This is a genomic window from Nonomuraea sp. NPDC003560, from assembly GCF_042878785.1.
In the GTDB taxonomy this organism is placed as follows: Bacteria; Actinomycetota; Actinomycetes; order Streptosporangiales; family Streptosporangiaceae; genus Nonomuraea.
In genome coordinates this window covers 171869-227565 of the sequence record NZ_JBIAOF010000015.1, presented here as the reverse complement: position 1 = coordinate 227565, position 55697 = coordinate 171869, and the positions used below count along the sequence as shown (strand labels likewise).

The following is a 55697-nucleotide window of genomic DNA, read 5'->3' as shown; positions in this document are numbered from 1 at the left end:
GATGACGGCCGCGCCGCGCGGCATCGCCAGCGTGTAGTCCTGGAGCAGGTGGCGGAAGGCGAGGTAGGCGGTGCCGCCGGAGGACCGCACGACGGAGCCTTCAGGCTGCCCGATCAGCTCGCTGTGCGGGATGGCGCCCTTGTGCGTGTGGAAGACGCCGTCCTGCTTGAGCGTGATCGTGTGGCGCTTGTTCTTGGGGTCGGTGAGCTGCACCTGATCCCCTGCCTGGAACGGCCCATGCCTGCGGAAACCCATGTCGGCAAGGTTATATGGGTTTCTCACGCCTCCGGACGCACGGTATCTATGGGGGATGCTCCCGCGCGACGTGATCTCCACCGGCCCCCTGATCCTGCGAATGCCCGCCGACCCCGACGCAGAGGCGATCGCGCGCATGATGGACGATCCCGTCACCGCCCGGCATCTGCCGCTGGTGCCGTCGCCGTACCGGATCGAGGACGCCCGCGCCTACCTGAAGTTCGCCGAGGACAAGTGGGCGTCGGGCGGCGCGGAGTGGGCCGTCACCGAGGACGGCCGCTACTGCGGCGCGATCGGGGTCCGCCCGCCCGACCGCTGGGGCACGGCCGAGATCGGCTACGTGGTGGCGCCGTGGGCGCGCGGCAGGGGCGTGGCCGCCCGGGCCGCCAGAGCGGTGTCCGACTGGCTCACCGACCAGGGTGTGCACCGGGTGGAGCTGCAGGCCGAGGTGGAGAACGTGGCCAGCCTCAGGGTCGCGCTCAGGGCCGGGTTCCGCGAGGAGGGCCGGCGGCGCAAGGCCAAGCGGCTGCGCGACGGGCGGTGGGCCGACCTGGTGTCCTTCGCCCGGATCGCCGGGGAGCCGGCGGCGGCCGAGGAGCCGTACCTGCCGTTCTTCGACGGCGGCGAGCTGACCGACGGCGTGGTGCGGCTCGTGCCGCTCTCGGTCGAGGACGCCCCGGAGTACCACCGGATGATGTGCGACCCGAGCGTGACCGCCTACTCCCTGACCCCGCCCGCCTCCCTGGAGGAGGACGAGCAGCGCTGCCGCTGCACCGGCTACTGGTGGGTCACCGGGCAGCGGATCGAACTGTCGGTCAGGGACGCCGCCACCGGCGCGTTCGCCGGGCACCTCCAGCTCATGCAGGTCCTCCCCGTGCTCGGGCAGGCCATGATCGGCTACTCGCTGGCGCCGGACTTCCGCGGCAGGGGGTTCATGACCCGCGCGGTGCGGCTGCTGGTCGACTGGGCGTTCGCGCGCACGGCCCTGCACCGGGTGGTGGCGGGCACCGACGTGGTGAACGCGGCCTCGCACGCGGTGCTGGAACGTGCCGGTTTCAGCAGGGAGAGCCTGCACCGGGAGCTGTTCCCGAAGCCGGACGGCACGCGGGCGGACGACGTGGAGTGGGTGCGGCTGCGCTCGTCGTGAACGGCTCGACCGGCTCTGCCTGCGAAATGCGGAAAAATCGCAATTTCCTGTTGAGGGGTAGTCAAGAGCCGCGTCGAGGGTGATACTCCGGGCACCGTTCGGAGTTTCGCGTGATCGGGCCGCGCGATCTCTTCCCCCCTCCACCCGAGGGAATCACCGCGATGCCAAACAACCGTGTCGATATCGCCATGCGTGAACTCATCACCGCGTTCTCCTGCCTGGAGGTCGCCGACGTGATCGATCGGCTCGCGCGCGCCGCGGCGGCCGTGGCGGGCACCGCGTACGCCGGGTTCGTGCACGTGGACGTGCTGCGGCGGGACGCCCGTCCGCTGCACGTCCACGCGCCGCCGGGAGACCCGCTGCGGGTGCGGCGCTGGTTGTCGGGGTCCGGGGTGCTGAAGGAGCTGGCCGCCGCGGAGGGGTCGCTCCGGCTGGCGCGGGACGAGACGATGGGCGAGCCGGGGTTCCTGGCCGTGCCGGTGCCGGCGCAGGTGCGCGACCACACGTTCGTGTGGGTGGCGGGACGGGGGTTCCAGGAGGGGGACGAACACCTGCTGAGCCGGTACGCGACGGCGGCGGGACGCGCGGTGGAGGGGGCCCGCGGCCTGGAGGCGGCCGTGCGCCTGCTGCGCGGCGTACGCACCTTCCGCCCCACCTGACCCCAGCCCCGGCTACCTTCCCGGACCGCCCGCCCCTTCGGGCATGGGCCGCCCCTTCCGAACCCCCACCCCCTCGAAACACCTGCGCCTTCGGGCCCGCATGCCCCTTCAGGGGGCTGCACCTTCGGGCCTGCTGCCCTTCGGGACGGGCTGCACGTTCGGGACACCCACCCTCTCGGAACGGCTGCGCCTTCGGCCCCGCCACCCCTTCAGGGCGACCTGCACCTTCGAAACGCCCGCCCCTCGAAAGGCTGCACCCTCCGAACTTCCGCCCCCTCGAAACTGCTGCACCTCCGAACTTCCGCCTCCTCGGAACGGCTGTCCCGTTGGCACGGCTGCCCCTTTGGGACGGCCCGGATACCTCTTTCGGAAAGGGCCGCGAGCCCGGTCCTGACTTTTCCCGAAATATCGCCCAGCGCCCACGAAATACCCTTACTCACCCCCTCCCCCGACCCTGGCAATTCCCATTCAGTCATTTGCCACCGAACATTCTTGACGTCTTTCCTCAAGGGTTTCCGGAAACACGAACGCCCGCACCCCAGGAAAGAGGTGCGGGCGGACAGGTGCCGGGATCAGCCCCGGTGGGCCTCGAAGCGGAGCGTGCGGGAGACGCCCACGCGGACCGTCGTGCCGGGCGCGATGGTGACCGGCTCGTTGGGCGGGATGTCGTAGAAGTTGGGGTCGCCGGGCGGCTGGATCTGGGTGCCGTTGACCGAGCCCAGGTCGACCAGGTTGACGTCCCAGCCGTCGAGGGCCACCCGCAGGTGGCGGCGCGAGACCGAGCCGTCGGGGCTGGTGACCTTGGCCGGCCGGGCCGAGCCGCCCGCCACCTCGGGCGCGCGCTCGGGGTCACGGCCCAGCAGGTAGTCGCTCTCCAGCGGCAGCGCCGTGCCGTCGTCGAGGATGAGCACCCCGAGCGAGGGCCGCGGCCCCTTGTACGGCACCAGGGTCCGCTGCACCAGGGCGATGCCGCAGACGGCGCAGTAGGGCACCCTCGGGTCGTTGAAGTGGTCGTTCTTGCAGTCGACCCCGTAGACCAGCGGGCGGTCGCCGTGGTCGCCCTGCTGCTGCTCCTGCGGCGGCGGCCCCGGGTGGTCGAAGTGCTCCGGCGGGCCGAGCACGGGCGGGGCCGGCTGGTCGAAGTGATCGGGCGGGCCCATGTGCTGCTGCGGCTGGTCGGCCATGCCGTTGCCGGACGGCGGCAGCTCGTCGTAGGACGGGAACTGCTGCTGGGGCTCGGGCTGGGGCTGCTCCTGCACGGGCAGGAAGGGAGGCTGGTCCTGGGGCGGGAGGTAGGGCGGCTGCTCGTGCCCGAACGGGGCCTGCTCCTGGCCGAAGGGCGGCTGCTCGTGCCCGAACGGCGGCTGGTCCAGCGACGGCGGACCGGAGTGAGGACCGGAGTGGGGACCGGGCTGGGGGCCCGGGTGCGGGACGCCGGCCTGCGCGCCCGAGGGCAGACCCTGGACGATCGGCGGCTGGTCGGCCAGCGGATAGGGAGGCCGCTCGACGGGCCGCTCCACTGGCCGCTCGGGCGGCGGCGCCAGGTCGGGCTCCATGTGCAGGGCCGTGTTGGGCATCTCGCTGGTGAGCGCCCTGGACCGGTCGGCCGCCTGCCCCTGGGAACGGACGTGCGACGGCTGGTCGGTGAGGTCGCCGATCAGGCCGCCGCCGTGGACGACCCCGCCCTCGAAGCCGACCGCGGGATGCGCACCGCCGGCGCCGGGCAGGGTGAGCTCGACGCGCTCGACCGGGCCGCTGATCAGCCGGTCGGCCCAGGTGAGGGAGTCGCTGCCGGCCAGGCGCGTCTCGCCGCCGGAGGTGCTGACCGAGGCCGAGGCCGAGCCGCTGACCAGCACGGCCACGCCGCCGTCGACGGGACCGGCGACCGCGCACGTGGCCGGGTCGCCCGCCATGTTGGCGGCCAGCACCTGCGCCGCGCGGCGGGCCAGCGCCCGGCCGTCGCCGCCGGAGGCCGCCGTCTCGCGCAGCGCCTCGATCAGGCCGTCGGCGGCCGCCTCGCCCGCGTCGCACACCAGCAGCAGGCCGCCGATGTAGGCGACCAGCCCGTCGCCGGGAAGGGGACGCACCACTCCGAAGCCCTGGCCGCTCATGCGCCCTCCCTCATGACGACCGTGCTGCGCTCATCGGTGCCCTCGCTGCGCTCGGTCACTCAACTCTCCTCCCGGAAGCCGGCGGTATTACGGCACCCGCACTGCCGTGCCGGCCACCAGCCATACGCATACCCAGACGACGACGCCGTGTCGCGGCCCAGGCGTCTCGATTCGGTGAACCGGTGGACCACGACCAACCCGTCAACTGTGCAAGTTCGGCCAAACAGAAGACTATCGGCCCGCCGTCCTGGCATCGAAATCGCCGGGCTAAGGGAAGTGGCCGGACAAGACCTTAGCCGCAAACGCGCCGGGCATGTCAGACCCCGGTGAAGACGCGGTTGACGTCGGCGGTGGCGAGCACGCCGTAGATGTCGCCGCCGTGCTCCACCAGCAGGTACTCACCCGCGGGGGCCGAGCGCATGGCGTCGATGAGCGGCTCGCCGGTCAGGTCGGCGGCCAGCACCATGGTCGGTTCGAGCGCCTTGGCCAGCGAGCCCACGTCGACCCAGGGGCGCCGGTGCTCGGGGGTGGCCTGGACGGCGGCCTCGTTGACAATGGCGACCGGCCGTCCGTCGTGATCGACCACCACCAGGGCGCCCGCCCGCTGCTCGGCGGCCTGCCGCAGCGCCTCGGCCAGCGGCGTCTCGGCCGCCACCGGGATCGCCCTGCGGGCCAGCGCGCGCGCGTTGACCTGCGGGATGCGGGCGCGGATGCGCGCCACGCGCAGCGACTGGGTGGCGCCCATCCAGATGAAGGAGGCCAGCACCACCGGCCACAGCAGCTCGACCGGGTCGAACTCCTGCCCGCTCGTCATCGACGTCGCGAACGGCAGCACGACCAGCAGCACGGCCAGCACGCGCCCGCCCCAGGCGGCCACGACCGTGCCGGAGCCGGGGTTCCTGGTCAGCTTCCACACGCCCGCGCGCAGCATCCGGCCGCCGTCGAGCGGCAGGCCGGGCAGCAGGTTGAACACGCCGACGATGAGGTTGGCCACCCACAGCTGCCAGATGAGCACCTCGGCGATGCCGCCGTCGTTGATCACGTAGGTGTCGGCGAGCAGGCCGAGCCCGGCCAGGCCCAGCGACAGGGCCGGCCCGGCGGCGGCGACCAGGAACTCCTTGCCCGGCGTCGGCGGCTCCTTCTCGATCTCCGACACGCCGCCGAGGAAGTAGAGGGTGATCCGGCGCACCGGCAGGCCGAACATCTTGGCCAGCACGCTGTGGGCCAGCTCGTGCAGCAGCACCGAGACGTAGAGCAGCACGGCGAAGACGAAGGCCACCGCGTAGGCGACGGTGCTGTCCAGCTCGGGCAGCATGTCGCGCATGCGGGGGCCGAACATGACGGTGATGAAGGCAGCGACGATGAACCACGTCCAGGAGACGTACACCGGGATGCCGAAGGGCCGCCCCATCCGAAGGCCGGGGAACTCCTGACGCGGGCTCTGCTCGCTCACCGCACTCCTCGTACGTCCATTACGTGCTGTTGCTGCCTCGATGCTACGCGCCGGATCACGTGATCCTCGTCCCGGCGAGGGTTATTCTGTCGGGCTCTTGACCTAGAGTGCGGTGCATGACGTTGACCGAACCGGTGATCATCGGAGCTCTCTCCCCGTCCCGGGCAGGCGATTTCATGACCTGTCCCCTGCTCTACCGGTTCCGGGTCATCGACCAGCTGCCCGAGAAACCCTCCCCCGCGGCCGTGCGCGGCACCGTGGTGCACGCCGTCCTGGAGCGGCTCTACGACCTGCCGGCGCCGCGCCGGTCGGTGCAGGCGGCGCTGGAGCTGCTGGAGCCCCAGTGGCAGCGGCTGCTGCAGGAGGACGAGCAGTACGCGCGGATGTTCGCCGACGACGCCGAGCAGGCCGAGTGGCTGGCGCAGGCGCGGGCCATGCTGGAGCGCTACTTCACGCTGGAGGACCCGACCCGGCTGGAGCCCGCCGAGCGCGAGCTCTACGTGCAGGCGGTGCTCGACGGCGGCCTGATGCTGCGGGGCTACGTCGACCGGCTCGACGTGGCGCCCACCGGCGAGGTCCGGGTGGTCGACTACAAGACGGGCAGCGCGCCCGGCCCCGACTTCGAGGCCAAGGCGCTGTTCCAGATGAAGTTCTACGCGCTGGTGCTGTGGCGGCTGCGTGGGCAGGTGCCCCGGCTGCTGCAACTGGTCTACCTGGGCGGGCGCGGCGAGGTGCTGCGTTACGCCCCCGACGAGGCCGACCTGCTGGCCACCGAGCGCAAGGTGATGGCGCTGTGGACGGCGATCGAGCGGGCGCTGGAGACCGGCGAGTGGCGCGCGCGCCGCAGCCGGCTGTGCGACTGGTGCGACCATCAGGCGCTGTGCCCGGAGTTCGGCGGCACCCCGCCGCCGGTGCCCGACCGCCAGCCCGGCGACACGGTGCGCAGCAACCGGCGCGCGGCCACCGACGAGCTGTAGCCCTGGGCCCGTAGCCCTCCCGCAGGCCGCACCTTATCCTCCGAAGGGAGGAGTTCAAGGCTCTCACCTGGGCCTACAGTGAAGCGGTGCGGATCGACCGACCCCTGTTCCACGACACGGTGCTGGCCGTGGTGGTGGCCGCGGCCTCGGTGACGCTCTTCCTCCTCTACGGGCCCGAGCGCCTGGAGCCGGCGGAGCTGACGACGGTGAGCATGCGCGCGCCCGACGGGCTCGGGGCGGCGCTGCTGGTGCTGGCCGCCGCGCCCATCGCGGTGCGCAGGCGCTGGCCGCTGGCGGCGCTGTGCGCCGGCCTGATCCCCGAGACGGCGCTGACCGCGCTGGGTTACGGCACCGGCGCGTCGGGGGTGTCCAGCCTGGTGCTGGTGTACTCGGTGGCCTCCAACCGGGGGCTGGCGGTGGCGCTGGGCGGGCTGCTGGTCTCGCTGCTGACGTACGCGGTGGGGGCTGTCGCCGGGCCGGTCACGCCGCCGGGCGCGAGCGGGCACGTGGTGGCGGTGCTGGTGCTGCTGGCGGTCTGGGGGGCCGGCAGGAGCCTGCGGCTGCGGCGGGCGTACCTGGAGGAGCTGCGCGACCGGGCGGCCCGGCTGGAGCGGGCCCACGCGGCCGACACGCGGGCCGCGCGCGCCGAGGAGCGCTCGCGCATCGCCCGTGAGCTGCACGACGTGGTGGCCCACCACGTGAGCGTGATGACAGTGCAGGCCGCCGCGGCGCGGCGGGTGCTGGCCGCCGATCCCGACCTGGCGCGGGAGGCGCTGTCGGCGATCGAGAACACCGGGCGGCTGGCCATGTCCGAGATGCGCAACATCGTGGGCGTGCTGCGTACCGACGCGCGGGCCGAGCTGGGGCCGCAGCCGGGCGTGGGCGACCTGCCGGGGCTGGTGGAGCAGATGCGCGAGGCGGGGCTGCCCACGCGGCTGCGCGTGGAGGGCGAGCCGCGGCCGCTGCCCGCGGGGGTCGACCTGGCCGCCTACCGGCTGGTCCAGGAGGGGCTGACGAACAGCCTGCGGCACGCCGGGGCCGGGGCCGAGGCGGTGGTCACCGTCTCGCACGCCCCCTCGGGCCTTGACGTACGCGTCGAGGACGACGGCAGGGGCACCGCGCCTGCGGCCGACCGGACGGGCCACGGCCTGGTCGGCATTCGCGAGCGGGTCGCACTCTATGGTGGAATTCTGAACATCGGTCCGCGACCGGGGGGCGGTTTCGAGGTGCGGGCGAGGTTCCCGTTGAAGGACGGCCAATGACGATCAGAGTGCTGCTGGTGGACGACCAGCCGCTGCTGCGCACGGGATTTCGCCTGATCTTGGAGGCCGAGTCCGACATCACGGTGGTCGGCCAGGCCGGCGACGGCAAGGACGCGATGGAGCAGACCAGGGCGTTGCTGCCCGACGTGGTGCTCATGGACATCCGCATGCCGGGCGTCGACGGCATCGAGGCGACCCGCCGGATCGTGCGGGAGGCCGCGCCCACGGCGCACGTGCCGAAGGTGCTGGTGCTGACCACGTTCGACCTCGACGAGTACATCGTGGAGGCGCTGCGGTCGGGGGCGTCGGGCTTCCTGCTGAAGGACGTGCCGCCCGACGAGCTGGTGCAGGCGATCCGGGTGGTGGCGGCGGGCGACGCGATCGTGGCGCCGAGCGTGACCAGGCGGCTGCTCGACCGGTTCTCCAAGCGGCTGCCCTCGGCCTACGAGCAGGCCACGCCGGCCCGCCTCGACCGGCTGACCGAGCGCGAGCTGGAGGTGCTGCGGCTGATCGCCAAGGGCATGTCCAACGCGGAGATCGCGGCCAAGCTCGTGGTGAGCGAGACGACGGTCAAGACGCACGTGGGCAACGTGCTGACCAAGCTGGGGCTGCGCGACCGGGTGCAGGCCGTGGTGCTGGCGTACGAGACCGGGCTGATCACGCCCGGCGCGACGTCCTGAGGCCGCCGCCCCGGCAGGAGGGCGGCGGCCGCAAGGTCAGGCCCCGATCGGGGCCGGTCGAAGCCGGTTCAGGCCCGGCTCAGGCCCGGTTCAGGCCTGAGTCGCCGCGGCGGTCGCGGCGGCGGGCGCGTTCTCCGGGAAGTGGCAGGCCACGCGGTGGCCGCCGGCCAGCTCCTCCAGGGGCGGCTCGACCGTCTTGCAGATCTCCTGCGCCTTCCAGCAGCGGGTGTGGAAGCGGCAGGCGGGCGGCGGGTTGAGCGGGCTCGGCACGTCGCCGGTGAGCCTGATGCGCTCGCGTTCCTTGCGCGCCTTGGGGTCGGGCACGGGCACGGCCGACAGCAGGGCGTTGGTGTAGGGGTGCATCGGCGAGCTGTAGAGGCTCTTGCGGTCGGCGATCTCGACGATCTTGCCCAGGTACATGACCGCGACCCGGTCGCTGATGTGGCGCACCACCGACAGGTCGTGGGCGATCACGACGTAGGTCAGGTCGAGCTCGTTCTGCAGGTCCTCCAGCAGGTTGACGACCTGGGCCTGGATGGACACGTCGAGCGCGGAGACCGGCTCGTCTGCGATGATGAGCTTGGGCTTGAGCGCGAGCGTGCGGGCGATGCCGATGCGCTGCCGCTGACCGCCGGAGAACTCGTGCGGGTAGCGGTTGTAGTGCTCGGGGTTGAGCCCGACCAGGGCGAGGATGTCCTGGACCGCCTTCTTGACGCCGTTCTCGGTCTGCACGCCCTGGATGCGGAAGGGCGCGCCGACGATGGTGCCGACGGTGTGGCGGGGGTTCAGCGACGAGAACGGGTCCTGGAAGATCATCTGCATGTCGCGGCGGAGCGGCCTGAGCCTGCCCTGCCCCATGTGCGTGATGTCCTGGCCCTCGAAGACGACCTTGCCGCCGGTCGGCTCAAGGAGCCTGGTGACCAGGCGGCCGGTGGTGGACTTGCCGCAGCCGGACTCCCCCACCAGGCCGAGCGTCTCGCCCTTGTAGACGTCGAAGCTGACCCCGTCGACCGCCTTGACGGCGCCGACCTGCCGCTTGAGCAGGCCCTTCGTCACCGGGAAGTGCTTCTCCAGCCCCTGGACGGAAAGAAGCGGCTCGTTCGCGGTCACCGTCTCGCTCACTGGCTCTCCAGCACTGGCTTGATCTCGTTCTCCCACAGCTCCCGCCGCTCCGTCCTGCTCATGTGGCAGCGCACCAGGTGGCCGCCCTCGGTCTCGATCAGGCCGGGCACCTCGCTGCTGGACTTGCCCCCGGTGCGCTCGGCGTAGGGGCAGCGGGGGTGGAAGGCGCAGCCCGAAGGCACGTTGATCAGGGACGGCGGGGAGCCCTTGATCGGCAGCAGCCGTTCGGTGGGCTCCCGGTCGAGGCGGGGCATCGATCCCAGTAGACCCCATGTGTAGGGGTGCTCGGGACGGTAGAAGATGTCGTCGGCGGTGCCGTACTCGATGCACTTGCCGCCGTACATGACCAGGATGTCGTCGGACAGCTCGGCCACCACGCCCAGGTCGTGGGTGATGATGATCAGCGCGGAGTTGAACTCGCGCTGCAGGTCGACCATGAGGTCGAGGATCTGGGCCTGCACGGTCACGTCGAGCGCGGTGGTCGGCTCGTCGGCGATGAGCAGTTCGGGGTCGCACGACAGCGCCATGGCGATCATCGCGCGCTGGCGCATGCCGCCGGAGAACTCGTGCGGGTAGGAGTCGACGCGGCGCTGCGGCTCGGGGATGCCCACGCGGCCCAGCATGTCCACGGCGTGCTTCTTGGCGACGGCCTTGGTGACCTTGTGGTGGATCCGGTACGCCTCGACGATCTGGTCGCCGACCGTGTAGAAGGGGTGCATCGCGGACAGCGGATCCTGGAAGATCATCGCCATCTTCTTGCCGCGCAGCCCGCGCACGTGCTCCTGCGAGGCGCCCACGAGCTCCTCGCCGTCGAGCCAGATCTCGCCCGAGACGTTGGCGCCCTTGCCCTTGTGCAGGCCGAGGATGCCGAGGCTGGTCACCGACTTGCCCGAGCCGGACTCGCCGACGATGCCGAGGGTCTTGCCGCGTTCGAGGCTGAAGGTCAGCCCGTCGACGGAGCGGACCAGGCCGTCGTCGGTCGGGAAGTGGATCTTCAGGTCCTTGACGTCGAGGAAGGGACTCACGCCAGCCTCACTCTCGGGTCAACGACCGCGTAGAGCAGGTCGACGATCAGGTTGGCCAGGATGATGAAGGCCGCCGCGACGATCGTGACGCCCATCACCTGGGGAAGGTCGTTGTTGCTGATGGCGTCGACGGCGTACTTGCCGATGCCGGGCAGCGAGAAGGTGCTCTCGGTCAGGACGGCGCCGCCGAGCAGCAGCCCCAGGTCGAGGCCGAACATGGTGACCACGGGGGTGAGCGTGGCCCGCAGCCCGTGTTTGAGCACCACCTTCCGCTCGGGCAGGCCCTTGGCCCTGGCCGTGCGGATGTAGTCCTCCGACATGGTCTCCAGCATGCCCGCGCGGGTGAGGCGGGCGTAGCCGGCGGCGTACAGGAAGGCGAGCGTCACCCAGGGCAGCATGAGGTTGTTGGCCCAGGTGAGCGGGTCTTCGCTGATCGGCACCCAGTCGGCCACGTCGCCGACCAGGCCGAGCTGGTCGCGGAAGATGGCCAGGGAGACGATGCCGGTGAAGAAGATCGGCAGCGAGACGCCGGCCAGGGCGATGCCCATGGACAGGCGGTCGAAGAAGCTGCCGCGGCGCAGCGCCGACAGCACGCCGGTGGCCACGCCGAAGATGACCCACACCACGGCCGCGCCGAGCGCCAGCGACAAGGTGATCGGCAGGCGGTTGAGCAGGTCGGGCAGGACCGGGTTCTGGCTGACGTAGCTGTAGCCGAAGCAGGGCGCCGGGCAGTGCTCGATGCCGGGGCCGTAGTTGCGGTCGACGCCGACGAAGATGCCCTGCACGAAACGCCCGTACTGGACCAGGATCGGGTCGTAGAAGCCGAGGCGCACAGCCGTGTCGTGGATCACCTCGGCGTTGGCCGCCTTGCCCACGTACCGGGAGGCCAGGTCGTCAGCGGACATCCCAGCGAGCCGAGGCACGAGGAAGAAGATGGCGAACGTCGCGATGCTCACCACGAAGAGCAGCATGACGGCCGCTATCAACCGTCTGAGAATGTATGTGAACACTGATCTCGGCCATGGCGGCCGGGCCTTGTGAGCCCGGCCGCCGAAGCCTTCACCTGCTTTCGGTACGGGACGTTCCGGCAGTTGGCGCCGTTGTTACTGGGTGCTCAGCGTGAGGAACTCGTACATGCCCCAGTTCTGGGAGACGAAGACGTTCTTCAGCTGCGGCGGACGGTAGAACAGGCCGTGCGCCCAGACGTAGGGAAGGATGTAGGCCGACTCCATGACCTGCTTGTCGACAGCGGCCCAGATGCTGTTGCGCTTGGTCGCGTCGGTCTCGCCCGCGGCCTGGTCGATCAGCTCGTCGATCTTGGGGTCCTTCACGCCGAGGTTGGTGTTACCGGCGGGACGGATGACCCGGCTGTCGACGATCTGCTGGAAGAAGCCGAAGCCCTCGGGGTAGTCGGCGCCCCAGCCGTAGACCATGAGGCCCAGGTTGTTCTTCTTGGCGAAGTCGGGCTTGCCGGCGTACAGCTTGAAGTAGTCACCCTGCGGGAAGCCCTTGAGCTCCAGCTTGATGCCCACGCGGCCGAGCGACTGCTGCAGCGACTCGGCGGTCTGCTTCTCGGCCGAGCGCTCGTTGCGGAAGGAGATGGTGGTGCTGAAGCCGTTGGGCTGGCCGCAGGCCGCCAGTTCTTCCTTGGCCTTGGCGATGTCACCGGTCGGGTTGGCCTCGACGCCGTAGGGGTCGATCTTCTCGTAACCGGTCATCTTGGCCGGCATGAGGCTGAGGGCCACGTCGCCACCGGCGTCCGGGCCGCCGTAGGCGCCCTGGATGGCCGAGCGGTCGGTCGCGTACAGCACGGCCTTGCGGCAGTGGATGTTGTCGAACGGCGGCACGTCACCGTTGATGTTGGTGAACCAGGTGCGGTCGATCGGGGCCGAGTCGGCGTACTGCTTGACCTTCTCGTCGGTCAGGACCGTCTTGCGGGCGTTGGCCGCCACGCCGGTGCTGTTGACCTTGACGTCGATCTTGCCGGAGAGCAGGCGCTGGTCGAGGTCGTCCTCGTTCTGGCCCAGCAGCACCTCGATCGAGTCGTTGAGCTGCTTGCGGTTGGGGTCGGTCGCCGCGTCCCAGTTCGGGTTCTTGACGAGCTCGATGCGCTTGGTGAGCTCGTGCGCCTTGAACATGTACGGGCCGGTCGCGACCGGGTGCTCCTTGTACTTCGAGCCGGTGTCCTTGGCCTCGGGCACGGGGGCCGTCTGCGGGAGCATGGCGAAGTAGTCGAAACCGCCGTACGCCTTCTTCAGGTGGAAGACGATGGTCTGGTCGTCGGGGGTCTCGATCGCCTTGAAGTCGTCGAGCTTGCCCTTCATCTTGTACGGGCCGGTGTAGCTGCCGACGTCGAGCCAGTCGTTGAAGTACGTCGGGCCGCTGGGCAGGATGTCCTTGTCCAGCGAGCGCGCCACGCCGTACTTGACGTCCTTCGAGGTGACCGGGGTGCCGTCCTCGAACTTGACGCCCTTGCGCAGCTTGTACGTCCACGTCTTGCCGCCGTCGCTCGGCGTGCCCAGGCCCTCGGCCAGGTCGCCGACGAGCTGCAGGCCCTCCTCACCGGGGACCGGCTTGAACATGGTGAGCGCGCGCGTGTAGAGGCGGGCGAAGTTCCAGGCGTAGCCGTAGTACATGTCGCCCGGGTCCACCGAGTCGAAGTCGCCGGGCATGCCCATGTGCAGGGTGCCGCCGACCTTGTCCGACGGGTTGATGACCGCCGTCACGCCCGCGTTGTACTTGCTGGACGGCTTGTCGTCGCTGCCCGAGCCGCTGGTGTTCTTGCTGCCACCGCCGCCGCCGCACGCGGAGACGACCACGGCGAGAGCGGCGGTCACCGCGATCGCCGACGCCTTAGATCTCATCTTCATCGACCTGACACACCCCTTGAATCTAGGAGTTGAGAGAACTTGCGGATAACTACTCACGAGGCCTTATCGGGCCTTGGGATCGAAGGCGTCCCTGAGGCCGTCACCGAGCAGGTTGAACGCCAGCACGGTGATGAAGATCGCGAGGCCGGGGAAGATCATGAAGTTGGGCGCCACGTCGTAGTTGTGGACCGCCTCAGCCAGCATGCCTCCCCACGTGGGGGTCGGCGGCCGCACGCCCACGCCGAGGAAGGAGAGTGCGGCCTCGAACAGGATGTTCGACGGGATCAGCAGCGTCGAGTACACGAGGATCGGCGCGAGCAGGTTGGGCAGGATCTCCTTGAACAGGATCGTGTGGCTGCGCGCGCCCAGGCTTCTGGAGGCGTCGACGAACTCCCGCTCGCGCAGGGAGAGCGTCTGGCCCCGGATGATGCGCCCGATGTAGGGCCAGTTGAAGAAGCCGATGATGAACACCAGCAGGCTGATCCTGAGGGTGTCGCCCGACATGCCGAACGCCTTGTCGGGGATGACGCCGGCCAGCGCCAGCGCGAACACCAGCAGCGGGAAGGCGAGGAAGATGTCCATGAGGCGGGAGATGATGGTGTCGATCCAGCCGCCGAAGAAGCCGGCGATCATCCCCAGCACGGTGCCGATCACCACGCACAGCAGCGTCGCGAAGAACGCGATCAGCAGCGAGATGCGGGCGCCGTACAGGATCCGGCTGAACAGGTCGCGGCCCGTGGTGGGCTCGACACCGAACAGGAAGTCCCAGCTCATGCCGCCGAAGGCGCCGATCGGAGCCTGGATCGCCGGGTCGATCTTCTCCCGGTGCCATTCGGCCGGGTCGTGACCGAACCACGACACCAGCAGCGGCGCGAAGATCGCCACGAGGATCAGCAGGACGATGACGATGCCGCCGATCATCGCGATGCGGTCGCGCTTGAGGCGCATCCAGGCGATCTGCCCGAGGGAACGCCCCCGGATGACTGAAGACTCCGCCCCCTCAAGAACGGTCTCCGGCCCGGCCTCGACGGCCGAGTCAGGAACATCGAGCGGTGCGGTCATGCCAGTGGCCCCCTGGATTCCAGACGACGTCGTCCGTGTCGGCGCGACCCGGTCAGGGTAGTGCGCCCGTGCAAGGCGAGTCCGCAGAGTCGCGGCCCCAGGAGGCAGAATCTATGGCCTGAGCTGGTATGACCAGTCCCTCAGCGCTCGATGTGGCTCAACTGTGATTGACGCGAAACTTATTCGTATCGATCTTGATGTGAATGTCTACGGCCCGTCCCGGTTGGGTCTCGGAACTGTGACAGTGCCGATCCACGACCGTTTCCGTCCGAAATCAGCTGATGCCGCGGCGCTTCAGAAGCGCTTCGATATCGGAGAAGTCATCGTCGTTCTTGGGGGTCTTCGGGGCCACCGACGGCTGTGCCTTGTTCGCTACGGGCTGAACCGGCGGCTTCCCTCCCGGCTCGGGAGCGGCCTTCTTCTTGCGTCCCACGGACAGCCTGCGGCCGCGCATCACCCCGGAGACCACGAACAGCACGGCGGCCAGGCCCGCCACGGCCACACCGGCCCACACCATCGGGTTCAGCACCAGCCCGGTGACGAACCCCACCGCGGTCGCCCCGATCGTCCACAGCGCGCTGAGCGCGCCGGTCAGGTAGGCCGCCACCGGCAGCAGGGACCAGGCCGCCAGCCTCATCCCCGCGGCCGCACCCCGGCGCCTGAAGGCCAGGAAGCTCAGCACCAGCCCTACCGCCGTCACCCCGGCGCACAGCGGCAACCAGGCGATCTGATTGAACATTAAGGCCGCCCCTCGTCTCGACTACGCCTTCCATCCTGGCACGCGAAACGCCGGGGGCCTCTCCTCCGCGAGGACCAGACGCCCCCTAGGGGATCAGCGCGCGCAGATCGGCGACGCCGACGCCGGCCAGCGAGGAGACCACCAGGCGGCCGGGGGCCGGCTCGACGGGCAGCAGGTTGGGGACGGCCACGACGGCGCAGCCGGCCGCCGTGGCGGCCGCCACGCCGTTGGGTGAGTCCTCCAGCACCACGCAGCGCACCGGCTCGACACCGAGCAGCCCGGCGGCCTTGAGGTAGGGCTCGGGGTCGGGCTTGGTCCGCTCGACGTCGGCGGCGGTGACGACGACGTCGAAGCGGTCTTCGCCGAAGCCCTTCAGCACGGCGTCGGCGATCTCCTTCATCGACGAGGTGACCAGGCCGACCGGCACCCCCTCGTCGCGCAGCGCCTCCAACAGCTCCGCGGCCCCCGGCATGACGGCGACGCCCTCGGCCAGGCGCTCGACCATGCCGGAGACCATCCACTCCTGCACCGTCGGCGCCGGCACGTCGGCCCCGGAGACGGCGAGCATGTAGTCGAGCGTGCGCTCCATGGACCCGCCGACCAGGTGGGCCTGGTGCTGGGGCGTCCACTCGGCGCCGAGCCTGGCCATCACCCTGGTCTCGATCTCCAGCCAGACCTTCTCGCTGTCGACGAGCAGGCCGTCCATGTCGAAGAAGACCGCTTCCACGTGCTTTCCCCCGATGACGAACTAGACGTTGAAGTACTTGGCCTCGGGGTGGTGCGCGACCAGCGCCGAGGTGGCCTGCTCGGGGTGGAGCTGGAACTCCTCCGACAGGCTGACGCCGATGCGCCCCGGGTCGAGCAGCTCGAACAGCTGCTGCTGGTCCTCCAGGTTGGGGCAGGCCGGGTAGCCGAAGGAGTAGCGGCAGCCCTGGATGTTGACCTTGAGCATGTCGTCGAGGGTCTCCTGGCCGCCGATGCCCCACTCCGCGCGCACCCGGGCGTGCCAGTACTCGGCCAGCGCCTCGGTGAGCTGCACCGACAGGCCGTGGAGCTCCAGGTAGTCGCGGTAGGCGTCCTTGGCGAACAGCTCGGCGGTGGCCTGGGAGATCTTGGCGCCCATGGTGGCCACCTGGAAGCCGACGACGTCGACCTCGCCGGAGTCCTTGCTCCGGAAGAAGTCGGCCAGGCACAGGTGCCGGTCGCGGCGCTGACGCGGGAAGGTGAAGCGGGTGCGCTCGTCGCCGTCGTCACCCAGGATGATCAGCGAGTCGCCGTCGCTGACGCACGGGAAGTAGCCGTAGACGACGGCCGCCTCCAGCAGGCCCTCGGTCTGCATGCGCTCCAGCCACATGCGCAGCCGGGGCCGGCCCTCGGTCTCGACCAGCTCCTCGTAGCCGGGCCCGTCGCCGCCCCTGGTGGGCTTGAGGCCCCACTGGCCCAGGAACAGCGCGCGCTCGTCGAGGAAGGCCGCGTACTCGTTCAGCGAGATGCCCTTGACCACGCGGTCGCCGTGGAAGGGCGGCGTGGGCACGGGGTTGTCGGCGGCCACGTCGGAGCGGGCGGGCAGCTCCTCCACCGGGGTGCGCTGGAGCACCGCGCCGGTCTTGACCCGCCGCTCGCGCAGCGGCGGCAGCGTGGCGCCCGCGACGCCGCGCTTGACGGCCATGAAGGAGTCCATCAGCCGCAGCCCCTCGAACGCGTCGCGGGCGTAGCGCACCTCGCCCTCGAACAGCTCGGCGAGGTCCTGCTCGACGTAGGCGCGGGTGAGCGCGGCGCCGCCGAGCAGCACCGGGTACTTCTCCGACAGGCCCCTGGAGTTCATCTCCTCCAGGTTCTCCTTCATGATGACCGTCGACTTCACCAGCAGCCCGGACATGCCGATCACGTCGGCCTTCTGCTCGTCGGCGGCCTCCAGGATGGCCGAGACCGGCTGCTTGATGCCGAGGTTGACCACCTGGTAGCCGTTGTTGGACAGGATGATGTCCACCAGGTTCTTGCCGATGTCGTGCACGTCGCCCTTGACCGTGGCCAGCACGATGCGGCCCTTGGTCTCGCCCTCGACGCGGTCCATGTGCGGCTCCAGGTAGGCCACGGCGGCCTTCATCACCTCGGCCGACTGCAGCACGAACGGCAGCTGCATCTGGCCGGAGCCGAACAGCTCGCCGACCGTCTTCATGCCGTCGAGCAGCACCTCGTTGATGATCTCCAGCGCGGGCCGCTGGGTGAGCGCGTCGTCGAGGTCGGCCTCCAGGCCCTTGCGCTCGCCGTCGATGATGCGCCGCTTGAGCCGCTCCCACAGCGGCAGCGCGGCCAGCTCCTCGGCCTTGCCGGCGCGCATGGCCGCGGCGTCGACGCCCTCGAACAGGTCCATGAAGCGCTGCAGCGGGTCGTAGCCCTCGCGGCGGCGGTCGTAGACCATGTCGAGCGCGACCTGGCGCTGCTCGTCGGGGATGCGGGCCATCGGCAGGATCTTGGAGGCGTGCACGATGGCGGAGTCGAGGCCGGCGTTGACGCACTCGTTGAGGAACACCGAGTTGAGCACCATGCGGGCGGCCGGGTTGAGGCCGAAGCTGATGTTGGACAGCCCCAGCGTGGTCTGCACGCCCGGGTAGCGGCGCTTGAGCTCGCGGATGGCCTCGATGGTCTCCAGGCCGTCGCGCCTGGTCTCCTCCTGGCCCGTCGCGATGGGGAAGGTCAGGCAGTCGACGATGATGTCCTCGACGCGCATGCCCCAGTTGCCGGTCAGGTCCTCGATGAGGCGGGAGGCCACGCGCACCTTCCAGTCGGCGGTGCGGGCCTGGCCCTCCTCGTCGATGGTCAGCGCGACGACCGCCGCGCCGTGCTCGCGCACCAGGCGCATGATCTTCTGGAAGCGGGAGTCGGGGCCGTCGCCGTCCTCGTAGTTGACGGAGTTGACGGCCGCCCGGCCGCCGAGCATCTCCAGGCCCGCCTGGAGCACGGCGGGCTCGGTGGAGTCGAGCATGATCGGCAGCGTGGAGGCGGTGGCGAAGCGGAAGGCCAGCTCCTTCATGTCGGCCACGCCGTCGCGGCCGACGTAGTCGACGCACAGGTCGAGCATGTGGGCGCCGTCGCGGGCCTGGTCGCGGGCGGTCTCCACGCAGTCGTCCCAGCGGCCTTCCAGCATCGCCTCGCGGAAGGCCTTGGAGCCGTTGGTGTTGCAGCGCTCGCCGATGGCCAGGTAGGAGGTGTCCTGGCGGAAGGGGACCGTCTGGTAGAGGGAGGAGGCGCCGGGTTCGGGGTGGGGGCGGCGCGCGACCGGCTCCTTGCCGCGCACCCGCTCGACCACCTGGCGCAGGTGCTCGGGGGTGGTGCCGCAGCAGCCGCCGACCAGCGACAGGCCGTAGTCGCGGGCGAAGGTCTCGTGCGCGTCGGCCAGCTCCTGCGCCGACAGCGGGTAGTACGCGCCGTCGGAGGTGAGCACCGGCAGGCCGGCGTTGGGCATGCAGGACAGCTTGAGGCGGGAGTGGCGGGCGAGGTAGCGCAGGTGCTCGCTCATCTCGGCCGGGCCGGTCGCGCAGTTGAGCCCGACGATGTCGACGCCGAGCGGCTCGATCGCGGTGAGCGCGGCGCCGATCTCCGAGCCGAGCAGCATCGCGCCGTTGGTCTCGATCGTCACCTGGGCGATGATCGGGACGTCCCGGCCGGCGGCCTCGACGGCCCGCTTGGCGCCGATGACGGCGGCCTTGACCTGGAGCAGGTCCTGGCAGGTCTCGATGATGAGCGCGTCGGCGCCGCCCGCGATCAGGCCGGCCGCGTTGTCGCGGTAGGCGTCGCGCAGGCTCCGGTAGGGCAGGTGGCCCAGCGTCGGCAGCTTGGTGCCGGGCCCCATCGAGCCGAGGACGAAGCGCGGCTGCTCGGGGGTGGACCAGTGGTCGGCGCGCTCGCGGGCGATGCGGGCGCCGGCCTCGGAGTACTCGAAGACGCGCTCGCCGATGTCGTACTCGCCGAGCGCGGCCAGGTTGGCGCCGAAGGTGTTGGTCTCGACGCAGTCGACGCCGACGGCGAAGTACGCGTCGTGCACGCCCTGGACGATGTCGGGACGGGTGACGTTGAGGACCTCGTTGCAGCCCTCGTGCCCCTCGAAGTCGTCGAGCGTCGGGTCCTGCGCCTGGAGCATCGTGCCCATAGCCCCGTCGGCCACGATCACGCGCTGGGACAACACTTCTCGGAAGGACGGGGAGATGCTCATGCCGTAGAGCTTATCGGCTGAGTCCCGACCGCTTATTCTTCCGCCTGTCAATTGACTCGGCGTCCAATACCGGTGGGGCCGTCCGGCTTTCATCGTGTCGTTCCGGCGGGTGGTCCGCCCCCTTTCGGGGTGATCCGCTAGGGGCGAACGAAAGGGAGGGGTGAGCGCCGTGGGACGGGGGATAGTCGCGTGGTGGGCTGGGCGAAAGGGGTGGGCCGGTGGCTCGGAGCGTTCGCGGGGAGATCGGTGACGCCGACGCCTGCTTACCGCATAGGCTTAGCGCGATGAGGGAGAGAGGAGGCGACACGTGATCGAGCTCGAAGGGCTCCCCGAGCTCGTCGACCCGGTGCTCATTGCCGCGTTCGAGGGGTGGAACGACGCGGGCGAGGCTTCCAGCGGTGTGATCGCCCATCTCGAGTCGTCCTGGAAGGCCGAGCCGCTGATCGCGCTCGACCCCGACGACTACTACGACTTCCAGGTCACCCGTCCCGTGGTGGAGATGGGCGACGGGCTGACCCGGTCCATCGTGTGGCCGACGACGCGGCTGTTCCACGCCCGTCCGCCGGGCAGCGAGCGCGACGTCGTGCTGCTGCGCGGCATCGAGCCCAACATGCGCTGGCGCTCGTTCTGCGCCGACATCATCCAGGTCTGCCGCGAGCTGGGCGTCGAGCTGGCGGTCATGCTGGGCGCGCTGCTCAACGACTCGCCGCACACCCGTCCGGTGCCGATCCTGGGCGGGGCCACCGACGAGGCGCTGGCCCGTTCGACCAACCTGGAGCTCAGCCGCTACGAGGGCCCCACCGGCATCGTCGGCGTGCTCCAGCACGCCTTCGGCGAGGCCGGGCTCGACGCGATCTCGCTGTGGGCCTCGGTCCCCCACTACGTCGCCCAGCCGCCCAACCCGAAGGCCACCCTCGCGCTGCTGCGCCGCATGGAGGACGTGCTGGAGATCCCGATGCCGCTCGGCGACCTCGACGAGGAGGCGCGCGCCTGGGAGCGCGGCGTCGACGAGCTGGCCTCGCAGGACAGCGAGGTGGCCGAATACGTCAAGGAGCTGGAGGAGCGCAAGGACGCGGCCGAGCTGCCGGAGGCGAGCGGCGACGCGATCGCCGCCGAGTTCGAGCGCTACCTGCGCCGCCGCGACCGCGACACCGACAGCTGACCCCGGCTCCGACCACCACACCCGCTGGCCGACTCCTGGGCTCATCCCAGCCCAGGCCGTTACACCCGACGACTGACTCCGGGGGCATCGCCTGCTCGGCCTGCCCCACTCCAACGGCTGACTCCGGGCCGTTTCGGCCCACGGCCCCCAGCCGGCCACTGACTCCGGGGCCCATCCCGTCGCACGCCGTCACACCTGACGGCCTGCCTCCGGAACAGTCTCACGGCACGATCCTTCACCTCCGGCCGCTGGCCCGGGGCATCCCGTCTCAGGCCCTCACACCTGACGGACTGCTCCCGGAGCAGGCCCGCGGCGCGGTCCTCCACCCCCGGCGGCCGACTCTGCGAGCAGCCCTCGGGGGTCAGGGCGGGGCGGTGAGGTCGTGTGGCTTTATCCCAGGCCGCGTTGGGGAGGTCGCGTTTCGCGTCCCCGAGGCCAGGGTTGTGAGGTCGCGCGTGTGCATCCCCGAGGCCGGGAGGTGAGGGATCGCTGGGGTACATGCCAGGCCCGGGGGCTGAGAGGGCGTTCGGCTACAGCTCGGGGAGCGGAAGCGAGGTCGGTCGCTGCATCTCTCCATGCATGTGGGGGCGCGTGGCCGGATTTCGGGGCATGTGAGGGCGGGGGTTACGTCCGGGCGGCGGGGGTCGGGTGCGGGTGTCGGTGTGTGAGGGACTGGTCGTAGCGGTGCCAGATCAGGGCGGTCACGGCGGGGTCCGGGGCGAGCGGGGCGGTGACCAGGTCGGCGCCCGAGGCGGTCAGCCGATCGTGGAAGAAGCCGGGGGCCAGCACGTACGAGGCCACCACCACCCGGCCACGGGACGTCCTGCGCGCCTGGTCCACCGCGTCCGGGAGCGACGGCGTCCCCGAGGCGGCGAAGGCAGCCGTGACCGGCCGTGACAGGCGTACCGAGAGCCGCCGGGCCGCGGTGCGCACGTCGGCGAGCCCGGCGGGGTCGGACGAGCCCGCCGCCCCCAGGATCACCGTGTCGTCGGCGCGCAGCTCCGCCTGGGCCAGCGCGCGGACGAGCGCCGAGGTCAGCAGGGCGTGCGGACCGAGCCGGCCGGCCACCAGCGCGTCCGGACGGCGGGCGGCGACCACCTCGGGCAGGTCGACGTGCACGTGGTAGCCCCCGGCCAGCAGCAACGGCACGACCACCACCGGCCCCGGCACGGCCGGCAGCACGTCGGCGAGCAGCGGCGCGCTGATCTCCAGAAAACTCGGCTCGACCCGACACCCCGGACGCGCCCTGCGGACCGAGCGGGCGAGTGCCGCCAAGGCCCGCTCCCCCGCCGCACTCCGCGTACCGTGCGCGGCCAGCACCAGCGTTGGCAGCGCCCCGTCCTCCAGCACGGACGCCCCCACTAGCGGGGAGGCACCCACCTGAACGGGCGCACCCACCAGACGGGACGCCCCCACCTGAGCGGGCGCACGCACGACATCGGACGCACTCACGGCGTCAGGCACAGGCGCGACGTAGGACCCGGGCACGAGGACCGGCCCACGCACGAGAGTGGGCCTCCCGTCCGACGTCGAGCCGGGGCTTGCGGGCTGGTCGGAGGTCATGGAGTGGCTGGGCTGGTCGAAGATCATGGGGTCGATGAGCTGCTCGGAGGTCAGGGGGTGGCTGGGCTGGTCGGAGGTCAGGGGATGGGTGGGCTGGTCGGAGGTCAGGGGGTGGGTGGGCCGGTTGGGGGTCATGGGGTGGGGTCGTGGGGGCAGGCCAGGCGGTAGCCGCGTTTGACGACCGTCTCGACGATGCCGGCCGGCCCCAGGGCGCGGCGCAGCCGGGTGACGGCCATCTCCACCGCGTGCTCGGCCGAGTCCCGGGCCGCGCTGCCCGGCAGTACCGTGCGCAGGTCGGCGCGGGAGACCACATGGCCCGGCTTGTCGGCCAGGCGTTTGAGCACCGCCATCGGCGCGGGCGGCAGCGGACGCAGGTCGCCGTCCACGACGACGGCGTGGCCGCGCACCTCCAGCCGGTGCCCGCCCGCGACCAGCCGGGTGACGCCGTGCTCAGGCAGGTGCCTGGCCAGCGCGCGGGCCAGGGCGCCGAGACGGGACCGGTCGGGCCGCAGGACGCGTACGCCGCGCGAGGTCAGCGGCTCGGCCGTCACGGGCCCCACGCAGGCGGCCACGACGGGCCCGCCGAACGCGGCCAGCAGCGCGTCCTCCAGCCCGTCGGAGCGGGCCGCGCCGAGCATGGCGTGGACGGCGGGCGCGCTGGTGAAGGCCACCGCGTCCACCGCGCCCGAGACGGCCTGGCTGATCAGGCGGCGCAGGGGCGAGCCGTCGCGGCAGGGCAGCCACCGGTAGACCGGGATCTCGATCACCTCGGCCCCGGCCGCGCGCAGGGCCGCCACGAAGGCGGTGAGCGGCTCGCCGTGCTGCTGGACCGCGATGCGCCGGCCGCGCAGGTCCTGGGCGAGCAGGTGCTCCTTGACCTCGTCGCAGGACTCGGTGACGGGCGTCCAGTGGTCGGTCAGTCCGGCGGCCCGTACGGCTCCCCTGGCCTTGGGGCCGCGGGTGAGCAGGCGGGCCCGGCCGAGGTGGTCGCCCAGGTCGGCGGACAGGCCCCAGCCCTCGGCGGCGGCCATCCAGCCGCGGAAGCCGACGCCGGTGGTGACGACCACGTCGTCCAGGGGGGCCTGGAGGGTGAGCCGGGTGGCGGCGAGCAGGTCGGCGTCCTCGGCCAGGGGCACCAGGCGGATGGCGGGCGCGCTGACGACGCGGGCGCCGCGCCGCGCCAGCAGCGCGGCGAACTCCTCCCGCCGCCGCGTGGCGGTCACCCCGATGGTGAACCCGGCCAGCGCGTCGGGCGCCGTCTCGGGAGACCCTTCGGAAAGGGCGGTCATGCCGGCACCTCCGGGCAGGTGGGGCCCGGCCGGGCCCCGAGCGCCCGGCCGGGCGTCACAGGCGCGGGCGACGCAAGTGAGATCACCCTCCGATCCTGCTTTCGGGTGGTTTCACCCTTGGGTCTCCGCTGTTACCGCTGTGCTACAAGGCCCGGCCATCAGGGTTGAGGGGATCCGGCGACGGGAACCGTTCCGCATGACGATCGCGGCGTTTCGGGGAGTTGCGGGTGACGGTCCGGCCTATTCGCGTGTTCGACGATCCGGTGCTCCGCGTGGTGGCGGAGCCGGTGCACGACTTCGACCGGGAGCTGCGGCGCCTGGTGAAGTCGCTGACGCTCACCCTGCGGGCGGGCACGGGCCGGGCGGGCCTGTCGGCCCCGCAGATCGGCGAGCCGGTGCGGGTGCTCGTCTACTCCTACGACGGCCGTTCCGGTCATCTGGTCAACCCGCGGCTGGAGCTGTCGGAGCGGCGGATCACCGCCGACGAGGCGTGCCTGTCGGCGCCGGGCCTCTGGCGTCCGCTGGAACGCTCCTACATGGTCACGGCGCGCGGCCGCGACATGTTCGGCAAGCCGGTGACGCTACGGGCGCTGGGCGTGCTGGCGAGGGTGCTGCAACACGAGGCCGATCATCTCGACGGGGTGCTGTTCAGCGACCACCTCGAAGCTGAGGAGCGGGAACGCTTTCTTGCCGAGGCACTGCCGGCGAGCTGAGCTCACGCCGCTGTTCGGGGTCGGTGCCGCCCCACACGCCGTGCGCCTGCCGGGTGTCCAGCGCGTACTGCAGGCAGGGCCGGCGCACAGGGCACCGGCCGCAGATGGTCTTGGCCTTCTCGACCTGCGAGCGGCCGGGGCCTTCGAGCGAGATCGGGAAGAACAGTTCGGGGTCCAGTTCCAGGCAGGCTGCCCTGCGTGACCAGTTGAGCATCATCATGCCCATCGCGCCTACCCATGCCTTCCGGCGTCATACCTGTCAGATCCCGGCTCGGACCTCGGCTCAGATCTCGGCTCAGATCTCGGCCAGCAGCCGGTCCCAGTCCCGCAGGAACCTGGGCAGGCCGTAGCGGGCCAGGGCGGCGGCGCGCGCGGCCTTGCCGGCCTGGGCGGCCCGCTCGAGGTCGGTGACGAAGGCGTGCAGGGCCTCGGCCAGCACGTCCACCCTGGTGGAGAGCACCCCGGCCTCCTGCGGCACCGCCTCGACGGCCTCGGTGGTGGCCAGCGCCACGACGGGCATGCCCAGGGTCATGGCCTCGATGAGGGCCAGGCCCAGCGACGTCCAGCGGTAGGGGTGCAGGTAGGCGCGTCTGCGGGCCAGGGCGGCGTGCATGACGTGCTGCGGCAGGTCCTCGTAGGTGCCGTACGGCAGGCCGTCCACCTTCATGCCGAACACGTCCAGCGGGACGCGCTCGGCGAAGCGCGGCAGCAGGTCGGTGCCGGCGACCCTGGTACGGCGTACCGGCTCGTTGACCACGACGCCGGCCCTGGCCAGCTCGCCGGTGTACAGGTGGCCCGGGTCGGGGACGCCGTGCTCGATCACGCGGGTGGGCGCCCGGCCGTTGTCCCAGAACAGCTCGTTGAAGTGGGTGACGTGCACGATCGTGACGTCGTCCTGGCCGGACAGCGGGTGCCTGGTCCGCGGGACGTCGCCGGCCGGGGTGTTGTGCTCGACGTACACGCCGGGCGCCGAGCGGGCGAGCCACTCGCGGGCCAGGTCGATCTCGTGCGGCCGCTGGTAGACGACCACGTCGATCGGCTCGTCGCGGAGCCGGTCGTAGGCCACCTCGCGGACGTTGTCCGGCCAGTCGTAGGTGGCGGCGCGCCCCCGGCCGTCGGGACCGCGGCCGGGGACGAGCGGCAGCACGTAGTCGTGGCCGCCGCTGACGAAGGCGCTGGTCCACGAGCCGTGGACGTGCCAGATGAGGATCCTCACCAGCGGCTCCAGCCCATGGCCCGGGCCCAGGGCGCGGCCGAGGCCGCCGCCACGGGCATCTCGGGCGCGCTGAGCACCCGGTCGACGACGTCGGTGAGATCGTCGGCGACCTCGGCCGCCTGCTCGATCTCCTCCTCCAGCGTCTGCCTGGTCGGGACGAGGATGCCCCGGGCCCCCGCGGCCCTGGCCGCCTCCATGTCCCGGCCGATGTCGCCGACCACCACGCAGTCGCGCGGGCTGACGTCGAGGACGGCGGCCGCCCTGATCACCAGCCCCGGCGCCGGTTTGCGGCAGGTGCAGCCGTCGGCGTCGTCGTGCACGCAGATGGCCCACGCGTCGAACGGCCCGAGCAGCTCCTCCACCCTGGCGTTCACCTGGTCCATCTCGTCCGGCGAGAGCAGGCCCTTGGCCACGCCGGACTGGTTGGTGACCACCGCGACGGGCACGTCGGCCCGGCGGAGCCTGCCGAGCGCCTCGACCGCTCCCGGCATGGGCTCGACGAGGCGCGGGTCGCCGTTGTACGGCACGTCTTTGATCAAGGTTCCGTCCCGGTCGAAGAGGACGGCCCCGGGACGTCGCTTTTCGAACACCTCTCACCTCCGTCGCGTGGTCCGGCAGCTACCCGGGCCACCACCCGGCAAACAACTACTCAGAGTGACCAACCCCAGGCGATTACGCCCGTTTTCGCATCTCCCGAGGTAGCCCCAGGTTTGAGAGCCGCTTCTCTCGGTAGCGGTTCTCGACATCTGCGGGGGAGGAAACGATGAAGTTTCTCGGCATCAACGCGATCTTCCACGACCCGGCCGCGGCGCTGGTCGTCGACGGGAAGATCGTGGCCGCGGCGGAGGAGGAGCGCTTCAGCCGCCGCAAGCACGGCAAACGGCCGCTGGCGTTCTCCGCGTGGGAGCTGCCCGAGCAGGCCGCCGCCTGGTGCCTGCACGAGGCGGGCCTGTCCCCCGAGGACCTGGACGCCGTGGCCTACTCCTACGACCCGGCGCTGGTGGTCCAGCGGCCGGAGGGCGACTGGGAGGACCTGCGCACGAAGTACGCCGTCCGGGCGCCCGCCTTCCTGGCGACCGCGCTGCCGGGCCTGGACGCCGGGCAGGTCACCTACGTGCCGCACCACGTGGCGCACGCCGCCTCGGCCGGCCTGGCCTCCCCCTGGCGCGACTGCGCGGTGCTGGTGTGCGACGGGCGCGGCGAGAACGTCTCGCACCTGGCGGGCCGCTACCGCGACGGCGAGCTGGAGGTGCTGGCCGCCCAGGAGCTGCCGCACTCGCTCGGCCTGATGTACGAGGACGTCACCCAGCACCTGGGCTTCCTGCGCTCCAGCGACGAGTACAAGGTCATGGCCATGGCCTCCTACGGCCGACCGCGCCACCTGGAGTCGCTGCGCGAGATCATCTACACGACCGGCGACGGCGGTTTCCGCGTCGAGCCGGTCGACTGGAACGTCTACGTCAAGGCCCTGGCCATGGGCGAGCCGTGGACCTCCGACCACGCCGACCTGGCCGCCAGCGTGCAGGCCCGGCTGGAGGAGGTGCTGCTGGAGCTGGCCCGCTGGCTGCACGAGCGCACCGGCGAACGGCGGCTCGCGCTGGCCGGCGGGGTGGCGCTGAACTGCGTGGCCAACACCCGGCTGCTGGACGAGGGGCCGTTCGAGGAGGTGTGGGCCCAGCCGGCCGCCGGCGACTCCGGCACGGCGCTGGGCGGCGCGCTGCACCTGGCGCAGACCTACGGCGAGCCGGCCGGTCCCATGCCGGGCGCGGCGCTCGGGCGCGGGTTCACCGACGAGGAGCTGGGCGCCTGGCTGGACGTGGCGCGGGTGCCGTACACGCGGCCGGCCGACCTGGGCGCGGCGGTGGCCGCCGAACTGGCCGCCGACCGGATCGTGGCCTGGTTCCAGGGCCGGTCCGAGTACGGGCCGCGGGCGCTCGGCCGCCGGTCGCTGCTGGCCCATCCGGGGCACGCGGGCAACACCGAGCGGCTCAACGACGTCAAGGGCCGGGAGCAGTTCCGGCCGATCGCGCCGATGGTCCTGGAGTCCAGGGCGCCGGAGATCTTCGGGCGGGGGCCGGTGCCCTCGCCGTACATGCTGTTCGTGCACGACGTGCGCGAGCCCTGGCGGGACCGCATCCCGGCGGTGGTGCACGTGGACGGCACCGCGCGCATCCAGACGATCTCGCCGGCCGACGACCCGCTGATGGCGCGGGTGCTGACCGAGTTCGAGGCGCGCACGGGGCTGCCGGTGGTGGTCAACACCAGCCTGAACACCGCGGGCCGGCCGATGGTCGACGACCCGCGCGACGCGCTGGAGTGCTTCGGCTCCTCGCCGGTGGACGTGCTGGCGCTGGGGCCGTACCTGGTGCGGCGCGGGGAGGTGTTCGCGTCGTGATCACCGTCGTGATCCCCACCATCGGCCGCGCCACGCTGCGGGAGACGCTGGCGGCGGTGGGCCGGTCGGTGCCGGTGATCGTGGTGGACGACCGGCGGGCGGGCGCCGCCGCGCTGGAGCTGCCCGATCACGTGCGGGTCGTGCGCTCGGGCGGCCGCGGCCCGGCCGCGGCGCGCAACGCCGGGTGGCGGGCCGCCGGGACGCCCTGGGTGGTGTTCCTCGACGACGACGTGATCCCCGCGCCCGGGTGGGCCGAGGCGGTCTGGAAGGACCTGGTGGACCTGCCCGACGACGTGGGCGGCAGCCAGGGCCGGATCGTGGTGCCGCGGCCGGTCGGCCGGCGGCCCACCGACGCCGAGCGGCACACGCTGGGGCTGACGGACGCGCTGTGGGTGACGGCCGACATGGCCTACCGGCGTTCGGTGCTGGAGCAGACCGGCGGGTTCGACGAACGTTTCCCCCGCGCCTACCGCGAGGACGCCGACATCGCCCTGCGGGTGGCGCGGGCGGGCCACCGGCTGGTCGCGGGCGAGCGGGTGACCACGCACCCGGTGCGCCAGGACGGGTTCTGGGCGAGCGTGCGCTTCCAGCGCGGCAACGCCGACGACGCGCTGATGCGGCGCCTGCACGGGCCGGACTGGCGGCAGGCGATCGGCGGCTCGGGCGGCCGCCTGCGCCGCCACGCCGCCACCTCGGCCGCCGCGCTCACGGCCGCCGCCCTCGGCCTGGCCGCCACCGTGGCCCGCCCGTCCGGGAAAGGGCGCGCGGACCGGTGGCCCCAGAGGCGGCCCGGCGGACGGCCCGGCGGGCGGCTCGACCGGCGGCCCGGCAGGCGGGGCGCGGCCGGCGGGTGGCGGGCATTGCCGGTGCTGGCCGCGGTAGCCGGAGCCCTGTGGGCCGCGATGACCGCCGAGTTCGCCTGGCGGCGCATCGCCCCAGGGCCGCGTACCCCGCGCGAGGTGTGGCGCATGGCCGTCACCAGCGTGGTGATCCCGCCGGTCGCCTGTGTGCACCGGCTTCGGGGGGAATGGAGGTGGCGGCGATGAGACGTCGCGATCCGGCGGCTCGGTGCGGCTGCGGCCGTACGAACGCCACGCAGTGCCGCGGCAAGGCCGGACGAGCCGCCCGCGCCCGCAAGCCCGCGGAACCCACCACAGCGCAGACCACCACGGCGCAGACCACCACGACGGAGGCCGGCACGCCGGAGGCGGCGGCGTGCCGGGCGGCCGGAGAGCGCGGCGGCGGCCGGGGACGCGTCCTGGTGGCGCGGCTCGACGACGCCGGAGACGTCCTGCTGGCCGGGCCCGCCACCCGCGCCGTCCGCACGCTCGCCGACGAGCTGGTCTTCCTGGCCGGTCCCAACGGCCGGGCCGCCGCAGAGCTGCTGCCCGGCGTGGACCGGGTGATCGAGTGGCGGGCGCCGTGGATCGACCATTCCCCCACCGCCGTGTCCAACGCCCAGGTCGCCGACCTGATCGCCCGGGTCGAGGGCGTGGACGAGGCGCTGCTGCTGACCTCCTTCCACCAGTCGGCGCTGCCGCTGGCCCTGCTGCTGCGGATGGCCGGCGTGCGGCGCGTCTGCGCGATCAGCAACGACTACCCCGGCTCGCTCCTGGACGTCCGGCACGTCGTGGACGAGACCCTCGACGTGCCCGAGGCCGAGCGCATGCTGGCCGTCGCGCGGGCGGCCGGGTTCGAGCTGCCACCCGGCGACGACGGCAAACTGGCTGTTCGGCGGCCCTTGCCGGATATCGGCCGGGAAAGCGGGCATCTCCTAGGCGTCGGCGGCGCTGCCGATGAACGCTCGTACGTCGTGGTGCATCCAGGGACGTCAGCCCCCGCCAGAACGTGGCCCGCCGACAGGCATCGGCAGGCCGTCAGGGAGCTGGTGGACGACGGGCACCGGGTCGTCGTGACCGGCAAGGAACGTGACCTCACCGCCTACGTGGCCTGCGACGCGGCAGTCGACCTCGGGGGCAGGACCACGTTCGCCGAGCTGGCCGCCGTGATCGAAGGCGCCAGTGTGCTGGTGGCCGGGAACACCGGTCCCGCGCACCTGGCCGCGGCGGTCGGCACACCGGTCGTGAGCCTGTTCGCCCCTGTCGTCCCCGCCGCTCGATGGGCCCCGTACGGCGTTCCCACGGTGCTGCTCGGCGACCAGCAGGCGCCCTGCTCGGGAAGCAGGGCGCGCACCTGTCCGGTGGCCGGGCACCCGTGCCTGTCCCTGGTGACAAGTGAGCAGGTGGTCAAGGCAGTGAGGGAGCTGACGCAGTGAAGGTCGATCTCATCTCCGAACACGCCGATCCGCTGGCGGCCATCGGTGGCGTGGACGCGGGCGGGCAGAACGTCTACGTCGCGCACCTGGCCGTCGCACTGGCCGAGCGCGGGCACACGGTCGTCGTCCACACCAGGCGCTCGGCGCGGTCGCAGCCCGACGCGGTGACCATGACGCCCGGCGTCACGGTCGAGTACGTCACGGCTGGCCCGGCCGCGGTCGTACCGAAGGACGAGCTGCCGCCGTACATGCCGGAGTTCACCGAACGCCTGGCCGAGCGCTGGGCGGCCGACCCGCCGGACGTGGCCCACGCGCACTTCTGGATGAGCGGCCAGGCGGCCCTGCGGGCCGCCGCCGGGGGCGTGCCGGTGGTGCAGACCTTCCACGCGCTCGGCACCGTGAAGCGGCGCTGGCAGGGCGAGGCCGACACCAGCCCGGCGCACCGGATCGACACCGAGCGCGAGATCGGCAAGCGGGCCGACGCGGTGCTGGCCACCTGCAGCGACGAGGTCAGCGAGCTGTGCGCGATGGGCGTGTCCGAGCGGCGCGTCACGGTGGTGCCCTGCGGGGTGGACCTGACGGCGTTCCGCCCGCAGGGGCCGGTCGCGCCGCGCGCGGGCGCCAAGGTGGTGCTCAGCATCGGCCGGATGGTGCCGCGCAAGGGCGTGGACACCCTGATCGCCGCGCTGCGCCAGCTCCCGGACGCCGACCTGGTGATCGCCGGCGGCGGCCCGGACGACGAGGAGGAGACCGCCCGGCTGCGCGACCTGGCCCTCGCCTACGGGCTCCAGGACCGGGTGCACCTGATCGGCAGCGTCCCGCGCACGCACGTGCCGGCGCTGATGCGCTCGGCCGACGTCGTGGTCACCGTGCCCTGGTACGAGCCGTTCGGGATGGTCCCGATCGAGGCGATGGCCTGCGGCGTGCCCGTCGTGGCCTCGGCGGTCGGCGGCCACCTGGACACGGTCGCGGGCTGCGGCGTGCTGGTCCCGCCGCGCCGCCCGCGGGCGCTGGCCAGGGCGCTGCGCGACGTGCTCGCCGACCCGGGCAGGCGCGCGGCGCTGGGCGCGGCGGGGGCGCGGCGGGCCCGCGAGCGGTACGGCTGGTCCCGCATCGCCGAGCAGACCGAGGCGGTGTACACGCAGGTCATCGACGGCAAGCTCTGCCGCCTGGCCGCTCTGGGGGGTTGATCATGGACAGACATCTGGAAAAGCTCTGGACCACGCTGGAGAAGGTCGACGACCACGCGGTCACCATCCGCGCCTGGGGCGGGAAGCTGGCCGGCGTGCTGTCGGCCGGCGGCCGGCTGCTGGCCTGCGGCAACGGCGGGTCGGCGGCCGAGGCCCAGCACCTGACGGCCGAGCTGGTGGGCCGGTTCAGGGCCGACCGGCCGCCGTACGCGGCGATCCCGCTGCACGGCGACAGCTCCTCGATGACCGCGATCGCCAACGACTTCGGCCACGAGGAGGTCTACGCCCGCCAGGTGCGGGCGCACGGCCGTCCCGGTGACGTGCTGATGTGCCTGTCCACCAGCGGCGGCAGCCCGAACGTGCTGGCCGCGGCCCGGGCGGCGCAGGAGGTCGGCGTCGTCGCCTGGGCGCTGACCGGGCCCGCGCCGAACCCGCTGGCCGACCTGTGCGACGAGGCGGTGGCCGTGCCCGCGCAGGAGACGGCCACCGTCCAGGAGGTGCACCTCGCCATGATCCACCTGCTCTGCGACGCCGTCGAGGAGGCCGTCTGATGGGCCCCCTCGTCGTCATCGGCGACACACTGCTCGACGTGGACGTCGAGGGCGACAGCGAGCGGCTGTGCCCGGACGCGCCGGTCCCGGTGGTCGACATCGCGGCCGAGCACGCCCGCCCCGGCGGGGCCGGGCTGGCCGCGCTGCTGGCCGCGCGGGACGGCGCGGAGGTGGTGCTGATCACCGCGATCGGCGACGACCCCGACGGCCACCGCCTGTGCGCACTGCTGTCGGAGGAGGTCGAGCTGGTACGCCTGCCGCTGAACGGCGGGACCGTGCGCAAGACCAGGGTCAGGTCGAGGGGCCAGACCATGCTCAGGCTCGACAGCGGCGACGGCGTCACCCGGTCCGCCCCGCCCGGCGAGATCCCCGAGGAGATCACGGCCGTGCTGGCCCGCGCCGGCGCCGTGCTGGTCTCCGACTACGGCAGGGGCGTGGCCGGCCTGGCCCGGGAGCTGCTGCGCGAGGCCCGCGTACCGGTCGTGTGGGACCCGCACCCCCGGGGCGGGCCGCCCATGCCGGGCTGCACGCTGGTGACGCCGAGCGAGGCGGAGGCCAGGATGTTGTGCCCGGACGGCTACCGCGGCCCCGACCACGCGGCCCGCCGCCTGGTGCGGGAGCTGCGCGCGGGAGCCGTGGCGGTCACCACCGGCGGCAACGGCGCCACGCTGGCCGTCCAGGGCGGCCCGCTGACGCGGGTGCCGCCGCCGGTGACGGCGGCCGGGCAGGACGCGTGCGGCGCGGGCGACCGGTTCGCCGGCGCCGCGGCGCTCGCGCTGCGGGACGGCGCGGACGTCGAGGAGGCGGTCACCATCGGCGTCGGCGAGGCCTCGCGCTTCGTCGAGCGCGGCGGGGCCGCCACCGTCAGGACCCAGGAACAGCGGCTCGGCGACCGTCCGCGCACCGCGCTGGAGGTGGCCAGGCTCACCCGCGCGCAGGGCGGCCGGCTGATCGCCACCGGCGGCTGTTTCGACCTGTTGCACGCGGGGCACGTGAGCCTCCTGCGGCGGGCCAGGGCGCTGGGCGACGCTCTCGTCGTCTGCGTCAACTCCGACGACTCGGTGCGCAGGCTGAAGGGCCCGTCCAGGCCCGTGGTCGACGCGCGGGACCGGGTCGAGGTGCTGCGGGCGCTGAGCTGCGTCGACGCGGTCCTGGTGTTCGAGGAGGACACCCCGGCCGAGTCCATCGAGCTGCTGCGGCCCGACGTGTGGGTGAAGGGCGGGGACTACGAGGGGGAAGTCCTGCCCGAGTCAGAGGTCCTGGAGCGGCTCGGCGCCGAGTTCGTCGCGCTCAGCACGCTGCCGGGACGTTCGACCAGCAATCTGATCAGGGAGATCCAGTGAATATTTTGATCACCGGGGGCGCCTCCGGTCTCGGCCTGGCCACCGCCGAAGCGGTCGAGAAGGAGGGCTGGCGGGCGCTCGTCGTCGACGTGCGCGAGCCGGACCAGCGCTTCGACCACGTCACGGCCGACCTGGCCGACCGCGGGCAGGCCGAGCGGGCCGTGCGCGAGCTCGCCGAGCGGGCCGGCGGCCTGGACGGCGTGGTGACCGCGGCCGGCATCGACGCCTGCGGACGCCTGGAGGACGTGCCCGCCGACGACTGGGAGCGGGTGATCCAGGTCAACCTGCTCGGCACGGCCGCCGTCGTCCGGGCGGCGCTGCCGTATCTGAAGCGGAGCCGCGGCAAGGTGGTGACCTGCGCCTCGACGCTCGGGCTGCGCCCGCTGAGCGACGCCTCGGCGTACTCGGCCTCCAAGTTCGGCGTCGTCGGCTTCACCAGGGGCCTGGCGGTCGAGCTGCGCGGCGAGGTGGGGGTGACCCTGCTGATCCCGGGCGGCATGCGGACGAGCTTCTTCGACGGGCGTCCCGAGCAGTACAAGCCGGGCCCGGAGGCGGGGCTGAACGACCCGGCCGACGTCGCCCAGACCGTCGTGTTCGCGCTCCGGCAGCCGGCCGGGTGCGAGGTCAGAGAGCTGGTCGTCTGCCCCTCGACGGAGACGTCATGGCCCTAGAACTGCTGGCGTTGCGCGGGCTCGGCCTGGGCGACCTGCTCACGGCCGTCCCCGCGCTGCGGGCGCTGCGGCAGTCGTTCCCCGGGCACCGGATCACGCTGGCCGCGCCGAAGTCCCTGGAGGCCCTGCTGCCGCTGATCGGCGCGGTGGACGCCCAGGTGGACGTGTCCGGGCCGGGCCCGGTGCCGTTCCAGCGGCCCGACATCGCGGTCAACCTGCACGGCAAGGGGCCGCAGAGCGTCCAGGCGCTGCGCGCCACCGACCCGGGCCGGCTGATCAGCTTCGGCGTCGGCCCGCCGTGGCAGGACGGCGTGCACGAGGTGCGGCGGTGGTGCGGCCTGCTGGAGTGGCACGGAATCCCCGCCGACCCGGAGGACCTGACGCTCGGCATCTCCGACCGGACGGGCCCGGTGATCGTGCATCCGGGGGCCGCCTACCCGGCGCGGCGCTGGCCGCCCGAGCGGTTCGCCGAGGTCGCGGCGGCGCTGGACGACGTGGTCGTCACCGGCAACGCCGACGAGGTGCCGATCGCCAGGAAGGTCGCCGAGCTGGCCGGGCTGCCGCCGGAGCGCATGCTGGCCGGCCGCACCCGGCTGGCCGACCTGATCGACCTGGTCAGCCGGGCCCGGTTGGTGGTCTGCGGCGACACCGGGGTCGCGCACCTGGCGACGGCGTTCTGCGTGCCGTCGGTGGTGCTGTTCGGCCCGGTGCCGCCGTCGGAGTGGGGGCCGCCGCCCGGATGGCGGCACGTGGCCCTGTGGGCCGGTCGCAAGGGCGACCCGCACGGCCTGCGCCCCGATCCCGGCCTGCTCAGGATCGAGGTGTCGGAAGTGGTCGACGCAGCTCTGGAGGTCACGTCATGAGGGCTCTGGTCACCGGCGGAGCCGGCTTCCTCGGTTCCTACCTGTGCGAACGCCTGCTGGACGAAGGCGCCGAGGTCATCTGCATGGACAGTTTCCTGACCGGCGGCCCGCGCAACGTCGAGCACCTGCTGGACAATCCGGCCTTCCGGCTCATCGAGAGCGACCTGACCGGGTACGTGCACGTCCCGGGCCGGGTGGACCTGGTGCTGCACTTCGCCTCGGCCGCCTCGCCGGCCGACTACCTGCGCTACCCGATCGAGACGTTGCGGGTGGGCAGCGTGGGCACCCTGCACGCGCTCGGGCTGGCCAGGGAGAAGGGCGCCCGGTTCGTCCTGGCGTCCACCAGCGAGGTGTACGGCGACCCGCTGGAGCACCCGCAGAAGGAGACGTACTGGGGGAACGTCAACCCGGTCGGCCCGCGCAGCGTCTACGACGAGGCCAAGCGCTTCGCCGAGTCGCTGACCACCGCCTACCGCCACTCGCGCGGCACCGACACCGGGATCGTGCGCATCTTCAACACCTACGGCCCGCGGATGCGCCCGTTCGACGGCCGGGCGATCCCGACGTTCATCCGGCAGTCGCTGAAGGGCGAGCCGCTGACCATCACCGGCGACGGCACCCAGACCAGGTCGATCTGCTACGTGGACGACACCGTCTCGGGCATCCTGGCCATGGCCCGCAGCGACTTCACCGGCCCGGTCAACATCGGCAACCCGGACGAGCTGACCATGCTGGAGCTGGCCACCCTCATCCGCGACCTGACCGGTTCGGCCTCGGAGATCGAGTTCATCGACCGGCCCGCCGACGATCCGAAGGTGCGCCGGCCCGACACCACCCTGGCCGCCGAGCGGCTGGGCTGGCGGGCGGAGGTGCCCGCCAAGGAGGGGCTGCGGCGCACGATCGAGTGGTTCACCGCGGAGCTCGCCGCGAACGACAGGTTCGAGGAGCTGCGTGTGTGACGGAGAACGCCGAGGGATCGGCGACTCCACGGGAGGTCGTGGGCCGGGCGTGAAAGCCCGGCCCACGACCATGTCACCCGCAGGCTGTCGGTCGGTTTGTCAGAGGGCGATGCCGAGCAGGGCGTCGGTCAGGTCCTTGACCAGGCCGGGCTGCTGCGGGCCGCCCTCGGCCAGCGCCCGCTCGGCCCAGGCGTCGATCGCGGCCAGCGCGCCCGGCGAGTCGAGGTCGTCGGCCATCCGCTCGCGGACCGCGGCCAGCAGCTCCTCCGCGCGCGGCGCGCCCGGCAGGGCGACGGCCGAGCGCCACAGCGCGAGCCGGCGCTCGGCGGCGGCGAGCTGGCCGGGCGTGTACTCCCAGTCCTCCCGGTAGTGGTGGGCCAGCAGGACGAGCCGCACGGCCATCGGGTCGTGCCGCTGCCGCAGCCGGCTGACGAACACCAGGTTGCCCTTGGACTTCGACATCTTCTCGCCGTCGAGCGCCACCATGCCCGCGTGCGTGTAGAACTTGGCGAACGGCCACTCCCCCGTCGCCGCGTGCCCCTCGGAGGCGCCGCACTCGTGGTGCGGGAAGATCAGGTCGGAGCCGCCGCCCGCCACGTCGTAGCCGGGGCCCAGGTTGCGCAGCGCGATCGCGGTGCACTCGATGTGCCAGCCGGGACGCCCCCGGCCCAGGCTCGTCTCCCAGGCCGGCTCGCCGGGCCGCTCGGCCCGCCACAGCAGCCAGTCGAGCGGGTGCCGCTTGCCCGGCCGGTCGGGGTCGCCGCCGCGCTCGGCGGACAGGGCCAGCATCTCGGCCTCGTCGTAGCCGGACACCTGGCCGAACTTGGGGGCGTCGGCCACCTTGAAGTAGACGTCGCCGTCGAGGTCGTAGGTGCAGCCCTTGGCGGCGAGCTCGGTGATCAGGTCCGCGACGTGGCCCACGACCTCGGTGACGCCGACGTACTCGCGCGGCGGCAGGATGCGCAGGGCCTCCATGTCGGTGCGGAACAGCTCGATCTCGCGCTCGGCCAGTTCCTGCCAGTCGATGCCGGTCTGGGCGGCCCGCTCCAGCAGCGGGTCGTCCACGTCGGTGGCGTTCTGGGTGTAGTGGACCTCGTGCCCGGCGTCTCGCCACATCCGGCCCACCAGGTCGAAGGCGTGGTAGGTGTTGGCGTGACCGAGGTGGGTGGCGTCGTAGGGGGTGATGCCGCAGACGTACATCCGGGCGGTGGGGCCGGGATCGGTCTGCCGCACCTGCCTCGTCGTCGTGTCGTAGAGACGCAGCGGAATGCTCTCACCTGGGAGCTTGGGGATGTTCTGGGCAGACCACGATCTCATGCCTTTGAGCCTATCCGTGCCGTAAGGTCCGTGAACTCGTAGCCGGTGTCGTCCTGGCCCAGGGTGACCCGCATCACCGACAGCGAGGCGTAGACGCGGCCGTCGGGCAGGATGTTGCGCACCAGGAGGGCGTCCGGCCGGTCGGAGTGCGCGCCGGTGATCAGCTCCGCCCAGTCGGGCGCGCTCGCGAAGCGCGGCAGGTGGGCCCGTACGCGGCCGGCGTCCGGGTCGAGGCCGGTGTTGACGACCATGCTGGTGCCGTCGGGCAGGGCGGAGGCGGTGAGGCGGTCGCCGTCCCAGCTGAACAGCCGCACGCCGGACAGGTCGGCGAGCACGAGGTGGAAGGGGTCGTAGCGGGTCAGGTCGACGTCCGGGACGTCGCCCGTGGACACCGCGATCAGGGCCAGGTCGCCGCGGGAGACCCTGGTGGTCTCGGGGGCCATCGTGCCGTGGCCGTTGAGGAGAGCGGCGGCGCGGCAGGCGGACGGGGAGACGGCCATCCAGGTGCCGCCGCCCTTGAGGTCACGGCCGCCGATCACCCCGGGATGCTCGGGCCAGTGCTCCCCGGGCGCCTCCCAGGGGCGGTCGGTGAGCTCGTCCCGCACGCCCATGAGGGTCAGCGGCTCCCCGGTTCTCACGATCAGCGTGCACATGCGGCAAAGGGTATAAAACCCCCGCCAGTCCTCAGATGGGGGGCCAGGGAACGGCCGGCCACCCTTCCGACGGGTACGGATGCACCCCGGTGTCCAGCAGCCGCCTGACCCGCCGCCAGGTGGCCTCCACCTCGGCCAGCGTGAGCAGCTCGCGCAGCCGCCGCCCCAGCGAGCCCGACTCCAGGTCGCGCTCCAGCTTGGCCAGCACCGCCACCGCCTCGCGCGCCAGCGGCTTGCCCCGCCACTGCCACAGCACGGTGCGCAGTTTGTCCTCGACCGAGAAGCAGACGCCGTGGTCGACGCCGTAGACGTGCCCGGTCGGCAGCGGCAGCAGGTGACCGCCCTTGCGGTCGGCGTTGTTGACCACCGCGTCGAACACCGCCATCCGGCGCACCACCGGGTTACGGCTCTTGACCAGCCGCATCAGGTCGATCTCGCGCTCGGTGTCGATCCACAGCTGGCACATGCCGGGCCCGAACGGGCCCTCGCGGTAGACGGTCGGCGGCACGATGCGCCAGCCGGTCGCCTGGGAGACCTCGTAGGCGGCCACCTCGCGGGCGGCGAGGGTGCCGTCGGGGAAGTCCCACAGGGGGCGCTCGCCGCGGACGGGCTTGTAGACGCAGGCGGCGCTGCGGCCGCCCAGCTTGATCGAGCAGTAGAGGGTCATGTTGGTGGCCTCGACCAGGCGGCCGGCCACCTCCAGGCGCCCGTCGCGCAGCAGCGTGAGCGCCTCCTCCTCCTGCATGATCGGCCCTTGTGGCGGCTTGACGGCCGGTTCGCTCTCAGGAGCGGTCATGAAGCCGCCTCACCCCCGCGGTAGCCGTTGAGTCGGACGCAGACATGGCCTTCGGCGTCGAGCGGCTGCCCGCACAGGGGGCAGGGAGGCCGACCCGCCGCCACGATCTGGAGCGCCCTGCGGGTGAAGGCACGCGCTGCCCCGGCGCTGATCCGCACCCGCAGCACCGCGGGGTCGGGGCCGTCGAGGTCCTCCTCGTCGATGACCTCCTGCGCCTCGATCACCACCTGGGACTTGTCGTCGTCCCAGGCGAGCGCCATGGTGCCGACCCGGAAGTCCTCCGCGACCGGCACGTCGAGGGGGGCGTCGTCGGCCAGGTCGGCCGGAGCCAGCGCGGGCACGTGCGCGGTGCCCCCGCTGAGCCGCAGAACCTCGTCGAGCAGCTCGTCGAGCCTGCCCGCGAGCGCAGCCACCTGCAGCTTCTCCAGCGCCACGGTGGTCAGTCTGCCCTCGGCCCTGGCCTGCAGAAAAAAGACCCGCGCGCCCGGCTGCCCCAGGGCGCCGGCGACGAACCTCTCCGGTGGGTCGTAGTCGAAGACCGGCATAGCCTGACCTTACGTGGTCCCGGGTCCACCGCCGACGGCGGCATCGCTCCCGGTGATGTTTTCTCCCCCGTCTTTCTCCTCCGAATCCTCGGGCAACCGCAATTCCCCCATATCGTTAATCCTGAGAACAAAGGGACGCAAGGGGGCATAGCGAATCACGGTGAGGGCCGCCGGATCGGCTGTTATCCGCTGAAAATGATCGAGGTGCAGCCCCAGAGCGTCCGCCACGATCGCCTTGATGACGTCTCCGTGGGTGCACGCCAGGTAGACACCCTTCAACCCGAGGCGTCGATTCCACTCCCGGACCGCGGCGACCGCCCGATGTTGCATATCGGCCAGCGACTCCCCTTCCGGAAATGTCACCGCACTGGGATGCGCCTGCACGGTCTGCCAGAGCGGCTCCCGCGCGAGCTCCTTGAGCGGGCGGCCCGTCCAGGCGCCGTAGCCGCACTCGATCAGCCGCTCGTCGAGGACCACGTCCGCCCCGCGGCCCTTGGCGACGGCCTCGGCGGTCTCGCGGCAGCGTTCGAGCGGGCTGGAGACGACGGCGTCGAGCCGGATCCCGGCGATGCGGCCGGCCAGCGCCTCGGCCTGCGCCCGCCCGGCCTCGCTCAGGTGCACCCCCGGGGTGCGCCCGGCCAGCACCGGCCCGGTGAGGTCGGTCAGCCCGTGGCGGGCCAGCAGAAGGGTGGTCACACCAGCAAGTGTCGCAGGCGCGGATCACCATGTTTCACGCACCTGCGAGAAAACTTCGCATCCACCCGCCGCCACGCTCCTCACCAGGCAGGACATTGGAGCGGCGGACTGGCGGGCGAGCCCGTTCTTGGTAACCTGGCGGGATCATGGAGCAGCGCTATGTCGGCCGCAGCGGCCTGTCGGTGTCCCGGCTGGGGCTCGGCACGATGACCTGGGGCCGTGACACCGACCCGGAGGAGGCCGCCGCCCAGCTCCGTTCGTTCGTCGACGCGGGCGGCACCCTCGTCGACACCGCCGACGTCTACACCGGGGGCGACTCCGAGCGGCTGCTCGGCCGCATGCTGCGCGACTCCGTGCCGCGCTCGGAGCTGGTGATCTCCACCAAGGCCGTGGTCACCCCGACCGGCCGCCGGCCGCGCGACGCCTCCAGGCGCCACCTGATCGCCGCCGTCGACGAGTCGCTCAACCGGCTCGGCCTCGACTACGTCGACCTGTGGCAGCTCCACACCTACGACGCCGAGGTGCCGCTGGAGGAGACCCTGGCCGCCCTCGACGCGATCGTCTCCTCCGGCCGGGCCGTCTACGCCGGCGTGTGCGACTACGCGGGCTGGCAGCTCGCCGCCGCCGCGGTCACCCAGAAGTCGGTCCCCGGCCGCATCCCGATCACCTCGGCCCAGGTCGAGTACTCGCTGCTGGCCCGCGAGCCCGAGCGCGAGCTGCTGCCCGCCGCCGCCCACCTCGACGTCGGCGTGCTGGCCTGGTCGCCGCTGGGCCGGGGCGTGCTGACCGGCAAGTACCGCACCGGCATCCCGGCCGACTCCCGCGCCGCGACGCCGCACTTCGCCGACTTCGTCCGCCCCTATCTCGACGAGCGCAGCCGCAGCGTGGTCGAGTCGGTCACCACCGCCGCCGACGGGCTCGGCGTCTCGCCGCTAGCGGTGGCCCTGTCGTGGGTGCGCGACCAGCCCGGGGTGGCCTCGGCGATCGTCGGCGCCCGCACCCACACGCAGCTCAAAGGGATTCTGTCGGCCGAGGACGTCGTGCTCCCGATCGAGATCCGGGAGGCGCTCGATGACGTGTCCTCGCTCGACTGACGACGAACGAGAGTCCAACTCGCGTATCACTAGTCGATACCGAATCGCAACTTTACCGGGAAAAAGCCTGCGTCTGACGGGCCTTGTCCATAAGGATTTCCTCCTGAAGCGACACAGGAGGGGACGGATGGGGAGCAGGACCGCGATCTCGGCCGGGGTGCTCGCGGTGGCGCTGGCGGCGATCCCGGCGGGGGCGCCGGCCGCTTCCGCCGCCGCCGTCCAGGGCTGCCCGGGCGAGGGTGGGCTGCTCTCGGGCGTCACCGACACGCTGTGCGACGTCGTCGGCGCGCTCACGGGCACGGTCGACGACGTGACCGGCGGCAAGGCCGACCCGGTGACCAAGGGCGTCGACAAGGCCACCGGCGAGGTGCTCGGCACCGTCGGCGACGCCGTGCCGACCGGCAGGCCCGCCAAACCGACCCACTCGGACCGCCCCTCCCCCAGCCCCAGCCACAGCGACCTGGTGCCCGAGACGCTGAAGGACGTGTGCCTGCCGGTGCTGGCCTGCGACGACCAGGGCGTGCTCCCGTCGCTGACGGCCTACCCCACCCCGACGGCCTCGCCCGGAACCGAGACCGGAACCGAGACCGGGCCTGAGACGGAGACCGGGCGCCGCCGGAGCGACCGGCCGCGCGAGCGCGGGACCGACGAGGCCACCGCGCCGCTGCCGACGCAGCCGCCCACGCCGCCGCAGCACCAGCCGTACACGCTGGACGACGAGCGGCCGGTCACCGCCGAGGAGCCGACCGCCGATCCCGACGACTCGCGGGTGGAGCTGCTGTGGCCCAACCCGTTCGGGCGCGAGCTGGCCGTGCCGCTGCGCGACCAGCGGGTGGTGCGGCCCAGCCCGCCGGCTCAGGACGTGCTGGGCACCGTGCTGACGATCGTGCTGCTGGGGTCGGCGGTGCTGGCCACCCGGATCGTGCAGCAGCGGCGGCACCGGGCCGAGCCGAGCGAGTCGATCCCGTTCGAGCCGGCCCCGGCGGGCAGCAGCGGCAGGCACCGCCTGGCGTGAGGCGCGCTCAGCCGCCGATCGCGTGCGCGCCGCCGTCGACGTGCACGATCTCGCCGGTGGTGGCGGGGAACCAGTCGGACATGAGCGCCACGCACGCCTTGGCGGCCGGGACGGTGTCGGTGAGGTCCCAGCCCAGCGGCGAGCGCTCGGGCCAGCTCTCCTCGAACTCCTTGAAGCCCGGGATCGACTTGGCGGCCATCGTGCGCAGCGGCCCGGCCGAGACCAGGTTGACCCGGATGTTGTGCTTGCCCAGGTCGCGGGCGAGGTAGCGGCTGCACGACTCGAGGCCGGCCTTGGCCACGCCCATCCAGTCGTAGACCGGCCAGGCCTTGGAGGCGTCGAAGTCGAGGCCGACGACCGCGCCGCCCTCCTTCATCAGCGGCAGGCAGGCCACGGCCAGCGACTTGAACGAGTACGTGGAGACCTGCAGGGCGGTGGCGACGTCCTCCCACGGCGTGTTGAGGAAGTTGCCGCCGAGGGCGCTCTGCGGCGCGAAGCCGATGGAGTGCACGACGCCGTCGAGCCCGTCGACGTGCTCGCCCACGCGGGCGGCCAGCGTGTCGAGCTGGTCGGTGTCCTGGACGTCGAGCTCCAGCACCGGCGGGGTCTGGGGCAGCCGCTTGGCGATGCGCTCGACCAGGCTCAGCCGGCCGAACCCGGTGAGCACAACCGTGGCGCCCTCCTCCTGGGCCAGCTTGGCCACCGAGAAGGCGATGGAGGCGTCGGTGAGCACGCCGGTCACGAGGATCCGCTTGCCTTCGAGAATTCCCACGTCAGTGCCCCATTCCGAGTCCGCCGTCGACCGGGATCACGGCCCCGGTGATGTACGAGGCGTCGTCGCCGGCCAGGAAGCGGACGACGCGCGCGATCTCCGCGGGGGCGGCCTGCCGCCCGAGCGGGATGTTCTTGACGATGGCCTCCTGATCGAGGCCGGACGTCATGTCGGTGGCCACGAAGCCGGGCGCCACCACGTTGACGGTGATGTTGCGCGAGCCGTACTCGCGGGCCAGGGAGCGGGCGAAGCCGACCAGGCCGGCCTTGGAGGCGGCGTAGTTGGCCTGGCCCGCCTGGCCGGACAGGCCGACCACGGAGGAGATGAGGATGATGCGGCCGCGCTTGATCTTCATCATGGGCCTGATGGCGCGCTTGGCCACGCGGTAGGCCCCGGTCAGGTTGGCGTCGATGACGTCGGTGAAGGTCTCCTCCTTCATCATCGCCAGCAGGGTGTCCTTGGTGATGCCCGCGTTGGAGACGAGGACCTCGACCGGCCCCTGCTCGGCCTCGACCTTGTCGAAGGCGGCCTCGACCTCGGCCGTGCTGGTGACGTCGCAGCGGACGCCGAACAGACCCTCCGGCGGCTCCCCCGATCGGTAGGTGACCGCGACGGCGTCGCCGGCCGCGGCGAGTTCACGGGCGATCGCGAGGCCGATGCCGCGATTGCCTCCGGTGACGAGTACAGAGCGTGCCATGGCATCTGACGCTATCTCTTACTTGCGGGTATCCGCTTGTCCGGGTGGCACAAGATCACAGGGCTAGGATCGTGGACATGCGCCAGATCGATCCCGATTTCCTGGAACTGCCGCTGCGGCAGCTCGCGGACGCGGCCCTGCAACGCGCCCGCGACCTCGGCGCCGAGCACGCCGACTTCCGGCTCGAACGCGTCAGGGCCGAGACGCTGCGCCTGTACGACGCCCGCCTCGAAGGCGCGCTCGACGCCGACGACCTCGGCTACGCGGTCCGTGTCGTCAAGGGTGGCACATGGGGGTTCGCGGCCGGCATCCACCTGACCCCGCAGGCCGCCGCGGCGGTGGCCGAGCAGGCGGTGCGGGTGGCCGAGGTGAGCGCGCCGGTCAACCGGGAGCCCATCGAGCTGGCGCCCGAGCCGGTGCACGCCGACGCGGTGTGGGTCTCCGACTACGACGTCGACCCGTTCGAGGTGCCCTCCGCCGACAAGGTGGGGCTGCTGGCCGACTGGTCGGCCGGGCTGCTCAAGGGCGCCGACCACGTCTCGGCGCGGCTGCTGCAGGTCAAGGAGCAGAAGTTCTACGCCGACACCGCGGGCACGGTGACCACGCAGCAGCGCGTGCGGGTGCATCCGTCGCTCAACGCGATGAAGGCGCACGAGGGCGGCTTCGACGACATGTCCACGATCGCGCCGCCGGTCGGCCGCGGCTACGAGTACCTGACCGGCACGGGCTGGGACTGGCCGGCCGAGCTGGGCCGGCTGCCCGAGCTGCTGGCCGAGAAGCTGGCCGCGCCCTCGGTCGAGGCGGGCGACTACGACCTGGTGATCGACCCGTCCAACCTGTGGCTGACGATCCACGAGTCGATCGGCCACGCCACCGAGCTCGACCGCGCGCTGGGCTACGAGGCCGCCTACGCCGGCACCAGCTTCGCCACCTTCGACCAGCTCGGCGAGCTGGTCTACGGCTCGCCGCTGATGAACGTCACCGGCGACCGCACGGTCACCCACGGCCTGGCCACGGTCGGCTACGACGACGAGGGCGTGCGGGGGCAGAGCTTCGACATCGTCAAGGACGGCGTGCTGGTGGGCTACCAGCTCGACCGCCGGATGGCGCTGATGAAGGGGTTCGGGCGCTCCAACGGGTGCGCGTTCGCCGACTCCCCCGGCCACATGCCGATCCAGCGCATGGCCAACGTGTCGCTGGCCGCCGCGCCCGGCGGGCCCTCCACCGAGGAGCTGATCGCGGGCGTGGAGCGCGGCCTGTACATCGTGGGCGACAAGAGCTGGTCGATCGACATGCAGCGCTACAACTTCCAGTTCACCGGGCAGCGGGCGTACCGGATCTCGCACGGGAAGCTGGCCGGGCAGGTCAGAGACTTCGCCTACCAGGCCACCACGACCGATTTCTGGCAGTCGATGGACGGCGTCGGCGGGCCGGGCACGTACGTGCTGGGCGGCGCCTTCAACTGCGGCAAGGGCCAGCCGGGGCAGGTCGCGCCGGTCAGCCACGGATGCCCGTCGGCGCTGTTCAGGGGCGTGCGCGTGCTCAACACGGTGCAGGAGGGCGGCAAGTGACTACTCCGCAGGAGATGGTGGAGAGGGCTCTGGAGCTCTCCGCGAACGACGGCTGCGTGGTGCTGGTGGACGAGGGCTCCACGGCCAACCTGCGCTTCGCGGGCAACACGCTGACCACCAACGGCGTGGCCCGCTCGTCCCGGCTGACCGTGATCTCGGTGGCCGGGCAGGGCGTGGGCGTGGTCTCGCGCTCGGCCGTGCGGGCCGACCAGCTCCCCGACGTGGTCGCGGCGGCCGACCGGGCGGCCCGCGAGGCCCGGCCCGCCGAGGACGCCCGCCCGCTGGTCGAGGGCGGCCCGGCCGCGCCCGGCTGGGACGACGAGGTGCACCCGACCGACATCGGGGTGTTCGAGCGGTTCGCGCCCGCGCTCGGCGAGGCGTTCTCGGCCGCCGAGTCCGGCGACAGGAAGCTCTACGGCTTCGCCGAGCACTCCCTCACCTCGACCTTCCTCGGCACCTCCACCGGCGTGCGGCTGCGGCACGACCAGCCGACCGGCCGCCTGGAGCTCAACGCCAAGTCCGGCGATCTGAAGCGGTCGGCCTGGACCGGCGTGTTCACCGAGGACTTCGCCGACGTCGACGTGGCCGCGCTCGGCGCCTCGCTGGCCCAGCGCCTGGAGTGGGCCAAGACCCGGGTCGACCTGCCCGCGGGCCGCTACGAGACGCTGCTGCCGCCGAGCGCGGTGGCCGACCTGATGATCTACCTGTACTGGTCCTCGGGCGCCAGGGACGCGCTCGACGGCCGCTCGGTGTTCTCCGGGCCGGGCGGCGGCACGCGGGTGGGCGAGCAGCTCGCCACGCTGCCGATCACGCTGTCCAGCGATCCCCGGGCCGCGGGCATCTCGTGCGCGCCGTTCGTCACCGCGCACGCCTCCAGCCGCGACGGCTCGGTGTTCGACAACGGCCTGCCGCTGGGCCCCACCGACTGGATCAGGGACGGCCGGCTGGAGTCGCTGCTCCAGACGCGCTACTCGGCCGAGCTGAGCGGGCTGCCGGTGACGCCCGGCATCGACAACCTGGTCATGTCCGGCCCGGCGGAGGGCGCCCGGTCGCTGGAGGAGATGATCGCCTCCACGCGGCGCGGGCTGCTCGTCACCTGCCTGTGGTACATCCGCGCGGTCGATCCCCAGACGCTGCTGGTCACGGGCCTCACCCGCGACGGCGTCTACCTGGTGGAGCACGGCGAGGTCGTCGGCGAGGTGAACAACTTCCGGTTCAACGAGAGCCCCGTCGACCTGCTCGGGCGCGTCACGGAGGTGGGGGCGGCCGAGCGCACGCTGCCCCGCGAGTGGAACGACTACTTCCAGCGCACGGTGATGCCGCCGCTGCGGGTGCCGGACTTCAACATGTCGACGGTCAGCCAGGCGAGCTGACCCCGCCGTACGTCAGGGCCGTACGTCACGGCACGACGACGCCCGCCGTCCCGCGATCGAGCGGGGCGGCGGGCGTCGTCGTGCCGGCCGCCGTCCGGGCCCCCAGCGGGCCGCAGGGCGGGCCGGGGCCGGGACGGGGGTCGGTGTGCCGGGGCGCCGGCCCCGGGCCGTCCGGGGACGGTCAGGAGTCCTCCAGGCGGAAGCCCACCTTCATGCCCACCTGGTAGTGCGCGATCTCGCCTCCGTCGAGGTGGCCGCGGATCTCGGTGACCTCGAACCAGTCCAGGTGGCGCAGGGTCTGCGAGGCCCGCTGGAGGCCGTTGCGGATGGCCTGGTCAAGGCTCTCCCCCGACGTGCCGACTATCTCAGTGACCCGATACGTTCGATCCGTCATCTCCCCATCCTCCTTACTCGAAGGCCATGATCGCATGACCCTCCTCAGCGCCCGGCCGCGCCGTCGCGCCCTGCCCGTACGAGGTCTACCGTGGAAGGTATGAAGGGGTGGCGCAAGAAGCCGGACGTCCATCAGGTCACCGACGCCAGACCCTCGCTCACGGCGGACATCCGCAAGCGTGAGGTCGCCTACCTGATCAAGATGGGCATCCGGACGATCTGCCTGATCCTGGCGGTCGTGGTGCCGGTGCCGTGGCCCTACCGGCTGCTGTTCATCGCCGGGGCAGTGTTTTTGCCATACATTGCCGTAATCGGGGCCAATGAGCGCAGCGAGGGCGCGCCGCCGCCCCACTTTCAGTCCCCCGAGGCTAACCAAACCGAGATACCGCTGCATCGACGCGAGATCGGGTCGTGACTAAGTCTTGACGCATCCCATGGGTTGTAGGTGTACGCTTTAGGCAAGCGCTCCGGTCCCCCGTCGGAGTGCTGGTGCCGGCGTTCCGGGCCCCCGTCGGAACGCCGATGAAGCGACGCCGGGTGGTTTGCCCCCGTAACCACCCGGCGTCGCCCTTTTCCTGGCCAGCCCTTTGCATTGGACGATCAGTCCCCGTGCCGGCCGGAGTCCGATAGGACCGCTTTCCCGAAATCGTTTACACCGGCCTCCTCCTCGCAATTCACAGGAAATCTGGAGGAAGCGGTCGGCTTGACTTCAAGAGTTCGTTCGAGTGTCAGCCGTCAGTCAGGGTCTCGGTGGTCGCCTGCTCCCAGTTCTTCGCCAATGTGACCAGTCTGGCCACGGCGTCCTCAGGGGCGCTGCCCGCGCCCTGGGCCAGCCCGAGCAGGTAGGCGGTGAGCGGCGCGGCGGGCCTGGCCACCCCGTGGGCGACCTCCTTGGTCAGGTCGAGGACCAGGTCGCGGTCCACCCGGGCGGGGTCGACGCCCAGCTCCTTGCACACCAGCGCCGTCCACTCGGCGAGTACGTTCATGCGAGCCTCCTTCAGGTCGTCCATCGTGTCGCAGTCGAACCACGGCCGGCCCGGCGAGGCCAGCCGCGTTCCGGTCAGGGGGCCGAGCAGGCCCTTGAGGGAACGCCCGAGGTAGGCGGCGAGCGCCGCCCGCAGCCGCGGCACCGGCCAGGCGCCGACGAGCCACTGCTCGCGGCCGTCGTCGTCGACCATGACCGCTCCCGCGCCGGGACGGGCCGCCGCCAGCAGCTCCCGCACGTGCGCGGCCGTCAGGAACGGCAGGTCGCCGGCGAGCAGCACCAGCCACGGCGCCTCGACCTCGCGCAACCCGGCGGCCAGCGCGGGGACGGGCCCGCCGCCCGGCGGGTCCTCCCGCGTGAACACGACCCCGGGCAGCTCCCGGCGCGGCCCGACGACGACCGTGCGGCGCGCGCCGGACGCCGCCGCGACCACCCGCTCGACCAGCGGACGGCCGCCGACGGCCAGGCCGGGCTTGTCGGCGCCGCCCAGGCGGCGGGCCGCTCCCCCGGCCAGGACGACCGCGTCGAAGAGCATCGTCAGCCGCCGATGGCCGACATCGGCCTGGACGGCTGGAGGAAGGACGGGTCGTCGATGCCGTGCCCGGCGCGCTTGCGGGCGACCGCGGCGACCCAGCGGGCGGCCAGGTCGTCGTCGGAGGCGCCCGCGCGCATGGCGGTCTTGAGGTCGGACTCCTCGGTGGCGAACAGGCAGTTGCGCACCTGGCCGTCGGCGGTGAGCCGGACCCGGTCGCAGGTGCCGCAGAACGGGCGCGTCACCGAGCCGATCACGCCGACCCGGGCCGGGCCGCCGCCGACCAGGAACCGCTCGGCCGGGGCGCTGCCGCGCTGCTCCAGGTCGTCGGGGGTCAGGTCGAAGGCGGCCGAGAGGCGTTCGAGGATCTCGTCGGCGGTGATCATGCCTTCGCGGGTCCAGCCGTGCTGGGCGTCGAGCGGCATCTGCTCGATGAAGCGCAGCTCGTAGCCGTGCTCCAGGCAGAAGCGCAGCAGCGGCACGGCCTCGTGGTCGTTGACGCCGCGCATGAGCACCGCGTTGACCTTGACCGGGCGCAGGCCCGCCGCGTCGGCGGCGGCCAGCCCCGCGATGACGTCGGCGTGCCGGTCGCGGTGGGCGAGCTGCTTGAACGTGGCCGGGTCGAGCGTGTCGAGTGAGACGTTGACCCGGTCGAGGCCGGCCCGCGCCAGCGGCTCGGCCAGCCGGGCCAGGCCGATGCCGTTGGTGGTCAGCAGCACCTGGGGACGCGGGTCGAGGGCGGTGGTGCGGGCGACGATGTCGACCAGCTCGCGCCGCAGCAGCGGCTCGCCGCCGGTGTAGCGCACCTCGGTGACGCCCAGCCGCTCGACGCCTATGCGCACCAGCCGGACGATCTCGTCGGCCGTCAGCAACTGGGCCTTGGGCAGCCAGTCGAGCCCTTCGGGCGGCATGCAGTACGTGCAGCGCAGATTGCACTTGTCCGTGAGGGACACCCGCAGATCCGTCGCCACCCGTCCGAACGAGTCTCGCAACATGGGGCGTCACCTCCTGTCCGTTTCGCCAGAGAGCCAGACTACGACGGGTGTCGCGCGGCGCTCAAAACCGCCTGCCTCTCCCTGGCAGGCAACGCGCCGCGCCGGTGATCGATTCCGTGGGGCCGCCGGGACGGGATCGTCAGGGGTGGGCGGCGTGCCAGGACTCGCGGGCGTCGATGAGCTCCGACAGGTGCCGTCTGGACCACTCGCAGCCGGCCGCCATGGGCGCGAGCAGGCTGCGGCCGAGGGGGGTCAGCTCGTACTCGACGCGGGGCGGGATCTCGGCGTAGGCGGTGCGGGTGAGCAGGCCGTCGCGTTCCATGGCGCGCAGGGACTCGGTGAGGACCTTCGGGGTGATGCCGCGCAGCGGGACCTGCAGCTCGGTGAAGCGTCTCGGGCCCTGCTCCAGACAACGGATGATCTTGGCGGTCCACTTGTCGCCGACGCGGACGGGGGCGACGTGGACACAGGCGGCGAACATGTCGGGGTCAAGGGGTTCGGCCATGACGTCCATGCTAGGCGGCGGGAGCTCACTATCGTTGCGGGAAGTGACCATCGGGCGTCTACCGTCTGCCGGGCGCGGCCGGGTGTGCCGGCCGCTGGACGGAGTGTTGACGATGAGCAGGATCGTGGTTTTCGGCGGGGGCGGACGGGCCGGCGCGCGGGTGGTCGGGCAGGCCGTGGAGCGGGGGCACGAGGTGACGGCCGTGGTGCGCGACCCGGCCCGGTACGCGGGGCCGTCCGGTGACGGCGTGCGCGTGGTCGCCGGTGACGTGACCGACCGGGAGAGCGTGGCGGCGGTCGCGGCGGGGCACGACGTGGCGGTGCAGGCGAGCGTCCGGCTGGACGTGCCGTCCGCGGAGTTCTACACGGCGGCGGCGCGGGCGCTGACCGGCGGGCTGGCGGCGGCGGGCGTGCCCCGGCTGGTGGCGCTGGGCATCGGCACTTTGCTGGAGGTCGCGCCGGGGACGCGGCTGGTGGACACCCCAGGCTTCCCCGAGGACGCCCGGACGTTCTCCCTCGGGCACGCCGCCGAGCTGGAGGTCCTCCGCGAGGAGGGCGGGGCGCTGGACTGGGTGGTGATCGCGCCGCCGCCGGTGGTGCTCGACGACCGGGCGGAGCGCAGCGGGCGGCACCGGTTCGGCGGGGAGCAGATCATGGCCGCCGAGGAGGGCGGGCCGGTGTTCTCCTACGCCGATCTGGCGGCGGCGGTGGTGGCCGAGATCGAGGACCCGCGGCACCACCGGGTGCAGGTCGCCGTGGGCTACTGACGGCGACGACCGGCCCGGCAACGGGGCCGGACATGCCGGAAGCCCGGCCGTGAGGCCGGGCTTCCGCCGGTGTCGCTAGTGGCGGTGGCCGCCGCCGTAGACCTTCACCCAGTCCTTGCCCTCGGAGGGGGCCAGGTACCTGGAGCCCTCGAAGACGGCGCGCCAGGTGCCCGAGGTGTAGGCCCGCTCGCTGGTGCTGAAGGAGCCGTCCCGGTTCGTGCGCACGGACTCGACGTAGTCCCACTTGTCGCTGCCGTCGGCCTGGAAGAGGATCACGACCCGCTTCCACGCCAGACGGTGCCAGCGCTCGCTGTCCTTGCAGTAGTCGGCGTGGTGCACCGCGACGAACCCGCTGATGTAGTCCTCGTCGCAGGACACCGACAGCTTGCCCTGGATGTCGAGGGCCCTGCCGCGCCGCGCCGGCTCGGGGTTGACGTCGAGCTGGAGGCTCGTGCTCCCGCCCGCGAAGTCGGGATCGGGGTCCGTGTCCGCCAGGGCGGGCGCGGCGGCGGCGGTGGCCACCATCGTGGCGCCCAGAGCGGCCGCGGCCAGTCCGGCGGCTAGACGTCGCATCATCAAAAACAAATCCTTCCCCGTCTCGGACGCGCCCCAGGGACGGGACACGTCAACGCCTAATGACGCGTAAGGGTAAAGAAAAGTTGCGATACGACAGATCACGATTGGATAACGACAAATGCCCCGGCGGATTTTTGTGCGTGCTTTATTACGTTAACTGGCGATTTGTCGGGGTTTAGTGGTGTATGGCGCGTAGTGGGGGTTTCCTGGGAAGTGCACGCGCCACAGGCCGCCTCTCCTGGGCGGCACCGTCTGCACGAAGGCCCCGGCCGCGTCGGTCGTCGTCTCGGCCACGTCCTCCCAGGCCGGCGAGCCCTCCCCGCGCCACTGGAGCCGCAGCCGCTGCTTGGCGTACGGCCCGAAGTCGGTGAAGCCGCGCGGGTCGATCCTGGTCAGCGAGCCGCGCAGGCGCACGCCGCCGGCGGACTTCGGCGACCTCTCCACCCGGACGGACGACAACCTCGTCGCCCTCCTGAGCTCGAAGGAGGCGTATTCGGTGACCGTGGCGCCGTCGGCGTCCCTGGCGGTGGCGCTGATCGTCCAGGTGCCGGTCGGGTAGAAGCGGTTCAGCTTCTTGTCGGGCAGGAAACGCCAGGTCTGCCAGTCGGCCGCCATCCGGGCCGGCGGGGTCGCCCCCTGCCGCCACACCAGCCGGGGCGGCAGCGTGCCGGTGGACGGGGCCTTCTGCAGGTCGACCCTCGGCTCGGCGGCGCCTGGCTCGGCGGCACCCGGCTCGGCGACGACCGTCAGGGGCAGCGGCATCAGGGCCCGCAGCCCCTCGACCGGGCCGCCGGAAGCCGGATGCGCGTACGCGCTCCCCGGCGCGGCGCCGGCCGGGCCGACCGGCGACGCCGAAGACCCGGAGGGCCCCGCGGACTCGGCGGACTCGGCGGATCCGGCGGACCCGGTGGACTCGGCGGGCCCAGCGGGCTCGGCGGGCGCCGACGACGTCCCGGGCGTCCAGGACGAGGACGACGGCGGCCCGGAGAGGGCCGGGGGCTGGAGGCCGGGTTCGGCGGCGGGCGGGAGGTCGGAGGCGGGCGGGAGGTCGGAGGCGTCCTCGACCGGGGGCTTGGCCGACAGCAGCGGGCCGGGCGGGGCGCCGGGCTCCACCTTGACGGTGACGCCGTTCTTGCCGCGCGCGCCCCGCGCGATCACGTCGATCACCAGGCTCACCGAGTCGTGGGCCCCCACGACCGGGTTCGCGGGCCGTACGGTGATGGCGCGGATGGCGAGCTCGGTCGCGGCGGGATACGCAGGCACGGGCGCCGTGAGCGACCCCGCCGCGAGCGAGACGAGAAGGAGGCTTCTGGTCATGAGCGAGACGCTAGGAACCGCCCGGTCATGACCAGGACCGCGACACGCACCCCTTATGGCAAAGCCGACGGGGGCCGCAGATCAGCGCGCCTCGCCGTAGAGGGACTCGATGACGTCGGCGTACTTGGCATGGATGACGCGCCGCTTCAGCTTCAGGCTCGGGGTGAGCTCCTCGGTCTCGGCGGTCCACTCGGTGCCGAGCAGCGCCCACCGTTTGACCTGCTGCACCCTGGCCAGCCTGGCGTTGGCGGCCTCGACGGCGGCCGCGACCTCCTTGAGGACGTCGGGGTGCTCGGCCAGCTCGGCCAGGGAGGTGAAGCCGATGCCGCGGGCCTGCGCCCAGCCCGGCGCGGTCTCGCCGTCGAGGGTCAGGACGGCCACCGGGTGCGGGCGGTTGTCGCCGTAGGCGAGGGCCTGGCCGATGAGCAGGTGCTCCTTGAGGTGGTTCTCGATCTCGGCGGGCGAGACGTTCTCGCCGCCGGCGGTGATGATGAGCTCCTTCTTGCGGTCGACGACGCGGTAGAAGCCGTCGTCGTCGACCGTGCCGATGTCGCCGGTGTGCAGCCAGCCGTCGGCGTCGAGCAGCTCGGCGGTGGCCTCGGGGCGGTTGAGGTAGCCGCCGGTGTTGAGCGGGCTGCGGGTGAGGATCTCGCCGTCCTCGGCGATGCGCACCTCGACGCCGGGCTCGGCCCTGCCGACGGTGCCCAGGCGGTAGCAGGAGGGGCTGTTGCCGGTGAAGGCGCCGGTGGTCTCGGTCATGCCGTAGACGTCGATGACCTTGAGGCCGAGGCCGGCGTAGAAGTGCTGGACCTCGGCGGGCAGCGGGGCGGCGCCGGTCGCGGTCCACTCGGCGCGGTCGAAGCCGATCATGCCGCGGACGACCGACAGCAGGGCCGCGTCGGCCTTGTCGTAGGCGGCCTGGATCTCGGGGGTGATCGTGCCGCCGTACTGGCCGGCCTCGACGTAGGCGGCGCCGGCCGCCATGGCCTCGCGTACGGCGGCCTGCTGCTCGGGCGGCTGCGTGGCGAGCACGGCCAGCAGCCGGGCCATCATCTTCTCCCACACGCGCGGCACGCCGAAGAACATCATCGGCCTGACCTGGCCGAGCGTGGCGCCGAGGTTGGCCAGGTCGGTGCAGAAGTGCACGTGCGACATCTTGACCAGCGGGAGGTAGAGGCTGAGGATGCGCTCGGCGATGTGGGCGTAGGTGAGGTAGGAGATCTGGGTGCCGTGCGTCGGCAGCGAGGTGATGCGGTCGGTGGCGGCGGCCTCGTAGAAGACGTTGGTGTGGGTGAGCGGCACGCCCTTGGGCATGCCGGTGGTGCCCGAGGTGTAGAGCACGGTGACGACGTCGCCGGCGGCCACCTCGCGGGCGCGGGCCTCGACGGCGGCCTCGTCCTCGGCCAGGCGGGCGCGGCCCAGGTCGAGGAAGTCGGCCCAGGACAGGAAGCGCTCGTCGTCGGGGGCGCCGTCGAGCATGATGATCCGGCGCAGGCCGTCGAGCCGGTCGAGCACCGGCTGCCAGCGGGCCAGCTCGGCGGGGCCGCCCAGCACGGCGAAGCGGGCGCCCACGTCGCCGGCCACGAACGCGATCTGGTCGGGCGCGAAGGTGGAGTAGACCGTGCAGCCCACGCCGCCGGCGTGCACGGCGCCGAGGTCGGCCAGCACGTGCTCGCTGCGGTTGACCATCATGATCGCGACTGATTCGCCGCGCCGCAGGCCGAGGGCGGCGAAGGCGGCCGCGATCTCCAGGATGCGCCGCCGCGCCTGCCCGTAGGTCAACGTCGTCCAGCCGCCGGAGGCTTCGGGGTCGGAGTACGCGGGTGCGTCGGGGTGCCGGGCGGCCACCTGCCTGAGCTGTTCGCAGACCGTGCGACCGGCGATCTCCCGCTCGATGTCGGCCCGTACGTCGAGGACTTCGGCCATGGCACCCGCCTCCAGTCAGTAATCACTTGCACAGGTGGCATGCATCGCACCACACCCTCCGGACAGCGGCAAGACCCAGGCGGGAAACAGTCGGGGCGGTCACGTAGAGTGATCGTCCAGGTGCCGTACGTGTCTCGGGGGGTGGGCATGAGCAAGGGCGGAAGGACCTTCTTCGGGCATCCGTGGGGGCTGGCGACCCTGTTCTCCACGGAGATGTGGGAACGCTTCAGCTGGTACGGCCTGCGGGCGATCCTGGCCACGTTCATGGCGGCCTCGCCGGCCCACAAGGGCCTCGGCATGTCGCAGGAGACCGCGCAGGCGGTGGTCGGCGTCTACGGGGCGCTGATCTACCTGGTGGCGCTGCCCGGCGGCTGGATAGCCGACCGCGTGCTGGGGGCGCGCAGGTCGGTGTTCTGGGGCGGGTTCGTCATCATGCTCGGCCACATCAGCATGGCGATCCCGGTGACGACGTCGTTCTTCGTCTGGCTGGGGCTGCTGCTCATCATCAGCGGCACGGGCCTGCTCAAGCCGAACATCTCGGTCATGGTCGGCCGCCTGTACGGCGAGGACGAGGACGGCCGCCGCGACGCCGGCTTCTCCCTGTTCTACCTGGGCATCAACCTGGGCGCCTTCTTCGCGCCCCTCGTCGTCGGCTGGCTGGCCGACGGCGACCGCTGGCACCTGGGCTTCAGCGCCGCCGCCGTCGGCATGGCGCTCGGCCTGCTGCAGTACGTCTGGGGCGGCCGGAACCTGCGCGGCGTCGGGGAGCGTCCCGGCGTCCGGCTGACGCCGCCCGAGCGCCGCCGGTTCGGCCGGGTGGCCGGGGCGGGCGTGGCGGTGACCGCGCTCGCGCTCGGCGCGTGGGCGGCCACGGGCACGCTCACCATCGACCGCCTGGCGCTGGCGATCACGATCGTCATCCTGATCGTGCCGGTGGTCTACTTCGCCTACATCCTGCTGGGCAGCCACAGCCTCACCGACGAGGAGCGCAGCCGGATGAAGGCCTACATCTGGCTGTTCGTCGCGGCGGCGATCTTCTGGATGATCTACGACCTGGCGCCGAGCAAGCTGCTGTTCTTCGCCGCCGACCACACCCGGCTGGAGCTGTTCGGGGTGCCGATCCAGGCGGCGACGACGCAGTCGTTCAACCCGCTGTTCATCATGATCTTCGTGCCGGTGTTCGCGGCGTTGTGGGTGAAGCTCGGGGTGCGGGTGAGCACGCCGCAGAAGTTCGGGTTCGCGCTGGTCATGGTGGGGCTGAGCTTCGTGGTGATGGCGATCGCCGCCGGGCTGGCGACCGGCGGGCGGGTGTCGGTGTGGTGGCTGGTGCTGGTCTACCTGATCCAGGTGTTCGGCGAGCTGTCGCTGAGCCCGGTCGGGCTGTCGGTCACGACGAAGCTGGCGCCGG

53 protein-coding genes (2 of these 53 running past the window's edge) are annotated in these 55697 nt (G+C 72.2%); 23 read left to right on the top strand and 30 right to left on the bottom strand.

Features of this window, described 5'->3' with window-relative positions; translation table 11 throughout:
• A protein-coding gene (locus tag ACFYUV_RS44050) for a tRNA (adenine-N1)-methyltransferase (RefSeq protein WP_352326892.1) crosses the window boundary here: on the bottom strand, positions 1 to 255 show its 5' end (the start). Its footprint begins 597 nt before the window's first position; only the first 255 of its 852 coding nucleotides appear in the window; its start codon is at positions 253 to 255; the stop codon falls past the left edge of the window.
• 55 nt (positions 256 to 310) lie between these two features.
• Here ACFYUV_RS44050 and ACFYUV_RS44045 point away from each other — a divergent pair, with 55 nt between their 5' ends.
• Together ACFYUV_RS44045 and ACFYUV_RS44040 are read left to right on the top strand one after the other, a co-directional pair.
• Complete coding sequence (locus ACFYUV_RS44045; RefSeq protein WP_387680229.1) at positions 311 to 1402, top strand: GNAT family N-acetyltransferase; 1092 nt, start codon at positions 311 to 313, stop codon at positions 1400 to 1402.
• Positions 1403 to 1590: 188 nt separating this feature from the next.
• Complete coding sequence (locus tag ACFYUV_RS44040; RefSeq protein WP_352364046.1) at positions 1591 to 2061, top strand: hypothetical protein; 471 nt, start codon at positions 1591 to 1593, stop codon at positions 2059 to 2061.
• A gap of 572 nt (positions 2062 to 2633) precedes the next feature.
• Here ACFYUV_RS44040 and ACFYUV_RS44035 read toward each other — a convergent pair.
• Both ACFYUV_RS44035 and ACFYUV_RS44030 read right to left on the bottom strand, forming a co-directional pair.
• Entirely contained in the window at positions 2634 to 4172 is a 1539-nt protein-coding gene (locus ACFYUV_RS44035; protein WP_387680226.1) for an FHA domain-containing protein, read from the bottom strand.
• 316 nt (positions 4173 to 4488) lie between these two features.
• Positions 4489 to 5625, bottom strand: a complete 1137-nt coding sequence (locus ACFYUV_RS44030; RefSeq protein ID WP_364338295.1) for a site-2 protease family protein — start codon at positions 5623 to 5625, stop codon at positions 4489 to 4491.
• A gap of 116 nt (positions 5626 to 5741) precedes the next feature.
• Here ACFYUV_RS44030 and ACFYUV_RS44025 point away from each other — a divergent pair, with 116 nt between their 5' ends.
• The 3 genes from ACFYUV_RS44025 (at position 5742) to ACFYUV_RS44015 (ending at position 8544) form a co-directional block, all read left to right on the top strand.
• Positions 5742 to 6602: a RecB family exonuclease gene (locus ACFYUV_RS44025; RefSeq protein ID WP_352364040.1), complete on the top strand. Its 861-nt coding sequence runs from the start codon at positions 5742 to 5744 to the stop codon at positions 6600 to 6602.
• A gap of 86 nt (positions 6603 to 6688) precedes the next feature.
• On the top strand, positions 6689 to 7864 hold the full coding sequence (locus tag ACFYUV_RS44020) for a sensor histidine kinase (RefSeq protein WP_387680222.1): 1176 nt from the start codon (positions 6689 to 6691) through the stop codon (positions 7862 to 7864).
• Positions 7861 to 8544 (top strand): response regulator transcription factor, encoded by a 684-nt coding sequence (locus tag ACFYUV_RS44015; RefSeq protein WP_358298999.1) that lies wholly within the window; start codon positions 7861 to 7863, stop codon positions 8542 to 8544. Before ACFYUV_RS44020 ends, ACFYUV_RS44015 begins: the two co-directional genes overlap by 4 nt.
• Before the next feature lie 90 nt (positions 8545 to 8634).
• Here ACFYUV_RS44015 and ACFYUV_RS44010 read toward each other — a convergent pair whose 3' ends face one another.
• The 8 genes from ACFYUV_RS44010 to metH all read right to left on the bottom strand — a co-directional run bounded on the left by ACFYUV_RS44010 (position 8635) and on the right by metH (position 19575).
• Complete coding sequence (locus ACFYUV_RS44010) at positions 8635 to 9666, bottom strand: dipeptide ABC transporter ATP-binding protein (protein WP_352326884.1); 1032 nt, start codon at positions 9664 to 9666, stop codon at positions 8635 to 8637.
• Positions 9663 to 10691 (bottom strand): ABC transporter ATP-binding protein, encoded by a 1029-nt coding sequence (locus ACFYUV_RS44005; RefSeq protein ID WP_358298997.1) that lies wholly within the window; start codon positions 10689 to 10691, stop codon positions 9663 to 9665. The genes ACFYUV_RS44010 and ACFYUV_RS44005 overlap by 4 nt, the downstream gene beginning before the upstream one ends.
• Complete coding sequence (locus tag ACFYUV_RS44000) at positions 10688 to 11701, bottom strand: ABC transporter permease (protein WP_352364030.1); 1014 nt, start codon at positions 11699 to 11701, stop codon at positions 10688 to 10690. Before ACFYUV_RS44000 ends, ACFYUV_RS44005 begins: the two co-directional genes overlap by 4 nt.
• Before the next feature lie 93 nt (positions 11702 to 11794).
• Complete coding sequence (locus ACFYUV_RS43995) at positions 11795 to 13561, bottom strand: ABC transporter substrate-binding protein (protein WP_387680217.1); 1767 nt, start codon at positions 13559 to 13561, stop codon at positions 11795 to 11797.
• Between the two features lie 63 nt (positions 13562 to 13624).
• On the bottom strand, positions 13625 to 14623 hold the full coding sequence (locus ACFYUV_RS43990) for an ABC transporter permease (protein ID WP_387680214.1): 999 nt from the start codon (positions 14621 to 14623) through the stop codon (positions 13625 to 13627).
• Positions 14624 to 14897: 274 nt separating this feature from the next.
• Positions 14898 to 15362: a cellulose synthase gene (locus ACFYUV_RS43985; RefSeq protein WP_387680211.1), complete on the bottom strand. Its 465-nt coding sequence runs from the start codon at positions 15360 to 15362 to the stop codon at positions 14898 to 14900.
• Between the two features lie 85 nt (positions 15363 to 15447).
• Positions 15448 to 16089, bottom strand: coding sequence for an HAD family phosphatase (locus tag ACFYUV_RS43980; RefSeq protein WP_364338290.1), 642 nt, complete (start codon positions 16087 to 16089; stop codon positions 15448 to 15450).
• Between the two features lie 21 nt (positions 16090 to 16110).
• The gene (metH, locus tag ACFYUV_RS43975) at positions 16111 to 19575 is read right to left on the bottom strand and encodes a methionine synthase (protein ID WP_387680208.1); all 3465 of its coding nucleotides are present in this window, start codon (positions 19573 to 19575) and stop codon (positions 16111 to 16113) included.
• 307 nt (positions 19576 to 19882) lie between these two features.
• On the opposite strand from metH, the gene ACFYUV_RS43970 reads away from it, so the two are divergent.
• Positions 19883 to 20737, top strand: a complete 855-nt coding sequence (locus ACFYUV_RS43970) for a PAC2 family protein (RefSeq protein ID WP_352325653.1) — start codon at positions 19883 to 19885, stop codon at positions 20735 to 20737.
• Between the two features lie 624 nt (positions 20738 to 21361).
• Here the strand turns inward: ACFYUV_RS43970 and ACFYUV_RS43965 are convergent.
• Together ACFYUV_RS43965 and ACFYUV_RS43960 are read right to left on the bottom strand one after the other, a co-directional pair.
• Entirely contained in the window at positions 21362 to 22435 is a 1074-nt protein-coding gene (locus ACFYUV_RS43965; protein ID WP_387680206.1) for a sirohydrochlorin chelatase, read from the bottom strand.
• The gene (locus ACFYUV_RS43960) at positions 22432 to 23589 is read right to left on the bottom strand and encodes a uroporphyrinogen-III synthase (protein ID WP_387680204.1); all 1158 of its coding nucleotides are present in this window, start codon (positions 23587 to 23589) and stop codon (positions 22432 to 22434) included. The genes ACFYUV_RS43965 and ACFYUV_RS43960 overlap by 4 nt, the downstream gene beginning before the upstream one ends.
• 248 nt (positions 23590 to 23837) lie before the next feature.
• On the opposite strand from ACFYUV_RS43960, the gene ACFYUV_RS43955 reads away from it, so the two are divergent.
• Positions 23838 to 24302, top strand: coding sequence for a peptide deformylase (locus ACFYUV_RS43955; protein ID WP_352364015.1), 465 nt, complete (start codon positions 23838 to 23840; stop codon positions 24300 to 24302).
• Here the strand turns inward: ACFYUV_RS43955 and ACFYUV_RS43950 are convergent.
• The 3 genes from ACFYUV_RS43950 to ACFYUV_RS43940 all read right to left on the bottom strand — a co-directional run bounded on the left by ACFYUV_RS43950 (position 24238) and on the right by ACFYUV_RS43940 (position 26108).
• Complete coding sequence (locus tag ACFYUV_RS43950; RefSeq protein WP_357977583.1) at positions 24238 to 24522, bottom strand: WhiB family transcriptional regulator; 285 nt, start codon at positions 24520 to 24522, stop codon at positions 24238 to 24240. The genes ACFYUV_RS43955 and ACFYUV_RS43950 overlap by 65 nt on opposite strands.
• Before the next feature lie 75 nt (positions 24523 to 24597).
• Entirely contained in the window at positions 24598 to 25518 is a 921-nt protein-coding gene (locus ACFYUV_RS43945) for a glycosyltransferase (protein ID WP_387680201.1), read from the bottom strand.
• The gene (locus ACFYUV_RS43940) at positions 25515 to 26108 is read right to left on the bottom strand and encodes an HAD-IIIA family hydrolase (protein WP_364338284.1); all 594 of its coding nucleotides are present in this window, start codon (positions 26106 to 26108) and stop codon (positions 25515 to 25517) included. Before ACFYUV_RS43940 ends, ACFYUV_RS43945 begins: the two co-directional genes overlap by 4 nt.
• A gap of 173 nt (positions 26109 to 26281) precedes the next feature.
• Between ACFYUV_RS43940 and ACFYUV_RS43935 the strand changes: the two genes are divergently transcribed.
• From ACFYUV_RS43935 to ACFYUV_RS43895, 9 genes are read left to right on the top strand one after another with little or no spacing between them, the layout of a single operon-like run.
• Complete coding sequence (locus tag ACFYUV_RS43935) at positions 26282 to 27913, top strand: carbamoyltransferase C-terminal domain-containing protein (protein ID WP_352364009.1); 1632 nt, start codon at positions 26282 to 26284, stop codon at positions 27911 to 27913.
• Positions 27910 to 28959: a glycosyltransferase family 2 protein gene (locus tag ACFYUV_RS43930; protein ID WP_387680198.1), complete on the top strand. Its 1050-nt coding sequence runs from the start codon at positions 27910 to 27912 to the stop codon at positions 28957 to 28959. The genes ACFYUV_RS43935 and ACFYUV_RS43930 overlap by 4 nt, the downstream gene beginning before the upstream one ends.
• Positions 28956 to 30188: a glycosyltransferase family 9 protein gene (locus ACFYUV_RS43925; protein ID WP_387680195.1), complete on the top strand. Its 1233-nt coding sequence runs from the start codon at positions 28956 to 28958 to the stop codon at positions 30186 to 30188. Before ACFYUV_RS43930 ends, ACFYUV_RS43925 begins: the two co-directional genes overlap by 4 nt.
• Positions 30185 to 31378 (top strand): glycosyltransferase, encoded by a 1194-nt coding sequence (locus ACFYUV_RS43920; RefSeq protein WP_387680192.1) that lies wholly within the window; start codon positions 30185 to 30187, stop codon positions 31376 to 31378. The genes ACFYUV_RS43925 and ACFYUV_RS43920 overlap by 4 nt, the downstream gene beginning before the upstream one ends.
• A gap of 2 nt (positions 31379 to 31380) precedes the next feature.
• Positions 31381 to 31929 carry an SIS domain-containing protein gene (locus ACFYUV_RS43915; protein WP_387680190.1) on the top strand — a complete coding sequence of 183 codons (549 nt, stop codon included), beginning with the start codon at positions 31381 to 31383 and terminating at the stop codon, positions 31927 to 31929.
• Positions 31929 to 33272 (top strand): PfkB family carbohydrate kinase, encoded by a 1344-nt coding sequence (locus ACFYUV_RS43910; RefSeq protein WP_387680187.1) that lies wholly within the window; start codon positions 31929 to 31931, stop codon positions 33270 to 33272. Before ACFYUV_RS43915 ends, ACFYUV_RS43910 begins: the two co-directional genes overlap by 1 nt.
• The gene (locus ACFYUV_RS43905; protein ID WP_352363997.1) at positions 33269 to 33943 is read left to right on the top strand and encodes an SDR family oxidoreductase; all 675 of its coding nucleotides are present in this window, start codon (positions 33269 to 33271) and stop codon (positions 33941 to 33943) included. Before ACFYUV_RS43910 ends, ACFYUV_RS43905 begins: the two co-directional genes overlap by 4 nt.
• Positions 33934 to 34806, top strand: a complete 873-nt coding sequence (locus ACFYUV_RS43900; protein ID WP_387680184.1) for a glycosyltransferase family 9 protein — start codon at positions 33934 to 33936, stop codon at positions 34804 to 34806. Before ACFYUV_RS43905 ends, ACFYUV_RS43900 begins: the two co-directional genes overlap by 10 nt.
• Complete coding sequence (locus ACFYUV_RS43895) at positions 34803 to 35765, top strand: UDP-glucuronic acid decarboxylase family protein (RefSeq protein WP_358298968.1); 963 nt, start codon at positions 34803 to 34805, stop codon at positions 35763 to 35765. The genes ACFYUV_RS43900 and ACFYUV_RS43895 overlap by 4 nt, the downstream gene beginning before the upstream one ends.
• 99 nt (positions 35766 to 35864) lie before the next feature.
• Here the strand turns inward: ACFYUV_RS43895 and mshC are convergent, their stop codons facing one another.
• From mshC to ACFYUV_RS43870, 5 genes are read right to left on the bottom strand one after another with little or no spacing between them, the layout of a single operon-like run.
• Positions 35865 to 37082 (bottom strand): cysteine--1-D-myo-inosityl 2-amino-2-deoxy-alpha-D-glucopyranoside ligase, encoded by a 1218-nt coding sequence (gene mshC, locus ACFYUV_RS43890; protein ID WP_387680181.1) that lies wholly within the window; start codon positions 37080 to 37082, stop codon positions 35865 to 35867.
• The gene (locus ACFYUV_RS43885; RefSeq protein WP_387680178.1) at positions 37079 to 37735 is read right to left on the bottom strand and encodes an NRDE family protein; all 657 of its coding nucleotides are present in this window, start codon (positions 37733 to 37735) and stop codon (positions 37079 to 37081) included. The genes mshC and ACFYUV_RS43885 overlap by 4 nt, the downstream gene beginning before the upstream one ends.
• 31 nt (positions 37736 to 37766) lie before the next feature.
• Positions 37767 to 38531, bottom strand: coding sequence for an SCO1664 family protein (locus ACFYUV_RS43880; RefSeq protein WP_352327876.1), 765 nt, complete (start codon positions 38529 to 38531; stop codon positions 37767 to 37769).
• Positions 38528 to 39076: a DUF3090 domain-containing protein gene (locus ACFYUV_RS43875; protein WP_352363409.1), complete on the bottom strand. Its 549-nt coding sequence runs from the start codon at positions 39074 to 39076 to the stop codon at positions 38528 to 38530. The genes ACFYUV_RS43880 and ACFYUV_RS43875 overlap by 4 nt, the downstream gene beginning before the upstream one ends.
• 9 nt (positions 39077 to 39085) lie before the next feature.
• Positions 39086 to 39772, bottom strand: coding sequence for a histidine phosphatase family protein (locus tag ACFYUV_RS43870; protein WP_387680175.1), 687 nt, complete (start codon positions 39770 to 39772; stop codon positions 39086 to 39088).
• A 146-nt stretch (positions 39773 to 39918) separates the two neighbouring features.
• On the opposite strand from ACFYUV_RS43870, the gene ACFYUV_RS43865 reads away from it, so the two are divergent.
• A complete protein-coding gene (locus ACFYUV_RS43865) occupies positions 39919 to 40866 on the top strand; it encodes an aldo/keto reductase (RefSeq protein WP_387680173.1) in 948 nt (315 codons plus the stop codon).
• Positions 40867 to 40993: 127 nt separating this feature from the next.
• Complete coding sequence (locus tag ACFYUV_RS43860; RefSeq protein ID WP_387680170.1) at positions 40994 to 41881, top strand: hypothetical protein; 888 nt, start codon at positions 40994 to 40996, stop codon at positions 41879 to 41881.
• A gap of 7 nt (positions 41882 to 41888) precedes the next feature.
• Here ACFYUV_RS43860 and fabI read toward each other — a convergent pair whose 3' ends face one another.
• Positions 41889 to 42653 carry an enoyl-ACP reductase FabI gene (gene fabI, locus ACFYUV_RS43855; RefSeq protein ID WP_352327881.1) on the bottom strand — a complete coding sequence of 255 codons (765 nt, stop codon included), beginning with the start codon at positions 42651 to 42653 and terminating at the stop codon, positions 41889 to 41891.
• Position 42654: 1 nt separating this feature from the next.
• Positions 42655 to 43350, bottom strand: a complete 696-nt coding sequence (locus ACFYUV_RS43850) for a beta-ketoacyl-ACP reductase (protein ID WP_358008091.1) — start codon at positions 43348 to 43350, stop codon at positions 42655 to 42657.
• A gap of 77 nt (positions 43351 to 43427) precedes the next feature.
• Here ACFYUV_RS43850 and ACFYUV_RS43845 point away from each other — a divergent pair, with 77 nt between their 5' ends.
• Together ACFYUV_RS43845 and ACFYUV_RS43840 are read left to right on the top strand one after the other, a co-directional pair.
• Positions 43428 to 44921: a TldD/PmbA family protein gene (locus ACFYUV_RS43845; protein WP_352327883.1), complete on the top strand. Its 1494-nt coding sequence runs from the start codon at positions 43428 to 43430 to the stop codon at positions 44919 to 44921.
• Between the two features lie 14 nt (positions 44922 to 44935).
• On the top strand, positions 44936 to 46294 hold the full coding sequence (locus ACFYUV_RS43840; protein ID WP_387680364.1) for a metallopeptidase TldD-related protein: 1359 nt from the start codon (positions 44936 to 44938) through the stop codon (positions 46292 to 46294).
• Positions 46295 to 46475: 181 nt separating this feature from the next.
• Here the strand turns inward: ACFYUV_RS43840 and ACFYUV_RS43835 are convergent, their stop codons facing one another.
• Complete coding sequence (locus ACFYUV_RS43835) at positions 46476 to 46688, bottom strand: dodecin (protein ID WP_125642491.1); 213 nt, start codon at positions 46686 to 46688, stop codon at positions 46476 to 46478.
• Between the two features lie 99 nt (positions 46689 to 46787).
• On the opposite strand from ACFYUV_RS43835, the gene ACFYUV_RS43830 reads away from it, so the two are divergent.
• On the top strand, positions 46788 to 47102 hold the full coding sequence (locus ACFYUV_RS43830; protein WP_357977208.1) for a DUF3099 domain-containing protein: 315 nt from the start codon (positions 46788 to 46790) through the stop codon (positions 47100 to 47102).
• A gap of 313 nt (positions 47103 to 47415) precedes the next feature.
• Here ACFYUV_RS43830 and ACFYUV_RS43825 read toward each other — a convergent pair whose 3' ends face one another.
• From ACFYUV_RS43825 to ACFYUV_RS43815, 3 genes are all read right to left on the bottom strand, one after another.
• Entirely contained in the window at positions 47416 to 48207 is a 792-nt protein-coding gene (locus ACFYUV_RS43825) for an NTP transferase domain-containing protein (protein ID WP_387680166.1), read from the bottom strand.
• Positions 48208 to 48209: 2 nt separating this feature from the next.
• Positions 48210 to 49199 carry a GTP 3',8-cyclase MoaA gene (gene moaA / locus ACFYUV_RS43820; RefSeq protein WP_387680164.1) on the bottom strand — a complete coding sequence of 330 codons (990 nt, stop codon included), beginning with the start codon at positions 49197 to 49199 and terminating at the stop codon, positions 48210 to 48212.
• A gap of 139 nt (positions 49200 to 49338) precedes the next feature.
• Positions 49339 to 49704, bottom strand: coding sequence for a winged helix-turn-helix transcriptional regulator (locus tag ACFYUV_RS43815; protein WP_387680161.1), 366 nt, complete (start codon positions 49702 to 49704; stop codon positions 49339 to 49341).
• Positions 49705 to 49816: 112 nt separating this feature from the next.
• On the opposite strand from ACFYUV_RS43815, the gene ACFYUV_RS43810 reads away from it, so the two are divergent.
• Positions 49817 to 50470 carry an NAD(P)-dependent oxidoreductase gene (locus ACFYUV_RS43810; protein ID WP_387680158.1) on the top strand — a complete coding sequence of 218 codons (654 nt, stop codon included), beginning with the start codon at positions 49817 to 49819 and terminating at the stop codon, positions 50468 to 50470.
• Positions 50471 to 50545: 75 nt separating this feature from the next.
• On the opposite strand, the gene ACFYUV_RS43805 is transcribed toward ACFYUV_RS43810, so the two are convergent.
• The 3 genes from ACFYUV_RS43805 to ACFYUV_RS43795 all read right to left on the bottom strand — a co-directional run bounded on the left by ACFYUV_RS43805 (position 50546) and on the right by ACFYUV_RS43795 (position 54289).
• Positions 50546 to 51046: a hypothetical protein gene (locus tag ACFYUV_RS43805; RefSeq protein WP_387680155.1), complete on the bottom strand. Its 501-nt coding sequence runs from the start codon at positions 51044 to 51046 to the stop codon at positions 50546 to 50548.
• A gap of 153 nt (positions 51047 to 51199) precedes the next feature.
• Positions 51200 to 52363: a hypothetical protein gene (locus ACFYUV_RS43800; RefSeq protein WP_387680152.1), complete on the bottom strand. Its 1164-nt coding sequence runs from the start codon at positions 52361 to 52363 to the stop codon at positions 51200 to 51202.
• An 81-nt stretch (positions 52364 to 52444) separates the two neighbouring features.
• Positions 52445 to 54289 (bottom strand): AMP-dependent synthetase/ligase, encoded by a 1845-nt coding sequence (locus ACFYUV_RS43795; RefSeq protein WP_387680150.1) that lies wholly within the window; start codon positions 54287 to 54289, stop codon positions 52445 to 52447.
• Positions 54290 to 54436: 147 nt separating this feature from the next.
• Here ACFYUV_RS43795 and ACFYUV_RS43790 point away from each other — a divergent pair, with 147 nt between their 5' ends.
• Positions 54437 to 55697 carry the 5' portion of a peptide MFS transporter gene (locus ACFYUV_RS43790; protein ID WP_387680147.1) on the top strand. It continues 230 nt past the right edge of the window, so only the first 1261 of its 1491 coding nucleotides appear in the window; it begins with the start codon at positions 54437 to 54439; its stop codon lies off the right edge, out of view.

Bases quoted from the DNA above. Each gene is read 5' to 3' on its own strand.
- ACFYUV_RS43875 (WP_352363409.1), bottom strand. From the start codon at position 39,076: ATGCCGGTCTTCGACTACGACCCACCGGAGAGGTTCGTCGCCGGCGCC.
- ACFYUV_RS43845 (WP_352327883.1), top strand. From the start codon at position 43,428: ATGCGCCAGATCGATCCCGATTTCCTGGAACTGCCGCTGCGGCAGCTC.
- ACFYUV_RS43810 (WP_387680158.1), top strand. From the start codon at position 49,817: ATGAGCAGGATCGTGGTTTTCGGCGGGGGCGGACGGGCCGGCGCGCGG.
- ACFYUV_RS43860 (WP_387680170.1), top strand. From the start codon at position 40,994: ATGGGGAGCAGGACCGCGATCTCGGCCGGGGTGCTCGCGGTGGCGCTG.
- mshC (WP_387680181.1), bottom strand. From the start codon at position 37,082: ATGAGATCGTGGTCTGCCCAGAACATCCCCAAGCTCCCAGGTGAGAGC.
- ACFYUV_RS44035 (WP_387680226.1), bottom strand. From the start codon at position 4,172: ATGAGCGGCCAGGGCTTCGGAGTGGTGCGTCCCCTTCCCGGCGACGGG.
- ACFYUV_RS43950 (WP_357977583.1), bottom strand. From the start codon at position 24,522: ATGATGATGCTCAACTGGTCACGCAGGGCAGCCTGCCTGGAACTGGAC.
- ACFYUV_RS43915 (WP_387680190.1), top strand. From the start codon at position 31,381: ATGGACAGACATCTGGAAAAGCTCTGGACCACGCTGGAGAAGGTCGAC.
- ACFYUV_RS43795 (WP_387680150.1), bottom strand. From the start codon at position 54,289: ATGGCCGAAGTCCTCGACGTACGGGCCGACATCGAGCGGGAGATCGCC.
- ACFYUV_RS43990 (WP_387680214.1), bottom strand. From the start codon at position 14,623: ATGACCGCACCGCTCGATGTTCCTGACTCGGCCGTCGAGGCCGGGCCG.
- ACFYUV_RS43910 (WP_387680187.1), top strand. From the start codon at position 31,929: ATGGGCCCCCTCGTCGTCATCGGCGACACACTGCTCGACGTGGACGTC.
- ACFYUV_RS43985 (WP_387680211.1), bottom strand. From the start codon at position 15,362: ATGTTCAATCAGATCGCCTGGTTGCCGCTGTGCGCCGGGGTGACGGCG.
- ACFYUV_RS43850 (WP_358008091.1), bottom strand. From the start codon at position 43,350: ATGGCACGCTCTGTACTCGTCACCGGAGGCAATCGCGGCATCGGCCTC.
- moaA (WP_387680164.1), bottom strand. From the start codon at position 49,199: ATGTTGCGAGACTCGTTCGGACGGGTGGCGACGGATCTGCGGGTGTCC.
- ACFYUV_RS43840 (WP_387680364.1), top strand. From the start codon at position 44,936: ATGGTGGAGAGGGCTCTGGAGCTCTCCGCGAACGACGGCTGCGTGGTG.
- metH (WP_387680208.1), bottom strand. From the start codon at position 19,575: ATGAGCATCTCCCCGTCCTTCCGAGAAGTGTTGTCCCAGCGCGTGATC.
- ACFYUV_RS43995 (WP_387680217.1), bottom strand. From the start codon at position 13,561: ATGAAGATGAGATCTAAGGCGTCGGCGATCGCGGTGACCGCCGCTCTC.
- ACFYUV_RS43835 (WP_125642491.1), bottom strand. From the start codon at position 46,688: ATGACGGATCGAACGTATCGGGTCACTGAGATAGTCGGCACGTCGGGG.
- ACFYUV_RS43825 (WP_387680166.1), bottom strand. From the start codon at position 48,207: ATGCTCTTCGACGCGGTCGTCCTGGCCGGGGGAGCGGCCCGCCGCCTG.
- ACFYUV_RS44040 (WP_352364046.1), top strand. From the start codon at position 1,591: ATGCGTGAACTCATCACCGCGTTCTCCTGCCTGGAGGTCGCCGACGTG.
- ACFYUV_RS43805 (WP_387680155.1), bottom strand. From the start codon at position 51,046: ATGATGCGACGTCTAGCCGCCGGACTGGCCGCGGCCGCTCTGGGCGCC.
- ACFYUV_RS43965 (WP_387680206.1), bottom strand. From the start codon at position 22,435: ATGACCCCCAACCGGCCCACCCACCCCCTGACCTCCGACCAGCCCACC.
- ACFYUV_RS43960 (WP_387680204.1), bottom strand. From the start codon at position 23,589: ATGACCGCCCTTTCCGAAGGGTCTCCCGAGACGGCGCCCGACGCGCTG.
- ACFYUV_RS43815 (WP_387680161.1), bottom strand. From the start codon at position 49,704: ATGGCCGAACCCCTTGACCCCGACATGTTCGCCGCCTGTGTCCACGTC.
- ACFYUV_RS44015 (WP_358298999.1), top strand. From the start codon at position 7,861: ATGACGATCAGAGTGCTGCTGGTGGACGACCAGCCGCTGCTGCGCACG.
- ACFYUV_RS43885 (WP_387680178.1), bottom strand. From the start codon at position 37,735: ATGTGCACGCTGATCGTGAGAACCGGGGAGCCGCTGACCCTCATGGGC.
- ACFYUV_RS43880 (WP_352327876.1), bottom strand. From the start codon at position 38,531: ATGACCGCTCCTGAGAGCGAACCGGCCGTCAAGCCGCCACAAGGGCCG.
- ACFYUV_RS44045 (WP_387680229.1), top strand. From the start codon at position 311: ATGCTCCCGCGCGACGTGATCTCCACCGGCCCCCTGATCCTGCGAATG.
- ACFYUV_RS43900 (WP_387680184.1), top strand. From the start codon at position 33,934: ATGGCCCTAGAACTGCTGGCGTTGCGCGGGCTCGGCCTGGGCGACCTG.
- ACFYUV_RS43800 (WP_387680152.1), bottom strand. From the start codon at position 52,363: ATGACCAGAAGCCTCCTTCTCGTCTCGCTCGCGGCGGGGTCGCTCACG.
- ACFYUV_RS43865 (WP_387680173.1), top strand. From the start codon at position 39,919: ATGGAGCAGCGCTATGTCGGCCGCAGCGGCCTGTCGGTGTCCCGGCTG.
- ACFYUV_RS44025 (WP_352364040.1), top strand. From the start codon at position 5,742: ATGACGTTGACCGAACCGGTGATCATCGGAGCTCTCTCCCCGTCCCGG.
- ACFYUV_RS43830 (WP_357977208.1), top strand. From the start codon at position 46,788: ATGAAGGGGTGGCGCAAGAAGCCGGACGTCCATCAGGTCACCGACGCC.
- ACFYUV_RS43935 (WP_352364009.1), top strand. From the start codon at position 26,282: ATGAAGTTTCTCGGCATCAACGCGATCTTCCACGACCCGGCCGCGGCG.
- ACFYUV_RS43925 (WP_387680195.1), top strand. From the start codon at position 28,956: ATGAGACGTCGCGATCCGGCGGCTCGGTGCGGCTGCGGCCGTACGAAC.
- ACFYUV_RS43895 (WP_358298968.1), top strand. From the start codon at position 34,803: ATGAGGGCTCTGGTCACCGGCGGAGCCGGCTTCCTCGGTTCCTACCTG.